This window comes from Cupriavidus sp. 05T41 (genome assembly GCF_056396525.1).
The window spans coordinates 1-57,349 of the sequence record NZ_JBFTLQ010000026.1; the positions used below are offsets into that span (position 1 = coordinate 1).

Here is a 57,349-nt window from a genome sequence, read left to right on the forward strand (position 1 = left end):
GTCCCCTCGATCTACCGCAAGCAGACCCCCACCCTGCGCGACAAGTACAACTTCACCGACGAAGAAGTCGAGTTCTTCGACCTGCATATCGTCTCCGACGAAATCCACGGCGAGCGCGGCTACCAKATCGTGCTCGAACACGCCGACACGCCCGAGCTCCAGCAGCGCTGCCTGAAGATCTGCGAGATCGGCGCACAGATGCGCCTGCTCTATACCACCGCCCTMTATCACGACTACGTCGCGCAGGAAATCCCGCTGCCMGAACTCGAACTCGCCGCTTGAGGCCAGCAGGGTAAGGCAGGGCGGCCAGGACACKGCTKCATTGGCATCGACGGCMCCGCGCGGGGCCTGACCGGACGAAAGGCTTGTACATCATGGCAGTAGCAAAGACAGACGAATTCGCCAACCACATCAATGGCGAATGGACCAAKAGCGCCAGCGGGCGAACCTTCGACAACGTCAACCCGGCGGACACGGGCGATATCGTCGGCCGGTTCCAGGCCTCGACGGCGGACGACGCCCAGGCCGCGGTAGCCGCGGCCGCGGCGGCGTTCGAGGCGTGGAAGAAGACCCCGATCACCAAGCGCGCCAAGATCCTCAATGGCGCGGCCGATTACCTGGAAGCGCACGCCGACCAGATCGCCGAGGAACTTACGCGCGAGGAAGGCAAGGCGCTCAACCTGAGCAAGGACGAAATCCTGCGCTCGGCGCAGACCATCCGCTTCTATGCCGTGGAAGGGCAGTCGTTCTCGGGCGAGACCTATCCGCAGGACGATCCGGACATGCTGGTCTACAGCCAGCGCGAGCCACTCGGCGTGGTGACGGTGATCTCGCCGTGGAACTTCCCGGTCTCGATCCCCGCGCGCAAGATCGCGCCAGCACTGATCGCCGGTAACACGGTGGTATTCAAGCCCTCGTCGGACGCACCGCTGAGCGGCTACCGGCTGGCGCAGGCGTTTATCGAGGCCGGCCTCCCGAAGGGTGTGCTCAACTTCATCACCGGCMGCGCCGGCGACGTGGGCGCTGCCATCACCGAAGCGCCGGCAGTGCGCGCGATTTCCTTCACGGGATCCACGGCGGCGGGGCAGCATATCCATCGCTCGGTGTCGCTKAGCACGCGCACGCAGATGGAACTCGGCGGCAAGAACCCGCTGATCGTGATKGAAGACGCCGACCTGGACCGCGCGGTGGACCTCACCATCAAGGGCGGCTTCTCGCTKAGCGGCCAGGCCTGCACCGGCACCAGCCGCGTGCTGGTGATGGCATCGGTCAAGGCCGCCTATACCGAGAAGCTGCTGGCCAAGGTCAGGACGCTCAAGATCGGCAGCGGCATGACCCCGGGCATGGACGTCGGCCCGCTGGCCACGCGCAAGCAGCTCGAGACCGTGCTGGGCTATGTCGAGACCGGCAAGGCCGAGGCCACGCACCTGTGCGGCGGCGAGCGCCTGAGCGGCGGCGAATATGACAAGGGCTTCTACGTCGCGCCGGCCATCTTCACCGACGTCACCCAGCAGATGCGCATCGCCCGCGAGGAAATCTTCGGCCCGGTGATCGCCATCATCGAGGTGAGCAGCTACGCGGACGCCATCGCCAAGGCCAACGACACCGAGTACGGCCTGTCCGCCGCCATCGTGACCAGCAATCCGCGCTATGCGCACGATTTCGCCAACGACATCCAGTCGGGCACCGTCAAGATCAACCGCACCACCACCGGCAACCTGATCAATGCGCCGTTCGGCGGGCTCAAGCAGTCCAGCACCTCCACCTTCCGCGAGTCGGGCCGGGCGGGGCTGGAGTTCTATACGCAGATCAAGACCGTGTACCGCGGTTGCTGAGGCATTGCCGAGACAGCAGCGGACCAAATCCATCAAGAAAGAAAGCAGGAGCAGGACATGAGAAAAGCCATCAAGCTGGAACTGAAGGAAGCCCGTCACATGGTGGCGGCCGCGATCCGCAAGTCGGAGGAAATCGGCGTGCTGGAATCGATCTGCGTGGTCGACGACGGCGGTTACCCGCTGGCGCTCGAGCGCATGGACGGCGCCCGCATCACCGGTCCGCAGATCGCCTGGAACAAGGCCTTCACCGCCGCCGGCCACAAGCGCTCCACCCACCTGTTCAACCAGGCGCCCAACGGCCCCGCGCTGCCGGGCAATGAAGCCTTCGGCATCCAGTGGAGCTTCGAGGGCAAGTTCGCGGTGTTCGTGGGCGGCTTCCCGATCGTGGTCAACGGCGAGGTGATCGGCGGCATCGGCCTGAGCGGCGGCAACGGCGAGCAGGACACCGCATGCGGCGTGGCCGCCTTGCAGGCGCTGCAGGAACTGCTGGCCGGCGACGACCTCAAGGTGCTGGTCGAAGCCGACATCAAGAAGTAACCAAGAAGAAGGGCGCGCGTGCCGCGCGCCTTCGCCTTTCACGCATTGCCGAGTCAGCCATGTCTTACCGTATCCATCTCATCGAATCCCAGCAATCGTTCGAAGTCGGCGCCGACGAATCGGTGCTCGACGGCGCCTTGCGCGCCAACGTGCAAATGGCCCACGACTGCCGCTTCGGCGGTTGCGCCACGTGCCGCGTCAGGCTGGTGGAAGGCACGGTGGCCTATGAGGAATACCCCATGAGCCTGACGCCGGAAGAAGAGGGCGAAGGTTTCGCGCTGGCCTGCCAGGCGCGGCCCACCAGCGACCTCGTGATCAGCACCGCGCGCCCCGGCGAGCCTTGCGCAGAACCGGCGCGGCACACCGCGGTGATCCGCAGGATCGAGCCGCTGTGCGCCGACGTGGTGCACCTGACGCTGGAACTGCCGCAGGCCGAGGCCCTTGATTACCGTCCGGGCCAGTACCTGAAGATCTTCACCGGCGACGGCGTGGCGCGCAGCTTCTCGATGGCATCGGTACCCAGGGACCGCACCGTGGACCTGCACGTGCGCCGCATCCCAGGCGGCTACTTCACCGAACGCCTGCTGTCCGGCCTGCGCTCCGACGACCATCTCGACGTGGAACTGCCGCTGGGCGGCTTCTACTTCCGCAAGGACGACTATCGCCCGCTGGTGATGGTGGCCACGGGCACCGGCCTGGCGCCGATCAAGAGCATTCTCGAATCGCTGATGGACGACCCGGACTGCCCGCCCGTGTCGCTCTACTGGGGCATGCGCACCGAGGCCGATCTCTACCTGCACGAAGAGATCCAGCAATGGGGCGCGCGCCTGTACGACTTCCAGTACGTGCCGGTGTTGTCGCGTGCCGGCGAGGGCTGGAGCGGGCGCCGCGGCCACGTGCAGCACGCGGTGGCCGAGGACTTGCCCGATCTCTCGGAACACGCCATCTACCTGTGCGGCTCGCCGGACATGATCCGCGATGCGCGCGAGACCTTCATGGGCCTGGGCGCCAGCGGCGCGCACATCTACGCGGACAGCTTCACCTTCCAGCGCACCTGACATGGACCATTCCGACGGCAGCCTCGGCGCGCGCCATTCGCCGCTGTTCGCGCAGGTGACGGACACCCTGCGCCAGCGCATCGTGGGCGGCGTCTACCGGCAGGGCGACCGGCTGGTGGAGCACGCGCTGTCGGAGGAACTCGGTGTGTCGCGCGTGCCGGTGCGCGAGGCGTTGCGCGCGCTGGCGACCGAAGGGCTGGTGCGCATCGAGCCGCGCCGCGGCGCCTCGGTGGCGCGCCTGTCGGAGCATATGGCCCGCGAGATGGTGGAAGTGCGCGCCACGCTGGAGGGTCTCAATGCCAAGCTGGCCGCGCAGCGGCGCGATCCGCACCTGGTGACGGAGTTGCAGGAAGTACTGCGCCAGGGCGCCGCGGCAGCGCGCGGCGCAGAAGAAGAGCGCCTGCTGGAGCTCAATTTCCGCTTTCACGAAGTGCTGGKCACCATTGCCGCCAACAGTGTGCTGCAGGACATGATGCGCTCGCTGCGCGAGCGTACCGGGCTGGTGTTCGCGCCGGCCCACCGCCTGCGCGCGCAGCAGAACTGGGACGAGCACGCGCAGATCCTGCAGGCGGTCATCGCCGGCGATGCCGACCTCGCCGCGCTGCTGGCCACGCGCCACGTCTACAGCGCGGCGGACGCCGCCACGCCGGTCACGCCTGCCGCGTGGATCAAGGGATGAACAGCTTGTCGATATAGCACCATCGCCACGACTCGCCCGGCTCGAAGGAGCGGACTACCGGATGCTGGGTGGCGAGGAAATGGCGCGAGGCATGCTGGTTGGGCGAGTCGTCGCAGCAGCCCACGTGGCCGCAGCACAGGCAGATACGCAGGTGCACCCATTCGTCGCCGCTGCGCAGGCACTCCTCGCAGCCATTGGAGCTGGGCGTGACGGAATGGCTTAGCGCGAGGTGCGGACACACCGTTGTCATTGCGGAACTCCATCTTTGGCGCTGGCAGCGCGTTGTCACGCCCGCGCCACGCACGGCACATGCGGCCTGCAGTCGGTTCTTCATTGTAGGCGCCGMCACCGCGAAGGAAAGCGCGGCGCGCCTTCGCGCGCGGACCACGCTTCGCCTAGACTCTACGGGTGGGCGCAGCCGTGCCGCTCGCCGCGGCCCCATGCGCGTGAGGGCGCCATCGTGCGTCCGCCGTTTTCCCGACAGGAGGAGAGTGCTCATGACCTGCAAGATTCAGGTGGTCTTCTACAGCATGTACGGACACGTCTACAAAATGGCAGAGGCCGTGGCGGCCGGTGCGCGCGAGGTGGCKGGCGCGGAGGTGGCGCTGCTCCAGGTCCCGGAACTGGTGCCCGACGCCGTGCTGGAAAAGAGCGGTGCCAAGGCCGCTCGCGCAGCGTTTGCCCATGTGCCGATGGCTGACCCCGACAAGCTGGCCGATGCCGACGCGATCCTGTTCGGCACGCCGACCCGCTTCGGCAACATGTGCGCGCAGATGCGCAATTTCCTGGATCAGACCGGCGGCCTGTGGATGAGCGGCAAACTGGTGGGGAAAGTGGGGAGTGTCTTTACCAGCACGGCTACCCAGCACGGCGGACAGGAAACCACGATCACGAGCTTCCACACCACGCTGCTGCACCAGGGCATGGTGATCGTTGGCGTACCTTATGCCGAGGCGCGGCTGCTCGACATGAGCCAGATCACCGGTGGCACGCCGTACGGCGCCTCCACCCTGACCGCCGCGGATGGCTCGCGCCAGCCCAGCGAGAACGAGCTGGCCATTGCTCGCTACCAGGGGCGCCACGTCGCCGGCATCGCCGCGAAGCTGGCCGGGCAATGACCCGCCATCGGCGAAGCCGATGAGTCCGGGGCGATAGCCGCACGGCAGCCACAACGCCCGGGGGCGCATTCACTGCGCCGCCGGTGATCCCGGCTTGCTGCCCGCCAGCACCGTGGCCACGCGCGCGCGCAATCGCGGCAGCAGGTCTTGCGCGAACCAGGGATTGTGCTTGAACCAGCCCTGGTTGCGCGGCGACGGGTGGGGCAGGGGCAGGCAGTGCTGCAATTCGCGCGGCAAATCGCCCGCTCCGCGCGCCGCGAAGTTCGCCACCGTGGCGGTGACGCCATCGCGCGCGCCGGCGCCCAGGAAGCGCCGCTGTGCATATTGGCCCACCAGCAGCGTCAGCTCGATCTGCGGCAGGCACGCCAGCAGCGCATCCATCCATAGCGGAGCGCATTCCTTGCGCGGCGGCAGGTCGCCGCTGGCGCCGCGCCCCGGATAGCACATACCCATCGGGATGATGGCGAGGCGCGCCGGATCGTAGAACACGGTCTTGTCGACCCCCATCCAATCGCGCAGCCGGTCGCCGCTCGGATCGTCCCACGGGATGCCGCTGGCATGCACCCGCGTGCCCGGTGCCTGGCCGACGATCAGGATGCGCGCCGTGGGGGCAGCCTGGACCACCGGGCGCGGGCCCAGCGGAAGGTGGTCGGCGCAGACGCGGCAGGCGCGGACTCTGGACAGCAAGGTGTCGAGATCGGTTTGCGGCGCGGCGGCCGGCAAAATGGTGAGGCGAGGGGATGCCATACAGCCAGGCAGATMGGAAGCAAGAAGGATGGAAGGATAACGCTTCTCGTGGCGAGACAGCCAAACCGGGGCCGGCGAAGGGAATGGCTTGCGGCCCTCTCTCGCGGGCGCGATCACCGCATCAGAAGCGGTGGCGCATTCCGACCCCGAAGCTGTCGCCATGCGACTGGTCGCTCAGCTTGTCGTAGAAATAGGCCACATAGACATCGGTGCGCCTGGACAGGTTGTAGTCATAGGCGACGCCGGCGGTGTTGCGCCTGAAATCCGCCACGTCGTTCCTGGTCTTGTCGTAGGCATACGAGACCAGCACGCTGCCCGCGCCGAGCGGAACCGATGCGCCGACCTGGCCATTGGTGTGCTTGATGTCGCCGGTGGCGTTGCTGACATTGCTCTTGATGTACTGGCCCTGCGCGAACAGCTTGACCACCTTGAAGTCGTAGCTCACGCCGACCTGCACCGCGTTCTGCTTGTCGAAGCCGGCCAGTGCCGCGGGCGAGGTGACGTCGCCGGGGACGCTGTTGAACTTGACCTGCTGGAAGGCCACGGTGGCGCCGAAGTTGCCGTTGAAGTAGAGCACGTTGCCGCCCCACTTGTTCTTGCCGTTGCTGCCGGCCTGCTCGCCGAAGGCGTAGATCGCATTGACAGTGAGACCGCTGAAGTTCGGCGTGGAATACACCAGCGAATTGCTCCAGCCCGAGTCGCCGATGATGCCCGGGTCGTAGACGCGGCCGTTGCTGGCGGAGAAATAGGTGTGGAAGATCGACGGCGCGAAACTATAAGAGTCGACCAGCGGGTTGAACAGGATCGTGGAGAGGAAATAGGGCGTGGTGTTGCGCCCGAGCTTGAGGGTGCCGGCCGCGGTGCTCTGCAGGCCGACGAAGGCGTTGCGGGTAAACAGCGCGTCGCCGTCGAAGCGGCCTTGCTTGCCGGCGTCGGGGCGGAAGAAGCCGTTGAGGTCGAAGATCGCCTTGAGGCCGCTGCCCAGGTCCTCGGCGCCGCGCACGCCCCAGTACGAGGTCTGCATGCCGCCGCTGTTGACGCCGTAGGCACGCTCGCCGCCGCCGGCCTTGCTGCTGCCGACAAAGGCGTGGTTCAGCGCGGTGGAGGCTACGTGCAGTTGCTCGGCGGCCTTGCGGATCGAGCCGTGGCGGGCCACCGCGTCGAGGTAGAGATACAGGCGAGGCGGGTGGAGCATGGCGTGGGCGCCCGGGCGCTGGTGAGATCGATGCGCTCCCACCAGCAAGGATCGTGCGCGCTCGCATGAAGCACTATCCCGGCAGGGCGACCTCGCGGCGCCCCGTGTGCTCAGGGCACGACCGACAGGAACAGGTAGGCCGCCAGCAGCACCAGGTGCACCACKCCTTGCAGCATCGTGGTGCGTCCGGAATGCAGCGTCAGGGTGCTCACAAGCAAGGTCAGKGCCAGCAGCACGGTTTCCGTCGGCCCCAGGCCCAGCGTGAGCGGCTTGCCGACCACGATGAAGACCGCGGCCAYGGTGGGGATGGTCAGCCCGATGCTGGCCAGCGCGGAGCCCAGCGCCAGGTTCATGCTGGTCTGCAGGCGGTCGGCGCGCGCGGCGCGCAGCGCTGCCAGGCCTTCCGGCAGTAGTACCAGCGCGGCGATCACGATACCCACCACCGCCGGCGGCGCGCCGGCGCCCGCTACCGCTGCTTCCACCGTCGGCGAGAGCAGCTTGGCCAGCCCGACCACCGCCACCAGGCAGACCAGCAGCATGCCGCCKCTGGCCAGTGCAATGCGCGTGGGCGGGGGCGGAGCGTGCACGCTCTCGTCCGAGTTGCCGGGCACGAGGAAGTAGTCGCGGTGACGCACGGTCTGCACGAAGACGAAGCTGCCGTAGAGCACCAGCGAGGCAATGCCCGCGAACGCCAGTTGCGATTGCGACAGCATCGGCCCTTGCACGGCGCTGGTGTAGTTGGGGAGCACCATGGTGAGCCCCGCCAGCGCGGCCAGCACGGCCAGCGCGGCGGTGGCGCCGGGGGCCTGGAAGGCCTGCTCGCGATGGCGCAGGCCGCCCACCAGCAGGCACAGGCCGACGATGCCGTTGCACACCAGCATGGCCGCGGCAAACACGGTGTCACGCGCCAGGCCGGATTTTTCCGGGCCGGATGACAGCATCACCGAGACGATCAGCGCCACCTCGATCACCGTTACCGCGATGGCCAGCACCAGCGTGCCGAACGGCTCGCCGACCTTGTGCGCCACCACCTCGGCATGGTGGACGGCGGCAAACACCGAGCCGGCCAGGGCTACGGCGGCCAGCAGCAGAAGTATTGCCTGGCCTGGCAAGGCCATGCCCGCGGCCAGGATGCCCCAGGCCGACAGCGGCAGCCAGAGGGTCCAGGCAGGCAGTTTCGTCGAAGTCAAAGTCATCCGTTCTCCCGTTCTTTCTGATGGTTCTATTGGTGGTTCTGATGGTCTTGCGATCGGTGTGCGATCGGTGCGCGACAGAAATTGTGATGAATGTGCCGCAAGTCGCTGCGCCCGATAGTGCACCCGCGGCGCGCTTCCTGGCCGTCGCCACCATTGCGTCCTATTGTGGTTMAGCCTGCGATCGCCGCGCGCCACCAGGCTGCGTGGCGCAGATAAGGCAGTCGGACGGGCGGTTCGGTTCCCGAGAATTCGAATGTATTCGATGGAATTGGCGGTGGATTTGCCGGAATTGCGGTCGTTTTGGCGAATTTTTCGATGCGTCGGGGCTTGGGGGGGACGGCGCGGCCGAGCGCCGCCCGCGCCCGATGCATGGCACGGAGGCTATGCAGTCACCCGGACGGGCCTCGCCCCGTCCCATCACCGGTCCGGCGCAGGCTGGGCCAAAGCGTTTCCACCATGGAGCACACTCATGCAAAAGTACGKATCGGCGAAATGGCAGGGCGGCATCAAGGACGGGCAGGGCAGCATCTCCGCCCAGAGCGGCGTGCTCAAGGACGCACCCTACGGCTTCAAGGCCCGCTTCGAGGGCGGTCCTGGCACCAATCCCGAGGAACTGATCGGGGCGGCCCATGCGGGGTGCTTCTCCATGGCGCTCTCCCTCATCCTCGGCGAGGCCAAGATGGTCGCCGAGAAGATCGAGACCAAGGCCACGGTCACCCTGGACAAGGACGGTGCCGGTTTCACCATTACCGCGGTGCAACTGGACGTKACCGTGCGCGTGCCGGGCGCCKACAAGGCGGCCGTGGAGGGCTGCCTGCAGGCGGCCAAGGCAGGCTGTCCGGTATCGAAGGTGCTCAAGGCGGAAATCAGCATGAACGCCACGGTGGAGACCTGAGCGTGCCAGCCGCGCGGCGCCGGGAGATTCCGCCCCGGCACGCCGGCATCAACTCTCCGGGCATGCCCTGCCTGGCTTCCTATAATGAAATTTCCCTGTCGGACCCCGTCGCGTCGGGGCTTGGCAGTGTGTGCGTTCGCCGGACGGAACGCGTCTCCTATATCCAGACCTATCAAAGATAAGGCAGACATCATGCATAGCAGTGAAGCAGTCCTGACCCAGGCCCGGGCAGCCATTGCCCACGTGCCGTTTCACAGCCATCCCATCCATCCCACCATCCACCTGCGCCTGAGCGACGGCGCGCTGATCCTCGAAGGCGAAGTCCCTGATATTGTCGACAAGTCCCGCGTGGCGACCATGGTGCGCCGCGTCGACGGCGTCCCCGAGGTGATCGACCACCTGCGCATCGCGGCCGAGGGCACGCCGGTGGGCGACGGGGAACTACGCAACTCGATCTGTGTGCGCTTGCTGCAGGCCATCGATTTCCGCAATTGCCGCATCTGCGCACATACCAAGGGCCGGATGGAGCCGGTGCGCGAAGCAGTGGGCGAATCCAGCGGCGAGATCGCCATCGAAGTCAACGACGGCGTGGTGACGTTACGGGGCCACGTKATCAGCCTGTCGCACATGCGCCTGGCCGGCGTGCTGGCATGGTGGTCGCGCGGCTGCCGCTGCGTGATCAACGAGCTGGTGGTGGCGCCGGCCGAGGACGACCGCGACGACGAAGTCACCGAGGCGCTGCGCCTGGTGCTGGAGACGGATCAGTTTGTCGATGCCGACCGCATCCGCGTGCAGACCACCAACCGGGTCGTGACGCTCGAGGGCTATGCCACCAGCGATGCTGCCCGGCGCCAGGCTGAACGCGACGCCTGGTATTTGTACGGGGTGGAGGATGTGGTCAACCGTATCGTCCTGAGCAACTAGCAACTAGCAACTAGCAACCAGCAACCAGCAACCAGCAACCAGCAACCAGCAACCAGCAACCAGCACCGGACACTGGCGGCCGGCGTAGCACTCGCGTGCTACGCCCCGCCCGTGGCGCGCGGCATGTCTTCCACGCGCCAGTAGCGCCGCTGCGCCCGCAGCGCAAAGCGTGCCCGGTAGTTCGACATCGACATCCCCGTGGCCCGCTGGAACAGCCGGCGGAACGCTGCCGCATCGCTGTAGCCGCAGGCTTCGGCCACCGCCTGCGAGCCGTGCAGCGTCACCTCGAGCAAGGTCTTGGCGCGCTCCACGCGCAGCGTATGCAGGTAGTCCAGCGGGGTCATGCCGCTGACCTGGCGGAAGTGCCGCAGCAAGGTGCGCTCGCTCACCGCGGCTGCCTCGGCCACCTGTGCCAGCCGGTAAGGCGCGTCCACGTTGGCCTGCAACCAGCGCATGGCGCGGTAGACCGGGCTGTCGGCGGTACGGCTCATCCAGCGCTGGGACACCAGCTCCGGCGTCAGCTGCTGGCGCTCGGCCTGGTACAGCAGCAGCCGCGAGCACGCCTGCGCGAGGTCGGGGTCGTGCAGGTGGCMCAGCACGCGCAGCATGAACTCCGTCTGCAGCGCCGGCGCCACGCAGCCAAACACGCGCTGGTGCACGCTCATGGGTTCGCTGGCGGAGAAATCGCAGCGCGCGTAGCGCCTGGCCATCCAGCCATGGAACGGCCACGGCGCGCCCATGCGCGCACCGTCCAGCAGGCCGAGCTCGGCGGGGAAGGCGATGCCGCACTCCCCGGCRGCAATCCATCCGCCCGCCTGCGCGTGCCGCTCCAGCAGCCGCAGCGCCGGTCCCGCGCCGCTGACGATTTCTTCGAGGTGCAGCGCATTGCGCGCATGCATGCCAGGTACCACCACCAGCGCGTTGCCATCTTCCGTCCGGCGCCGGCGCCGTGCCGGCTCGAGCCCCAGCGCCGGCAACGGCAGCGCACGGCCCGAGGGACCGACGATCGTCCAGCTCAGGCGAGGCTCCGCATCGGGGCGCTGCAGGCGGGCCACGCCGGCCKCGGTGCGCAKCACGTCGAGCGCGCCGAACAGCATGCCGGGCTTGGCTTGCGGCAGCCATAGCAGGCGCACGTGCAGCGGCGCGGCGCTGCTCACGGGGCTGGCGGTGCTGCCGGCCGGGACGGCCGAAGCGGGTGCGGGGGAGGGTGTCATGGCGGGATCGGCATTCCAAATGGCGGGATTGATCCTACCTTGCCGCGCGCGCAAGGGCTAGCATCGTCGCTCGGCCGGCAACCCGCCCGCCGCCACAACAACGATGCAAACAGGAGACTTCATGCAGCCATCCCTGCGCCGACTCACCCATGCCGCCGCCGCCGTGCTCGCGCTGGCCCTTGGCTCCGCCGGCAGCGCCCGCGCGGCCGACCAGCAACTGCTGGACGGCGCCCGCGCGGCAGAGCCCGCGGTGATCCAGTCGCTCAAGGACATGGTGTCGATCGAGTCAGGCAGCGCCAACGCCGCCGGCCTGGCGCAGATGGCCAGCTTCACCGAAGGCCGCCTCAAGGCACTGGGCGCCACCACCGAGCGCATTGCCGTCACGCGCGGTCCGGGCACCATGGTCAAGGGCACCTTCACCGGCAACGGCCGGCGCCGCATCATGCTGATCGCGCATATGGATACGGTCTACGGGCCCAATACGCTTGCTACCCAGCCGATCAGGCAAGACGGCAACCGCCTGTACGGTCCCGGCATTGCCGACGACAAGGGCGGCATCGCCGTGATCCTGCATTCGCTGGCGCTGCTCAAGGCGGCCGGCTGGCAGGACTATGCGCAGATCACCGTGCTGTTCAATCCCGACGAGGAAGTGGGATCGCCGRGCTCGGGCGACACCATCGCCAGACTGGCCGAACAGCATGACGTGGTGCTTTCCTGCGAGCCCTCGGCCGGGTCCGTGGTCATGAAGGGCCAGCCGCTGCTGCTGGCCTCGGCCGGCGTCGCCACTGCGACGCTCGACGTCAAGGGCCGCGCCGCGCATGCCGGCGCCGCGCCGGAGCTGGGCCGCAACGCGCTCTATGAACTCTCCTACCAGATGCTGCAGACGCGCGACGTGGCCAGGGACGTGCCCGGCGCCGCCCTGGTCTGGACCCGCGCCAGCGCCAACGGCCCCCTCAACCAGATCACCGAGAAGGCCGAAGCCGTGGGCGACGTGCGCCTGACGCAGCCCGGCGCGMTGGAAAAGCTGCAGACCGCGCTGCAGGCCAAGCTGGCCTCCGGCAAGCTCATCCCGGACACGGAAACCACGCTCAGCCTCACGCCGGGCCACCCGCCCTACGTGGCGGACCAGCGCAGCCGCGCGCTGGCGGCACGTGCGCAGGGTATCTACAAGGAGATCGAGCGCGAGCTGACGCTGGTGCCGCAGACCGGCGGCGGCACCGATGCGGGCTACGCCGCCCGCTCGGGCAAGCCCACGGTGCTGGAGAGCTTTGGCCTGGCGGGCTTTGGCTATCACGCGCGCGATGAATATATCGAGATCGACTCGATCGTGCCGCGTCTCTACCTGATGTCCCGCATCTTGCAGGAGATCGGCCGCAACTKATGTGATGCTGTTCGTCTGGGGCATGGTCAGCTTTGCCGTGGTGCCCGCCACCCAGGCGCGCGTGCCCGACAAGGGCACGCGCGCAATGGCCTGACGCGCGCCTGCGGCGCAGCGCGACCCTGCGCGCGCTGCCAGTCTCGCTGTACGATATGCGCAGCCGCTTGCGCCGGTCCTGGCCGGCGAGCGATCCAACGCAACGCTTGCCCACGGCCACGCATGGACTACGCGCATATCCTCCAACGCATCCACCGCGATATCGCGCCCCTGCTCGGCCAGGGCCGGGTGGCGGACTATATCCCCGAGCTGGCCAACGTATCCGCCGGGCATTTCGGCATGGCCCTGGTCTTCGCAGACGGCCGCAGCCATTGCGTGGGCGACGCCGCCGTGCCGTTTTCCATCCAGAGCATCTCCAAGCTGTTCGCCTGCACGCTGGCCTTCCAGCTGCTCGGCGAAGACCTCTGGCAGCGCGTAGGGCGCGAGCCCTCAGGCAACGCCTTCAATTCGYTGGTTCAGCTCGAGTACGAGCAAGGCCTGCCGCGCAATCCCTTCATCAACGCCGGCGCCCTGGTGGTGACGGATGTCTTGTGCAGCCGCTTCGTACAGGCCGAGACCGCACTGGTTCAGTTCCTGCGCCGCCTCAGCGGCAATCCCGCGATCGACTACGACACGCGCGTGGCGCAGTCCGAAGCCGGCCACGCCGAGCGCAACCGCGCCATGGCCTACTTCATGAAGAGCTTCGGCCGGCTCGAGATGCCGGTCGACAAGGTCATCGAGGCCTACTGCCGGCAATGCGCCATCGCCATGAGCTGCGAAGACCTCGCCCGTGCCGCGCTGTTCCTCGCCCACGGCGGGGTGGTGCCATGGAGCGGCGAGCGCATCCTCGGTGCCAGTCCCACCAAGCGGCTCTCGGCCCTGATGCTGACCTGCGGTACCTACGATGCTGCCGGCGATTTCGTCTACCGCGTCGGCCTGCCCGCCAAGAGCGGCGTCGGCGGCGGCATTGTTGCTGTCCTGCCACACCGTTGGGCTGTTTGTGTGTGGTCGCCGGGCCTGGACCACAGCGGCAACTCGCTGGCCGGGGTGCAGGCGCTGGAATGGCTGACAACGCTCAGCGGGCACTCTATCTTTTGATACGATGGCGGATAGATCCCTGCGTCGGCCCGTGGATGATGCGCAAGCGTCACCGGTCGCGCGCCGCGCCGGGATCGCCCCTATAAGAACGGAGACAGTCATGCCATATGAGATTGCCTGGAAGAAGCGTGTGTTCGAGACACACGAGGTGCAGGTGCTGGTGCGCGCCAAGACGCCCAGCGCATGGGACTACACGGTGCGCGTGTGCCGGCCCGGCACCAATATCCGGGCCGCGAGCACCCTGGTGGAATCAGCGAAACCCGCCGAGCAGTATTCCACGCCCGAGGCGGCGGAGGCCGCGGGGTTCGTGCACGGAAAGGAGATGGCAGAGCGCCTGCCTTAGCATCCGGCGGGTCAGGAACACGTGTGTTCCGCCATGCAGGTCGTCACGCTGTAGACGACCTCGCGGTCCGCGGAGCACTGCGTCGCCGGCGTGCGTCTGCGCGCGGATCGGAAAGGTTCATGCCTGGCCGCGCCGGTAGACCGCCAGCACGCCCGCCAGGGCGATCAGCGTCGCACCCGAGACGCGGTTCAGCCAGCGCATGCCGCTTTCCCGGAAGGCGTGCATCACGCGCGCCCCAAGGATGGCGTAGACCAGCATCGCCAGCAGGTTCAGCAGGGCGAGCACCGCCATGATCAGCGCGTACTGCGGCAGCAGCGGGGCGCCGGTGTCGATGAACTGCGGCAGGAAGGCGGACATGAACAGCAGGGCCTTGGGATTGGTTGCCGCCACCAGGAAGCAGCGCGTGAACAGTTCGCGGGCGGGAGCGCTTTCGCGCGCGCCGCGGATGCCAAGCTCGCCGGCGTCGGCCGGGACGGCGCCAACCCTGGCGCGCAACAGCTTCCATCCCACATAGGCCAGGTAGGCGGCGCCGATCCACTTGAGCGCGCGGAAGGCGACCTCCGAGGCGGCAATCACCGCCCCCAGGCCGGCCGCGGCGGTGGCCACCAGCAGCATGTCGGCGCAGACCGCGCCGGCCATGCCCCAGCAGGCCGCGCGCACGCCGAAGCGCGAGCCGTTGCTCAGTGCCAGCAGGACGGTGGGCCCGGGCGTGGCGATAGTGACGGCAGAGGCCAGCAGGAACAGGAGCAGCGTTGAGTGCGTCATKGCGGTTTCCGAAAGATGCCGAAGGGCGCKAATGCGAGGCGAATGCGGTGCGTATGCGGCAGGGTGCGAACTGGCGCCAGCCATTCTAGCGCCAGCGCATGCCGCTGCTATTTCTCCGCCATCCAGCGCGCCACGGCCTGCACGACCTGCGGCTCGATGCCGTTGAAGCCGTGGTAAGCCATGGCCTCGCAGGGATCGCCCACATTGTTGCCGCCGTCGAACTTGATCAGGCCGGCCTTGGGCGTCTTGGCCAGCTTGTCCATCAGGCCCTGTACGTCGGYGAACGGGCAGAGCTTGCAGCCGTCCTGCTCGTGGTGGACGACCAGCACCGGCATCTTGAGCTTGTCAAGCTCCATGGCGGGCACGGGGCGGCCGCGCTMTTCGCGCAGGATGGTGGACGTGAGCACGATGCCGTCGGGGCCGCCGCCGTCCGCCAGCCGGATAGCGATGGCAGCGACGGATTGCGTGCCGCGGCTGGTGCCGACCAGCCAGACCGGCACGTTGGCGTGGTTGCGCATCCAGGCGATCACGGCCCTGGCGTCCTGCGCGTGCTCGGCGCTCTGCCGGAAGCCGTTGAGGAAGGGCGGCACCAGGTGGTCGCTCGGCGCGTCGACCACGGCCACGGCGAGGCCGTTGTCCACGAACAGTTGCCGCGCGCGCACCAGGAAGTTGTTGGCGCCCCAGCCGAAACTGCCGCCGGGCGCGATGCGCAGGCCGCCGTGGCCGCCCGCGTAGAGGATGACTGCCGCCCTGGGCTGCGCGGGCGCGAGGTAGAGCAGGCGCTGCGTGATGCCGGGCCTGGTGGGGATGTCGACCACCTCGGGCGCGCTTTGCGCGTGCGCCGGCCGGACGGCCAGCCAAAGCGCGGCGAGCACCAAGGCGGACAGTAGCGCGGCGGCGTGCAGGCGGGCGAGTCCGGACGCTGGGCGATTCGGCATGGTTGTCTCCGTGGGTGGCAAGGCCCGGCGTTTGTTCTGGGGGGCCAGGCGCGCCGCATCAAGATAGCATCGCCGCGCGCGCCCACCAAGCCCGGCCGGCGTGGCTCACGCCACCGCGCTGATCCGGTACACGCAGCGACGCGCGTTGCTCAGCAGATGCTCCTCGCGGCTGACCGTGGCCCCCGTGCCGATGACTTCGCGGAAGATCTGGAGTTCGGCGCGGCAGAAGCCCTGGCACGCCTGCGCCGCCGCGCAGATGGGGCAGTGGTCTTCGATCAGCAGCCAGTCGTCGCCGTCGCGCTMGACCCTTGCCATATAGCCTTCGTGGCGGCGCAACCCCGCCAGCGTTTCCAGCCGTTGTTCGAGTTGCTCCTGGCCAGTTACCGCCAGCAGGTATTGCTCGCGGGTTTCGGCTTCGCGCCTGGCGATGAGCTGCTCCATGCCGGCTTCGCCGAACAGCGCCCGCACCGACCCGATCAGCTGGATGGTGAGCTGCGCATGGCTGTCGGGAAAGCGGCCGTGGCCGCTGGCGGTGAGGGCCCAGTCCTGACGCGGCCGGCCGGCGCCGGCGCCCTGTTGCTGGCGGCCTTCGATCAATCCGGCGGCCAGCAGCTTCTGCACCTGCTGCCTGGCGGCCTCGGCAGTGCCGCCGAGCGCCTGCGCGATCTGCGTGGTGGAGGCCGGCCCCTTGGTCTTGAGCAGGAACAGGATGCGATCACCCGGAGGCCCGTCATGGTTATCCAAGTTTTCTATTGCGTAATTCATGGTGGCGCCCTAATATCCAAAAACTTTCTTGGATATTAGGGTAGCCAGTGGGCTTTGTCGAGCCTGGCGCCCGCCCACCTGGCGCGAGCGCGCCTTTTCGCCACGACCTTTTCGCTGCAACCCTTCGCTACGAGGATCCAGTCCTATGCAAGCCACCAGTACAGCCGACCTGCCACGCCGGCTCACCATGCTCAATCCGATCGGCCTGTACGATCCCGGCGCCAATGGCTATTCCCACGTTGCGATGATTCCGCCGGGCGCCGGCCTCATTTGCGTGGCCGGGCAGGGCGGTGAACGGGCGGACGGCAGCTTGCCCGACAGTTTCGACGCGCAGGTGCGCCAGGCGCTGGACAACCTGCGCGTGGCGCTGGCGGCGGCGGGCGCGCAACTGCGCCAGGTGGCCAGGCTGACCGTGCTGGTGGTGGATCACAGCGAGGCGCGCCTGGCGGTGTTGTCCCGTGAGCTGGGCCGGGCCTGGGGCGAGGCGCCCAAGCCGGCCTGCACGCTGATCCCGGTGCCGCGGCTGGCGCTGGACGGCATGCTGTTCGAGATCGAGGCGCTGGCGGTGGCGCAGGCCCCGCATGCCGCCTAGCGTGAAGGCACCGGCCTGTTCAGGCAGCCAGCTTGGGCGGCTGCGGCTGGCGCGGCTGCGCGGACTGGCCGTCGCCGAAGTGCGGATGGCGCGCGAACAGGTCTGCCGCCCAGTTGACGAACACGCGCACCTTGGCCGACAGATGGCGGTTCTGCGGATACATGGCGGAGATGGGCAGGGAGTCCGTCGGCCAGTCGGCCAGCACTTCGACCAGCCGGCCGCTTTCCACGTAAGGCTGCGCCATCACGCGCGATATGCGCGCCAGGCCGTGGCCTTCGAGCGCGCAGGCCAGGTAGACGTCGGCATCGTTGGTGGAAATGGCCGATGGCAGCAGCATTTCGGTGCGCTTGTCGCCTTGCCCCATCGGCCACGGCATCTCCCGGCCGGTGCGGTTGGACAGATAGTTCACCGCCTTGTGCTGCGTCAGGTCGCTGGGCTGCGCGGGGGTGCCGTTGCGCTTGAGGTAGAGCGGCGAGCCGTAGAAKCCCAGGCGCAGCTGGCCGATGCGGCGCGCCACCATGGTTTCGTCCACGGGGTCGCCCACGCGCAGCACCACGTCGACGCCTTCCTTGAGCAGGTCGATGGGCTTGCCGTTGATGGTCAGCTCCATCTTCAGTTCGGGGTAGGCGGCAAAGAACTCGTGCAGCCTGGGTATCAGCACCATCTGGGCGAGGCCCGCGGTGGTGTCCACGGCCAGCGTGCCGCGCGGTGTGTTGTTCTGGTGGGTCAGCGACTGCTCGGCCTCYTCCACGTCSGCSAGGATCCGCACGCAGCGCTCGTAATATGCGGCGCCGTCGGTGGTGACGCTGATGCGCCGGGTGGTCCGGTGCAGCAGCTTGACGCCCAGGTGCGTCTCCAGGTTCTGGATCAGCCGGGTGAGCGTGGCCTTGGGCAGGTCCAGCGATTCGGCCGCCCGCGCAAAGCTGCCCACATCCACGACGCGGGTGAATGCCTGCATTGATACGAGACGATCCATGTTCACTCCCCGGAATAAGGAATCAGGCAGGTCCGGCAGGCCGGGCGCGCACTCGCGTGAAGTGCCGCCGGGCCTGGCACAGGGCGGATTGGGCGCTGGGCGTGGCTGCGGAAGTGCGGGAGTGGATCACAAATCGCATGACCTTGTGAAGCGAAGGGTTTCCCGCACGCAACACCCCCGATTATTCCACGACAGAAACAGTGCATTGGCAAAGCCTCGCTTTATCCCACCTTTATCAACCACCATAATTCGCTGCATCGCAATAAGCAATGGAAGCGCCGTTAACGCGGCGCACATGACCGCCATGGCGCCTACCCGATCGAAAGCCGCAGCCGCGGCGCACGCAGCCGAACTGGCCGCGGGGCGCATGACCGAGCACGCCGTCGAGAGCGGCGGCCGTACGATCATGGTGCGCCTGAGCTACCCGCCCGGTTATCCGGAGGGMAAGGGCGCGGCATTGCTGCCCTGGCTGGTTTACCTGCATGCCGGCGGCTTCGTGGAATGCAGTGTGGAGAAATCCCAGCGGCTCGCCGCATCGCTGGCGGCCACGGTGCCTGCGGTGGTGGTGACGCCGGCCTATTCGCTGGCGCCCGATTTTCCGTTCCCGGCGGCGCCGGAAGATGCGTTCAACACGGTTGACTGGGTGCTGCGCCATGCGCGCCGCCTGAAGGTGGACAAGCTGCGCTTCGCCCTGGTGGGCGAGGAGGCGGGCGGCAACCTGGCGATCGCCCTGTCGCAGATGCTGCGTGACCGGGGCCTGCCCGAGCCGTGCGCGCAATGGCTGATCCGCCCGGTGACCGACCCGTGCCTGCAGCATGCTTCGTGCGCCGGCGCGCAGGGTGGCCGCAGCGTGCCGCTGGAGATGCTGCAGCGCCTGGCCGGTTACTACCGCGACTACCTGCCGACCCCGGCCGCCAGCGTGCATCCGTACGCGGCGCCCGCACTGGCCTCGCGGCTGGCGGGCCTGCCGCCCACGCTGATCCAGGTGGCGGAAGAGGACGCGCTGCGCGCCGAGGGCGAAGCCTTCGCGTCGCGCCTGCAGACGGCCGGCGTGCCGGCCGAAGCCAGAATCATGCCCGGTGCCTGTGGCGCCGGCGTGGAACAGTCCCATGACCGTTGTCAGGTMTGGGTCAACGAAGGCGCGCATTACCTGCAAGGCTACCTTGCCGGCGATGACGATGCCTCACCAAGGACTGAACGCAACCCGGGAGCCAGCCCGCCGGGCTGACCCGAGCCAGCCACGACAAGCCGGCCTGCATGCACAGGCCCTCCGGGCGCGACCCCCTGGCGCGCTCCGGCGGAGGCGTTCGTCCTGATTTTTTTGCTTTCCAGTTGAAGAGAACCCGCTACGGAATACGGAGTGAAGAAAATGAAGCAGCAATATCGACGCACCATGATTGCCCTGGCCATCGTCGCCGTGCTCGGCGCGGGCCTGGCAACATCATTGCTCAAGCCCTGGCACGCCGGCGAGGCGCAGGCCGTGCCGGCCCCGGCGCCCACCGGCGTGGACGTGGCTGGCGCGCTGGGCAAGACCATCACGGAATGGGATGAATTCTCCGGCCGCCTGGAAGCGGTGGACCGCGTGGAAATCCGTCCGCGCGTTGGCGGCACCATCGATGCCGTGCACTTCCGCGAGGGCGCGCTGGTGAAGAAGGGCGATCCGTTGTTTACCATCGACCCGCGTCCGTACGCCGCCGAAGTGGCGCGCGCCGAAGCCGCGCTGGCGGCCGCGCAGGTGCGCGCCTCCCACGCACAGACTGAACTGGCCCGCGCCCAGCGGCTGGTGCAGGACAACGCGGTATCGCGCCGCGAGTTCGACGAGCGCKACAACGGTGCGCGCGAGGCGGTAGCCAACGTGCGTGCCGCACAGGCATCGCTGGAAGTAGCCCGGCTGAACCTGAACTACACCCGCATCGTGGCTCCGGTGAGCGGCCGCGTCTCACGCGCCGAGATCACGGTGGGCAACCTCGTGGCGCCGGGTGCATCGTCGCCGGTGCTGACCACGGTGGTATCGGTGTCGCCGGTGTATGCGAGCTTCGAGGTCGACGAGCAGACCTACCTGCGCTACAYGGCGCCCGAGGCTGGCGGCGCGGCCAACACGGAAGGCGGGCAGTCGAGGCTGCCGGTGTTCCTGGGCCTGGCCGACGAAGACGGCAATCCGCACCAGGGCMRKATCCAKTCGRTCGACAACCGGCTCGAYACCCGCAGCGGCACCATCCGYGTGCGCGCGGTGTTCKACAACACGGATGGCCGCCTGCTGCCGGGCCTGTACGCCAAGGTCAAGCTCGGCGGCGGGGCACCGCATCCGGTGGTGCTGATCAATGACCGCGCGATCGGCACCGACCAGGGCAAGAAGTTCGTGCTGGTGGTGGACAAGGCCAACAAGCTGGCCTACCGCGAAGTCACGCTGGGGCCGTCGTTCGAGGGTCTGCGCGTGATCCGCCAGGGCCTGAAGGCCGACGAGACGATCGTGGTCAACGGGCTKCAGCGCGTGCGCCCGGGCGACACGGTGGCGCCCAAGGCGGTGGAGATGGCGTTCAAGCGCGAGCTGGACCAGCGTACCGGATCCGCCGACCGCAAGCAGGCCGCTGCCGAGAAGGCAACCGACAAGGCGGCTGAAGGCAAGCCGGTGACCTGAACGGCCGACATGAACCTGAGCTGTTGAGGGTTTGCCGCCCCCTGCCGCCTGCGGCAGAAGGGCCGGGGTAAAGGGCGGGCGCCAGCGATGCGCGCCGGCCTCGACGAAACACCGTCCCCCAAGAGAACCGAGCCATTTTTTTGCTTCCCCACGCTCCATATGGTGCCCGCGATCCGGGCCGCCAGGGGGAGCGCTTTCGCCGAGACTGAGATGAATCTCTCGAAATTCTTTATCGACCGGCCTATCTTTGCCGGCGTGTTATCGGTGCTGATCTTCCTGATCGGCGCCATCTCGATGTTCAAGCTGCCGATCTCCGAGTATCCGGAGGTGGTGCCGCCGTCCGTGGTGGTGCGCGCGCAGTTCCCGGGCGCCAACCCCAAGGTGATCKCCGAGACCGTGGCCACGCCGCTGGAAGAGCAGATCAACGGCGTCGAGGACATGCTGTACATGTCGTCGCAGGCCAACAGCGACGGCACGCTCACGCTGACCGTGACCTTCAAGCTGGGCACCGACCCGGACAAGGCGCAGCAGCTGGTGCAGAACCGCGTCTCGCAAGCCGAGCCGCGCCTGCCGGAGGACGTGCGCCGCCTGGGCATCACCACCGTGAAGAGCTCGCCCGACCTGACCATGGTGGTCCACCTGGTCTCGCCGAACGACCGCTATGACATGACCTACCTGCGCAACTATGCGCTGATCAACGTCAAGGACCGCCTGGCGCGCATCCAGGGCGTGGGCCAGGTGCAGATGTTCGGCTCGGGTGACTACTCGATGCGCGTGTGGCTGAACCCGGAGAAGATGGCCGAGCGCCAGCTGGCCGCGTCCGACGTGGTCAAGGCGATCCGCGAGCAGAACGTGCAGGTGGCGGCCGGCGTGATCGGCCAGTCGCCGTCGTTGCCTGGCACCGACCTGCAACTGTCGGTCAACGCCCAGGGCCGCCTGACCAGCGTGGAGGAGTTCGGCGACGTGGTGGTGCGCACCTCGGCCGAYGGYGCGGTGACSTACCTSAAGGACATYGCCCGSATCGARCTCGGCGCRTCGGARTACGCGCTGCGCTCGCTGCTSGACAACARGYCCGCSGTGGCGCTGCCGATCTTCCAGGCRCCGGGCTCCAACGCCATCCAGATCTCGGATGACGTGCGCAAGACCATGGAGGAACTCAAGCAGAACTTCCCGGACGGCGTGGACTACAGCATCGTCTATGACCMGACGCAGTTCGTGCRCCACAGTATCGAGGCCGTCACGCACACGCTGTTCGAGGCCATCGCGCTGGTGGTGCTGGTGGTGATCCTGTTCCTGCAGACCTGGCGCGCTTCGGTGATTCCGCTGCTGGCGGTGCCGGTGTCGATCGTCGGTACCTTCGGCCTGATGCATGCGTTCGGCTTCTCGATMAACGCGCTGTCGCTGTTCGGGCTGGTGCTGGCCATCGGCATCGTGGTCGACGATGCGATCGTGGTGGTGGAGAACGTCGAGCGGAACATTGCCGAGGGGCTGTCGCCGAAGGAGGCGACCTACAAGGCCATGCGCGAAGTCAGCGGCCCGATCATCGCCATCGCGCTGACGCTGATCGCAGTGTTCGTGCCGCTGGCCTTCATGAGCGGCCTGACCGGACAGTTCTACAAGCAGTTCGCGCTGACCATCTCGATCTCGACCATCATCTCGGCCTTCAACTCGCTGACGCTGTCGCCGGCGCTGTCCGCGCTGCTGCTGCGCGGCCACGATGCGCCCAAGGACTGGCTGTCGCGCGGCATGGACCGAGTGCTGGGCGGCTTCTTCGCCCGCTTCAACCGCTTCTTCGGTGCCAGCGCTGACCGTTATGGCCGCGGCGTGAAGGGCGTGATCTCGCGCAAGAGCGCGGTGTTCGGCGTCTATGCGGTCATGCTGGCGCTGACCTGGGGCGTGTTCCAGCTGGTGCCGAAGGGCTTCGTGCCGGCCCAGGACAAGCAGTACCTGGTGAGCTTCGCCAAGCTGCCCGACGGCGCCACGCTGGACCGCACCGAGGACGTGATMCGTCGCATGTCGGAGATCGCGCTCAAGCATCCGGGCGTGGAATCGGCGGTGGCCTTCCCGGGCCTGTCGATCAACGGCTTCACCAACAGCCCGAGCGCCGGCATCGTGTTCGCCACGCTCAAGCCGTTCGAGGAGCGCAAGGGCAAGGACATGTCGGGGGCGGCCATCGCGCAGCAGCTCAACGCCAAGTACGCGTCGATCCAGGATGCCTTCATCGCCGTGTTCCCGCCGCCGCCCGTGCAGGGCCTGGGCACCATCGGCGGCTTCAAGCTGATGATCGAGGACCGTGCCGCGCTCGGCTACGACGCGCTGTTCGACGCCACCAGCGCCTTCACCAACAAGGCGCGCAAGACGCCCGAACTGGCCGGCATCTTCAGCAACTACCAGGTCAACGTGCCGCAGCTCGACGTCAAGCTCGACCGCGTCAAGGCCAAGCAGCTCGGCGTGCCGGTCACCGATGTGTTCGACACCCTGCAGACCTACCTCGGCTCGGCCTACGTGAACGACTTCAACAAGTTCGGTCGCACCTACCAGGTCAAGGTTCAGGCTGACGCGCAGTTCCGTCAGCATGCCGAGGACATCCTGCAGCTCAAKACGCGCAACGCCGCCGGCGACATGGTGCCGCTGTCGTCGCTGCTGACCGTCAAGCAAGGCTTCGGCCCGGACAGCGTGGTGCGCTACAACGGCTTTACCGCKGCCGACATGAACGGCGGCCCGGCGCCAGGCTTCTCCTCGGGCCAGGCGCAGGCCGCGGCCGAGCGCATCGCGGCCGAGACGCTGCCCAAGGGCATCAAGTTCGAATGGACCGACCTGACCTACCAGGACATCCTGGCCGGCAACGCGGGCGTCTGGATCTTCCCGCTGTGCGTGCTGCTGGTGTTCCTGGTGCTGGCCGCCCAGTACGAAAGCCTGACGCTGCCGCTGGCCGTGATCCTGATCGTGCCGATGAGCCTGCTCGCCGCCATGACAGGCGTGTGGCTGACCAAGGGTGACAACAACATCTTTACGCAGATCGGCTTCATCGTGCTGGTGGGGCTGTCGGCGAAGAACGCGATCCTGATCGTGGAGTTCGCCCGGGAACTGGAGCATGAAGGCCGCACCATCGTGGCTGCCGCCATCGAGGCCAGCCGCCTGCGCCTGCGCCCGATCCTGATGACCTCGTTCGCCTTCATCATGGGCGTGGTGCCGCTGGTGGTCTCSACCGGSGCCGGCGCGGAGATGCGTCATGCGATGGGCGTGGCGGTGTTCGCCGGCATGCTGGGCGTGACCTTCTTCGGGCTGTTCCTCACCCCCGTGTTCTATGTGGCGCTGCGCCTGCTGGCCACGCGTGGCGAGCGCCGCCGCGCGGCCAGCGCCCCGTCGGCGAGCCACCAGGCGATCGCCTCCGCTGAATAAGGATGACCGACATGAACGTATCCATGACATCGACGATGGCATCCGGCGCCTTGCCGCGCCTGGCCACGCTGGCCGTGGCGCTGATCCTGGCGGGCTGCTCGCTGGCGCCGACCTACCAGGTGCCCGAGAGCGCGACCGCGGCCACGCCGGCCTACAAGGAAGCCGCGGCCGCGCAGGCCGAAGGCAGCCAGTGGAAGGTGGCCACGCCCTCGGAGGGGGCGCCGCGCGGCGAATGGTGGAAGATCTTCGGTGACGCCGACCTCGACCGCCTGATGGCGCAGGCCACCGAGTCCAACCAGAACCTGGCCATCGCCGCGGCGCGGCTCAAGCAGGCGCGCGCCTTCACCGGCGTGGCGGAGGCCGACCAGTCCCCGCAGCTCAGCGTGGGGCTGGACCCGACCCGCACGCAGTATTCGGCGGCCTCGCAGGGGCTGCCCGACGGCACCAAGGTGCCGGCGCAGACCGTGTACAAGGCACGCGCCTTCGCCAGCTACGAGCTGGACCTGTTCGGCCGGGTGGCCGACAACGTCAAGGCGGCGCGCGCCGAGGGCGCGGCGGCCGAGGACCTGTACCGCTCGGTGCAGCTGGCGCTGCAGGCCGACGTGGCGCAGGCCTACTTCGCGCTGCGCACGCTGGACAGCGAGCGCGACCTGCTCAACGCCACCATCGCGTTGCGCGAGGATGCGCTCAAGCTGCTCAAGCGCCGCTTCGACGAAGGCGAGACCACCGACCTGGACCCGGCGCGGGCCGAGGCGGAGCTGGGCACGGCGCGCGCCGACCTGGCCGCCATCGAACGGCGCCGGGCCAACCAGGAGCACGCGCTGGCGGTGCTGACCGGGGCGCCGCCGGCGGCCTTCACGCTGGGCGCGCATCCGCTCGACGCAGCGCTGATCGCGGTGCCGGCGGGGCTGCCGTCCGAGCTGCTGGAGCGCCGCCCCGACATCGCGCAGGCCGAACGCCAGATGKCGGCGGCCAATGCGCGCATCGGCGTGGCCAAGGCGGCGTTCTACCCGAAGATCACGCTCACGGGGCTGTTCGGCTTCGAGTCCAACGACCTGTCGAACCTGTTCAAGTGGTCGTCGACGGCGTGGATGCTGGGGCCGCTGATCGGCAGCAYGATCGCCGCGCCGATCATCGACGGCGGGCGCAACAAGGCCAACCTGGCGGCGGCGCGGGCGCAGCACGAGGAGGCGGTGGCGAGCTACCGGCAAAGCGTGCTGACGGCGCTGCGCGAGGTGGAGGACAGCCTGGCGGACGTGCGCTGGCTGAGCCAGCAGGCCGGTGCGCTGKACGGCGCGCTGGGCKGGGCGCGGCGCGCGGCGAAGATCTCGCGCAGCCGCTACGAGGCCGGCGCGGTGGACTACCTGACGGTGATCGACGCGGACCGCACGGTGCTGCAGTCGCAGCGCGAGGCCAACCAGGTGGCCGGCCTGCGGGCTTCGGCCACGGTGGCGCTGGTGCGCAGCCTGGGCGGCGGCTGGGGGCCGCTGCCCGATGCGGCACCGGGCACGGCGCAGCCTCCGCTCGCAGCGAACCGCTGAAGCCCCCGGGCAGCAGCAGGCCGCATACGGCATACCGTGTGCGGCACATCGACGCGGCAACCGCTCCAGGCGGTTGCCGCGTTTTGCATTGGGCCGGCCCGCCGGGACAGGGCGCAAAAMCTGCCTACACTGGAAGCAACGCGGCCGCCCGCCGGGGGCAGGCCGCTTTTTCACTGCGTGGATCATGGGAACGCGTCGACTCCGAAGGCTGCGAGCCTTGCTTATCGTGCTGCTGGTCCTGGCCTGCGTGGCCGGCATCCTGCTGGTGCCGTTGCCGGTGCCGCTGCGCGACGTCACGCGCATCGTCAACACGGCCACCATCGCGCGTCCGGCCACGGTGGTGTTCGACTACGTCTCGACACCCGCCAACTGGCCGAACTGGCATCCCTCATCGCTAGCGGTGGCCGGCGCGGCAGATCATCCGCTGCTGCCTGGCGAGCATGTGACCGAAACCTTTCTCGTTGCCGGGCGGCGGGGAGAGGTCGTGTGGACGGTGGTGGAGCGCCAGCCACCCGCCGCGTGGATGATCGAGGGCAGCATCGACGGGCGTKAGGCGGGTACGGTGCGCTACACGCTCGCGCCGGTGCCGGAAGGCACGCGCTTCCAGCGCGAATTCAGCTATGCCGCGCCCAACCTGCTGTTCATGTTGACCAACCGGCTGCTGCTGCGCGCGCGCATCGAGGCGGAATCCGCGACGGCGGTGGCGCGCCTGCGCGCGGTGCTGGAGGCCGGCAAGCCAGGCGCGGCGGACTGAGCCGCGTTCCCGGCACCAGGCGAGACTGCCGCCCGGCGGTATACTGGGAGGGCAATCCAACCGGAGTCGATGGTGTCGGTACAAAACCCCGCGTCCGCAGCAGGACGCAACACAGAAACGGCGAGCGCGCCGGAGCCGGCAGCGGCGGCCTTGCCGCCCCGGCCGGTGGCCCCGGTCACGCCGGACATCAATGAATGCTGCGGCAATGGCTGCGATCCCTGCATCTTCGACCTGCATGCCGAGGCGATGGATCGCTACCGCGCCGAGCTGAAAGCATGGCAGGCCCTGGCCGGCGAGACGGCGGACGCGGGCGCCGGCGGTCCCAGCTTCTGAAGTCCCGCGTCGCTTCACCGTATCGTCACAGGAGGCCTCCGTGCTCGCTACCGACCAGCCCGTCCTGGCCGATCTCCATGATTTCGTGCAAGGCCATCCGCGCCTGCTGGTGCTGACCGGGGCCGGCATCAGCACCGATTCCGGCATCCCCGGCTACCGCGATGCGCAGGGCAACTGGCAGCGCACGCCGCCGGTGCAGGCGCAGGATTTTTTCCGCTCGCACGCCGTACGCCAGCGCTACTGGGCGCGCAGCATGCTGGGCTGGCCTGTGCTGGCCAATGCACAGCCCAACGCCGCGCACTTCGCGCTGGCGCGGCTGCAGGCGGCGGGTTACCTGCGCCAGCTTGTCACGCAGAACGTGGACGGCCTGCACCAGCGTGCCGGCAGCCACGGCGTGATCGAGCTGCACGGCCATGTGGGCACGGTGATCTGCCTGCAATGCGGCACACGCCGCGCGCGCGCCGCCTTGCAAACGCAGCTCGAAGCGGATAACCCGGCGCTGGCCGGCTTGCGCGCCCTGCCGGCATCGGACGGCGACGCTCACCTCGAGCTGGCCAGCTTCGAAGCCGTGCGCATTCCCGCCTGCGGGCACTGCGGCGGCGTGCTCAAGCCCGATGTGGTGTTCTTCGGCGAATCCGTGCCGCGCGAGCGCGTGGATGCCGCCATGCAAGCGCTGGGGCAGGCCGATGCCTTGCTGGTGATCGGMTCCTCGCTGACGGTGTTCTCGGGCTACCGCTTCTGCCTGGCGGCGCAGAAGCTGGGCAAGCCCGTGGCTGCCATCAACCTTGGCCAGACGCGGGCCGACGCGCTGCTGGCGTTGAAGGCGGATGTCGCCTGCGCCGACGCGCTGACGGACCTGACCGGGCGGCTCGGGCTGCCCTGAGGCGCCGGGCGCCGGGCACCGGGCACGCGTCAGGCCGGCGGCAGCGCCTTGCGCACGATCAGCCGGTGCACCCGCTTGCCCGAGGACTGGCTCACTTCTTCCCGGTCGAACAGCAGGGTATCGCCACTGCCCAGCGCTTCGGTCACCAGCGCCTTGTCGAAGGCGGCGAAGAAGCGGCCAGCCTGGTCGCGCTGCGAGACATGGTCGGTGACGCGCCAGCTCAGGTAGAGCGTGCCGCCAGGGCGCAGGATATCGAGCAGGTGCCGCGTGGCGCTGGCGACCATGCGCGGCTCCAGGTGCATGATCACGGTCTCGCACAGCACGTTCTGGTAGTAGCCGCGCGGCACGCCCTCGAGTTCGGGCAGGGCGGCCTGCTCGAAGGGCAAGGTGGGATAGCGCTGGCGTGCCTGGGCCAGCAAGGGCTCGCACGGATCGAAGCCGCTKGGCTCGAAGCCGTTGGCGGCCAGCCAGGCCGTATCGCGGCCCGCGCCGCAGCCGATGTCGGCGCTCGGCCCGGGTGTGAACTCGCGCAGGAGCGCGGCGTAGAGATCGGCGGGCGCTTGCTGCGCGTGCCAGTCCCTGGCGTAGTCTGCGGCGGCGGCGCTGTAGGCCTGGAGGGTGCCGGTATCGATGTTCACGATRTGCTCCTGTTGGCCGCGGCGACCTGGTCGCTCATGTCCTGCGCTCGCCTGCCGCATGTCGAGTCCAGGTTTCCGGATGCATATTACTCCCGGGTCCGCACGCGCTGCACATCCGGTTCGGCGCGCCGCCCACCCGTCGCGCGGCCGCTGCCTTTCAACACGCATGTCACGCCGGATGTCACGCCACATATCACGCCACATGGCACGCGCGGGGKCCGCTGTCCGGCCTGGCCATTACGGCGAAGGCGGGAGCGTGATCTCGATTTCCAGGCCCGGTTGCGCATTGCGTACCTGCCAGCGCGCGCCATGTGCCTGCGCCACGAGCTTGCACAGGTAAAGGCCCAGGCCGATGCCGCCGGTGGCGCGTTCGCGGGCGGCGTCCGGGCGATAGAAGGGCTCGGCCAGGTGGGATAGCTGATCGTCGGGCACGCCCGGGCCATGGTCGCGCACGCGCAGGGCGATGCTGCCGCCCGCATCCCTGGCGAGGTGCAGTTCGGGCGGCCGGGGCGCGGCGGCGCTGTGGCGCAGCGCATTGTCGAGCAGGTTGCGCAGCAGCAGGCGCATGCGGGTACGGTCCAGCGCCAGCGTGGCGGGCAGCCCGGCATCGATGGACAGCGCGATCTGCCCGGCGGCGGGCCGGTCACCGMGCATGGCTTGTGTCACTTCGAGCGCCACCTCGCGGGCCAGCGCGGCCAGGTCGGTGGGCTCCAGCAGCAGGGCGCCGTGGCCCTGGCCAAGCCGCTCGCTTTCCAGCAGGTCGGTGACAAGGTCGCGCATGCCGGCCAGGTCGCGCAGCAGCGCTTCGCGCTGGGCCCGGACCTCGGGTGTGTCGGGCAACAGCTCGGTGTTGAGCCGCGCGCGCGTGAGCKGGCTGCGCAGTTCGTGGCTGATGGCCAGCAGCAGCGCGCGCTTGGCGTCGAGCATCTGGTGGATGTCGCGCGCCATGGTATTGACGTCGTGCGCCAGCACGCCCAGCTCGTCGCGCCGGCGGATGGGAATGGGCTGGCCGAACTCGCCCGCGCCGAAGCGCCGCGCGCCGGCGCGGATATCGTCGAGCGGGCGCAGCAGGTGGCGCACGTACAGATAGGCCAGGGCAGTCAGGCCGAGCAGCACGGCCAGCGTGATCCACCCCGCGCGGTGCGGCTGGTTCTGCCAGGTGGCGGTGCTCAAGCCAAAATCGATGCGGTGGCCGTCCGCGGTCGTGCGGGAGAACAGGGGCGCATCGTCGTCCGGCCCGTGGCGCGGCCAGCGCATGGCCGCGCCGGAGCGCCAGCCGGAAGCGGGCGCGTCCTCGGATTGCCAGTTCACCCGCGGGCCGGCGATACGCACGCTCACCGGCAGGCGCGCGCTGATCGCGCGGGCGCGCTCCACGCTCGGCGGGCTGCCGATCTCGGCCGCCAGGCGGTCGACGTAGTCCGCCACCAGCGGCCGCGCGGCACTGCGCCACCCGGTGCTGAACGCCTTCTGCATGCCACCGACGAAGGTCACCGTGGTGGCAAGCGCCAGCAGCAGGAACAACAGCACCAGCCGCAGGTGCAGCCGGTGCCGCACGGCGTGGCGCGCGCGCTGGTGCCAGCGTCCGCTCATGCCGGCGCCCCCGCGTGGGCGGCAGATCCGCCTTGCGGGCGCAGGGCGAGGGAGTAGCCTGCGTTGCGCAAGGTCTTGATGCAGTCCGGCGGATCGAGCTTCTTGCGCAGGCGGCTGACCAGGATGTCCACCGCGCGCGTGTACAGCTMCGCGTCGCGMCCGCGCAGGTGGTTGAGGATGTCGTCGCGGCMGAAGACCTTGCCGGGTTCGCGGGCCAGCAGCAGCAACAGGTCGAACTCGGTGCTGGTCAGCACCACGTCCTCGCCGCCGCAGCGCACGCCGCGCGTGGCCGGGTCGATCTCGAGCCCGCCTTCGAATCGCAGCCGCGCGCCGGCGTCGGGCGAAGGCGCTGCACCGCGGCGGCGCAGTACGGTCTGCACGCGTGCCACCAGCTCGCGTGGCTCGAACGGCTTCGGCAGGTAATCGTCGGCGCCGAGCTCGAGGCCGACCACGCGGTCCATGACCTCGCCGCGCGCCGTKAGCATGACGAGCKGGATGTCGCTGTCCCGGCGGATGGTGCGGCACAAGGCAAAGCCATCCATCTCGGGCAGCATCACGTCCAGGATGGCGGCGTCGTAGCCGCCGCGCGCAAGGCGCGCGAGGCCGTCGCTGGGCCGCAGGGCCTGCTCCAGCTGAAGTTCGAAGCGGGCGAAGTAGATGGCGAGCGGCGGGCCGAGCTGCTCGTCGTCGTCAATCAGGAGGATGCGGGGCATGGCCGGCATGGGGTCTCGGTCGGGTTCCAGTTCATGCCCCGTGCTCCTCAGTGGCCGCGCCAGCCACCGCGGCGCTTCTGCAGGAACTCGCGCACCTGTTGCTGCTGGGTGGCATTGAGGCTGTCGTAGAAGTCTGCCATGGCGGCGATKACCTCGGGGCTCTTTGTGTTGATGGCGGCGGTCTTTTCGCTGACCAGCGTCTGTGCGCGGGCGCGGTCGAACCTATCGCCGGCGACCAGAGCCTGCACCTCGGCGCGCGGATCGGCGGCATTGCCCGTCAGCGCGGCGCGCTGCTCCCTGAGCTTGTCGGCCAGCACGGCAAGGCGCTGCTTCTGCTCGGCATTCAGGTCCAGCTTCTTGCTGACGCGCTCGATCATTTTCTCGCGCATCTGGGCCAMTTCCTCGGGGCTCATCCGGCCACCGGGCCCGCCATGGTGATAGCTGCCGCATGCGCTCAGGCCGCCCAGGGCGATGCCGGCGCCGAACATGCCGAACAGGGTGCGTTTGATCCAGGGTCTCATGACAGTTTCCTTTGGGAAGGGGTGGAACATGGCTGTCATGGTGCCGCCCGCGCGGCATGCGCGGGTGTCGGCGCGGTTTCGCTTTGTTTCGTTTTGTTTCAGGCACCGCGGGATACGTTGCTGCTTCTTGGGCGAAGCGGGAGATCAGCAATRCGTTGTCGTCATGCGAATGCACGCAAGCCAGGGAGCCGCCCCGGCGGCCGGGCTCAGGGAATCCCTCTACAGCGCTGGTGCGGAATTTGCATAAGAATCCGTGCTGCAATAACTGTGAAATTTCAGTGAAAGCGAAGGAATCCATTGAATGAGCAATATGCCAATGGCCGCACCCGGCGTTGCTGKCGGGTGGCCGGATTGACGCGGCCAGCGCTCGCCCGGCGCACGGACMGCGGAGGAAGCCGCGCGCCATGAATACCCGCTTTATCGAAGCCTTCATGTGGGTGGCCAGGCTCGGCAGCTTTCGCGCGGCGGCCGAGAAGCTGCACATCACGCAGGCCGCCATGTCCAACCGCATTGCCTCGCTGGAGCAGGAGATCGGCGCGCGCGTGTTCGAGCGCGAGGCGCGCGACCTGCGGCTCACCCCGGTCGGCCTGCGGCTGCTGGGCTACGGTGAGCGGCTGCTGGAGTTGCAGCGGGAGATCATGGTGCTGGGGCGCTCGGGCGATGCGCCGCTGGGGCTGGTACGCATCGGCGCCATCGAAAGCGTGGTGCACACCTGGCTGGTCGATTTCCTGCGCCACTTGCAGACGCACTATCCGGGCATCGAGGTGCAGCTCACCTCGGAAACCACGCAAGGCCTGCACAACACCTTGCGCGCGGGCGGCATCGATATCGCCTTGCAGACCGATCCGGCGGTGGGCGAGGGCATCACCAGCACGCCATGCCTGCCGATGGCGATCGGCTGGGTGGGCCCGCCCGGCCCCGCACTGCCGGACGAAGGCAGGCTGAGCGCGCTGCTGCAGCACCCGACCATCACCATGAGCCCCGGCTCGCAGCCGCACGTGGCGCTCAAGGAGTTGTACCGCAAGGCCGGGCTGCCGGTGGGCAAGGTGCATTGCGTCAGCTCCATCGCGGCCATCGTGCGGCTGGTCAAGGGCGGTTTCGGCAATGCGCTGATGCCGCTGGCGCCGGTGCGCGAGGAAGTGGAGCGCGGCGAACTGCGCGTGATCCCCTGCGATGTGCCGTTGCCGCACCAGCGGCTGGTGGTCAGCCATCTCGACCACGCGGCGTCGGAGGCAATCCGCCTGGTGGCGGAGCTGGCCTGCCGCGAATCGGACCGCTACGTGCTCTCGCTGCCTGCACCATTTTCGCCGGCATGAGGCCGCGGCGCGCGCCGTGCTGGTGCGCGTGCGTGGCGGGGTCGAACAGAAAAACTGATCGGAAATGCGAAGAAAAACCCGTTTGTCGCGCGGGCCGCTGGCGCCGATCATCMTCTCACCGCCCGCAAGCAGCGCGGGCAGACGGAGAGTGGAATGAGCGAGATCAGCGAGATCAGCGAGATGAGCGAGATGCACCAGATGCACGAGATGAGCGACAAGTCTGCGAGCCAGGGCCCGACGGGCATGGCGCCGCAGGGCATGCTGTTTGTCGCCGCCAACGTGGATGCGGCCGACGAGGCCGATTTCAACCAGTGGTATGACCGCGAGCACGTCGAGGAGCGTGCCCGCATCGAGGGATTCATCTCTGCCGCGCGCTACGAGGCCGTCCAGGGTGGCCCGAAATATCTCGGCCTGTACCGCACCGAGTCGCTGGCGGCCTTCACGTCCGAAGCGTACAAGGCGGCATTCAGGCGCCAGACGCCGTGGTCGGTCGCCAACCTCGGGCGCATGCGCCAGCCCATGCGCCGCGTAAGCGAGGTCACCGCCGCGGTGGGGCAGGGCAGCGGCAGCTGGCTCGCCGTGCTGCCGCTGGCGCATCCCGAAGACCCGCTGGCGCTGGTCGACCAGGCGGCCGAGGTGGGCGGCGAGCTCTCTGCGCGGCCCGGCTTCGTACAGTCCTACCTGCTGATGCCCGACGCCGCGCTGAGCCAGCCCTTGCCGCGCGAGAGCGTGGAAGACCGGCAACTGCTCCCCATTCTCGTGATCGAGAGCAGCAGCGAAGCCGCCGGCGCGGCCGCCCTGCACGACGCGGCGCAGCAGCTGGGCGTGCCCGCCGCCAATGCCGCGCGCTACGTGCTCAGGTGGAAGCTCTTCGCGCAGGAGGTGGCATGATGCAGAGCGCCGACACCATCCCCGTCACGCAAGCGCCGGCCGCGGCCCAGGCCACCGCCGGCAAGCCCGGCATGGGCCGCCTGGCCGCGGCCAGCACGATCGGAACCACCCTGGAATGGTATGACTTCACCGTCTACAACCTGATGGCCGCGCTGGTCTTCAACGCAATCTTCTTTCCGTCGTTCGATCCGCTCACTGGCACCATCCTGGCCTTCTCCACGTATGCCGTGGGCTATGTCTCGCGCCCGCTCGGMGGCGTGCTGTTCGGCCACCTGGGCGACAAGCTCGGGCGCCGCTTCGTGCTGGTTGCCACGCTGATCTTGATGGGCGTGGCCACGGGCCTGATGGGCGTGCTGCCGACCTACCAGTCGCTGGGCATCTGGAGCCCGCTGCTGCTGGTGGCCCTGCGCTTCGTGCAGGGCGCGGCCATCGGCGGCGAATGGGCCGGCGCGGTGCTGCTGTCGATGGAGCACGGCGCGCAGCACCAGCGCGGGCGCAATGCCTCGTTCACGCAGGTCGGGCCGTCGTGCGGCACGTTGCTGGGCACCGGCTTCATCGCGCTGGTTTCGCTCTGGCTGAGCCCGGAAGACTTCCAGGCGTGGGGCTGGCGCATTCCCTTCCTGTCCAGCGTGCTGCTGGTCGTGTTCGGGCTGTGGCTGCGCCGCGGCGTGGAAGAAACGCCGCTGTTCAAGGAGATGGAAGCGCGCAAGAGCACCGCGAAGACGCCGATCAAGGAGGTATTCGTCGACCACTGGCGGCGCCTGTTGGTGGCCGGCGGCGCGCGCATCGGCTCCGACGTGCTCTATGCGCTGGTGGTGGTGTTCACGCTGACCTACGTGACCAGCGTGCTGCACCTGTCGCGCCCGCTGGCGCTGACCGCCACCATGATCGGCGCGGCCTGCAATGCGATCGCGGTGCCGCTGTTCGGCAGCCTGTCCGACCGGCTTGGCCGGCGCCCGGTGTATATCGCCGGGGCCTTGCTGGCGGCGGTGTGGGCCTTTGTGTTCTTCCGGCTGATGGACAGCGCGCAGCCCTTGCAGATCTGCGCGGCGGTGGTGGTCGGCCTGGTCATCCACGCCATGATGTACGGCCCGCAGGCGGCCTTTGTGACGGAGCAGTTTCCCACGCGGGTGCGCTACGCCGGGTCGTCGCTGGCCTACACGCTGGCGGGCATCCTCGGTGGCGGCTTTGCGCCGCTGATCATCGCCAGCCTGTACAAGTCGTATGGCTCGACGATCGCGATCTCGCTCTATGTCTGCCTTGCGCTGGCCGTCACGCTGGCAGCCCTGCTGGTGGCACGCGAGACGGCGCGCAAGCCGCTGGAGGGCTAGCCTAGCTGCCCATGGCGAAGACCGGCTCGCGGCGGCCCTGCAGCAGCGCCTGGCGGAACGACAGCACATGTGCMGCCACCGCGCTGGCCGCCGCCGCGCCGTCGCCGTCGCGCAGCGCTTGCAGGATGGCGCGATGCTCTTCGCCGACCTCGCCCAGGTGCCCCTCGGAGGACAGKGAGATGGCCCAGAAGCGTTGCGAACGCGCGTGCAGCACTTTCAGGATCTCGATCAGGATGGGGTTGCCAGAGCGGTGCGCCACTTCCTCATGGAACAGGCGGTCCAGGTTGGTGACCAGCGGCAGGTMGCGCCGCGCCACGGCTTCGTCGAGCTCGCGCAAGATGCCCTCCAGCACGAGCAATCCGTCAGCGGTGATGCGCTCGGCGGCCAGCCGCGCGCACAGGGTTTCGTTGGCCATGCGAACGTCGATCAGGTGCAGCGCGTCGTCGATGGAAAGCGGCGCCACCACCACGCCCTTGCGTGGCAGGATCTGCACCAGGCCTTCGTTGGCCAGCCGGTGCAGCGCCTGGTTGATGGGGGTGCGGCCGATATCCAGATCTTCCACCAGTGTGGAAATATTGAGATGCTCGCCGGGGCGGTAGACCAGCGTGGTCAGCCGTTCGCGCAGGCCGCTGTAGGCCCGTTCGTTCTCTGACAAGGTCTCGGTCCGGGCGCGCGGCGAGCGCGACGCGCCGGCGCTGCGGCGATCCACTGATGGCAAAACGCTTCCCCCTGCTGTATTTCGGTGTTTGGCAAGGGCGTAATCGTACTACCAATCGGCKGCGGCCCCGGCGCGGGCCTAGCGCCCGCGCAGCGGGTCCAGCAATCCCGTGAGGCCGTTGTGGTCCAGTTCGTGCATCAGCGCGAGCAACTGGCCGATCTCGCCGGTGGGGAAGCCYTCGCGCGCGAACCAGTTCAGGTAGTTGCCSGGCAGGTCCGCGATCACGCGGCCCTTGTACTTGCCATAGGGCATGGTGCGGGTAAGCAGGAGCGGCAGGAGTTCGGGGTTCATGGGACKGGCATCGGAAGACGGCGGCAGGGCGATGGTAACAGCGCGCGCAGGCCAGGATGCCGATGGCCGGATTGCCGCGGGCGGGCGTGCCGGGGTACGATCCCCACCTTAAGTCCGGCAGGCGGCACTCGACKAGCAGGATCCGGCGAGCCGKATTCGACAAGCCKGATTCGACAAGCCGGATCAGAAATGGACAGTCAACGATGGCAAAGCATGCTGCGGGCGCCGGGCTGAAGGGCATCGCCCTGTTCGAAGCCGCCAAGGGGGCGCTGGTGATCCTGGCCGGGCTGGGGCTGGTTGCGCTCCTGCACCGGGACGCGCAGGCGCTGGCCGAGGCCATCGTGGCGCGCCTGCACCTGAATCCGGGCAGCCGCTATCCGACCATCTTCCTGTCGCTGATGGACCATCCCAGCGATGCGCGCCTGTGKGCGATCGGCGGTTCGGCCGCGATGTATGCCGCCATGCGTTTCACCGAGGCCTTCGGCCTGTGGCACCAGCGCGTATGGGCAAGCTGGCTTGGGGTGTGGTCCGGCGGGATCTATATCCCGGTGGAGATGTACGAGGCGATCGCCCATCCGTCGCCGATCCATATCGGCCTGGCCATTGCCAACGCGCTGATCGTGGCCTACCTGGCCGTTGGCATCAGGCGCGAGCCGGCGGGCGCGCGCTAGCGGCGCCTGGCGAGCCAAGCCGCGCCTGCCAGCGCCATGGCCAGCCAATGCTCCATGGCGCCGCCGCCGCCACCGCCGTCGGCGGGCCGGGCGGATCCGCCTGCCGGCGTGCCGGTTTCGCCGCTCTCCCCCGCGGGCTCCACGCCGCCCGGCAAGGTGGCGTCGCCACGCATCGCCAGGTCGACCAGCACCGGATCGTGATCGGACGAGCGATAGGCATCGGCCGCGTAGAAGGCCTGCTGCTGTGCCGTGCTCTTGCTGGCCAGCGGATAGGCCAGCGCGACGGGCTCGTCGGCATTGACATGCCAGTGATGGACGGCACGGATGCGGCTGGCCGCCGCGTCGTCGGCGAGGGCATGGTCGAGGTAGCCGGCCTCGCCGCCGAACACGAAGCTGTAGGCCGGGCCGGACGCGAAGCGCGCGATCATGTCGGCATAGCCGCGCTGTGCCAGCATCCGGATGGGGTCCTCGCGCGCATAGCTGTTGAGATCGCCGATCAGCAGCTTGCCGTGGTCGGCCACGGCGGTGGGCGCGGTGGCGAGCCAGTTGGCCAGGCGCATGGCCGCGGCGACGCGGGTGGTGTTCCAGCAGGCCTGTCCATCGTCCTGGTCCGCGTCGGCGCCGCGCGCGTCGGTGCAGCGCTTGGACTTGAAATGGTTCACCACCACCGTGAGCTGGCGGGCCTGCGCATGCAGGCGGAATGTGGCGGCCAGCGGTTGCCGGTTCCTCTCGCCGAACCAGAGCGTGGCCGGCATGCCCGCGACCTGCACCGTGCGGCTGTTGTAGAGCAGGCCGACCGCGATGGCGTCGCCGCCGAGGCTGACCCCGCCCGGATCGACGAAACGCCATTCGGGCCCCAGCATGGCCGCCAGCCGGCGGATGGCGCTGGTCTCGTCGTAGCCGTTGTTCTMGATTTCGACCAGGCCGATCACGTCGGCATCCAGGCCGCGCAGCGCGGCCAGCAGCTTGGCTTCCTGGCGCGCGAACTCCGCCGGCGTGCGGGCACCCCGGTTGGCGGGATCATCGAAGCCGCCGCCCTTGCCGTCGCCGTTGAAGTAGTTCTGCAGATTGAAGGCCGCCACGCGCAGGTCGCTGCCGGCGGCGCGCAGCGGTGCGCCGGCCCGCGGGTTGGCAGGCAGGAAACGCGGCGGCGGCGCCGCGGGCACGGGCTGCACGCGCCAGCCGCCGAAGCGCATTTCCAGCACGCCCTGCACGCCGGCCACGCTATCGCCGGCGCGCAGGGTATTGGCGGCGCTCAGGCCGGGCGCGGGGTGCATCACCGTGGCCGGGTTCTGCCGGCTCGAGCCGTCGTCCAGCGTCAGCCGGTTCAGGGCATTGGCGGCGGCCTGCGCCCTGGCGCCGGCGCCAGGCAAGGCTACGTTGGTGGGAATCTGCAGGCGCCMGTAGCTCAGCGCCACGCTGCCGTAACGGCCCAGTTCGTAGGTGTCGCTGACGGTCAGCGTCTGCGGCAGGCGGACCAGCATGCTTTCATGGGCGGCCAGCGCGCCCGCATGTTCCACGGGCAGCGTGACGACCGCCGGCGTCACCGCCAGGCCGCGCGCGCACACCGTGGCGGTGCCGGACAGCCTCAGCTGCATCTGGCCGGAGCGATCTTCCACGGTGCCGTTCAGGCGCACCAGGTCGCCGGCGCGCATGCCGGCGCGCGGCGCATAGACKAACATGCCCTCCGAGATGCCGGGGCGGTGCTGGCGCCGGGCATCGGCCTGCTGCACGAAAAAGCCGGCGAAGCCGTCGGCGCCCGTGTAGTCGGCCGTGACCACGGCTTCCAGCACGACCCTGYGGCCGATGGATGGCGCGCCCGCGGCGCGCAATTCCGCGATCGGCGTGGCGGCCATGCCGCACTGAGCGGCGCGCGCCGCGGCATGGGCCGGCGGGGCGGCCGGGGGCAACAGCAGGCAGAGCCATGCGAGGCAGGCAGGCGCCGGGCGGTAGACGGTGAGGGAAGGGAAGACGCAGAGGGGGCGGGAGGACCTGGATGGCTTCAGACGCATGGTATCGGCTGGGTTGGTGGGCGCCATATGAGCGGCATGCCCGGAATGCCCGCGCGGCCCGGAGCAGCGATGGCAACAGCCGCAAGCGTAGGTGGCCCGGCCTGGCCTCGCGTTGCGAGAAATCTCATAGTGGCGGCATGGCAGGCGCCTGCGCGGCTGCGGACTCTGCGAAAATGCCGTCTGTCCGCCGCCCAAGCACCCAATTTGCGAGATCCCGTGACCGTCAGTGCCGTCGTGTTCGATTTTGGTGGTGTCCTGTTCGACTGGAGCCCCGAGTACCTCTATCGCGAGCTGATTCCCGATGCGGCGCAGCGTGCCAGCTTCCTGTCCGAAGTCTGCTCGCCCGCCTGGAATATCCGCCAGGACGCCGGCCGTCCGCTGCAAGAGGCCACCGAGCAACTGGTGGCCGAGCATCCCGCGCAGGCCAGCCTGATCCGTGCGTTCTACGGCCGCTGGCCGCAGATGCTGCGCGGCGTGCTGGGCGATGGCGTGGATCTGCTGCGCCGCCTGCATGCGGCACAGGTGCCGCTGTTCGGCCTGACCAACTGGTCCAGCGAAACCTACCCGCATGCGCGGCGCATGGGCGATTTCCTGGATGTGTTCCGCGATATCCTGGTATCCGGCGAGGTCGGCGTGGCCAAGCCCGACCCGGCCATCTACCGGCTCATGCATGCGCGCATCGGCACGCACTTGCCGGGCATTGCGCCGCAGGAGATGCTGTTCATCGACGACAATGCGGCCAATGTGGCCGCCGCGGCCGCCCTGGGCTGGCAGACCGTGCATCATGTGAGCGCAGGCGAGACCGGGCGAGCCTTGCGGGCGGCGGGCCTGCGCTTCTAGCGCGGCACGGGCGTTCGCTTCCTCGTCGCTACCTGCGCGTGGTTCGCTTCTTGCAGGCAGCGATTCATCCACATGCGCCAATGGAGCCAGGAGACCGCCGACATGGCATCGACAACGGAACGCCCCAAGCATTTCTCCATGATCCGCGAAATGCAGCTCGCGGACCTGTTCACGCTGGGCAATGCGGCCTGCGGCATGGCATCGGTCTTCTTCGCCATGTTCTACGTGGCCACGCGCTCGCCCGATCATTTCTATGCGGCCGCGGCGCTTGCCCCGGCGGCCTTTGTCTTCGACGTGCTCGACGGGCGCATTGCGCGCTGGCGGCACCAGCACTCGGCCCTGGGGCGCGAGCTGGATTCGCTGGCGGACATCATTTCCTTCGGCGTCGGCCCGGCCACGCTGGCGTTCGCCGCAGGCATGCGCGGCGGCTGGGACATGGCTGCGCTGATCTACTTCGTGTGCTGCGGCGTGAGTCGCCTGGCGCGCTTCAACGTGACCGCGGAGACCTTGTCCGAKGGCGCCGACAAGGTGGCGTATTTCGAGGGCACGCCGATCCCCACCAGTGTGCTGCTGACCGGCGTGCTGGCCCTGTGCGCGTGGCAGGGGCGGCTGGGCGACGCGCTGTTCGGCGGTGTCTGGCGCCTGGGGCCGGCGGACCTGCACCCGCTGGCCTTGCTGTTCGTGCTGTCCGGCTCGCTGATGATCAGCAAGACCCTGCGCATTCCGAAGCTCTAGGCTGCGGCGCGGCCGCAGGAATTGCAGGGCCGGGCAGGTTTTTCACACAGGCGGGCGCCACTGCTCGCCGATGGCCCGGCCGCCCATGGCCGGGTCGCTGACCGAGGGCTGGCCGGTTTCCAGCCGCCCCGCGCAGCGCCGCGCGAAGCCCGGCAGGTCCGCCGCCGACACCGTGAAGTCATACCAGCCTCCCGACGCCCGKGCGGGCCAGGCCAGTTCGCGCCGGCTGCGCGCGGGCACCTMGACGCGGCGCGTGTCTGGCTGGTAGGCGTTGGCGGTCACCGTGAAGGTGCGCGGCTGCGCGCTGTCGTTGCGCAAGCCAAGGCGCACGCCGCGCGCGGCGATGTCGTAACCCAGTTCGATTTCCGCGCCGGCCGGCGCCTGCGTGCCGGTGAAATGCCGGTGCCAGCCATTGGGCCCGAGCACCCAGAGGTCGTAGCGCCCTGCGTCGGCGCCCGTGTCCCAGGTGCCCGCCAGCCGCTTGCCGGCTTCCACCGTATAGCGGCGCGGCACGCGTTCCAGGTGCAGGCGGTCGTAGACGTGGAACACCGCGCCCGCATGCCCCGTGTTGATGAAATCGATCYKCAGCGAGGCGCCGGCAGGATCTGCCGCGGCCTGGGCGAGCAACTCGTAGGGCAGCGCGCGCGAGGGGCGCGTGCCGCTTGCCTGCGCGGGCAGTTCGGGCAGCAGCGGAATCGCCGGGGTACGCGTGCCCGGCAGCGCCCGCGCGCGCGCGGCCAGCGCGGCGGTGGCGGGCAGCGCGGGCAGCGCTTGCGCGTGGTTCGGCCTGGCGAAATCGAACAGCGAGGTCAGGTCCCCGCAGACCGCTCGCCGCCAAGGCGAGATGTTCGGCTCGCGCACGCCGAAGCGGGCCTCGATAAAGCGGATCACCGAGGTGTGGTCGAACACCTCGGAGTTGACCCAGCCGCCCTTGCTCCACGGCGAGATGGCGATCATCGGCACGCGCATGCTCAGTCCATAGGGGCGGTGCCGCAGGCGCGGGAAGTCGTCCGCCGCCACGCCMGTGACGAGGTGGTGGTACTCGCCGCCGGTATCGGCCGTGGAGGCGCCGGCATAGGCGGCCTTGGCGGGATCGGCGTCCCAGGCCAGGCAGGACGGCACGGCCGGCGGCGGCATATGGTCGAAGAAGCCGTCGTTCTCGTCGTACATCAGCAGCAGCACGGTCTTGCTCCACACCGCGGGGTCGGCCGTGAGCGCATCCAGCACGGCCGAGACATAGGCCGCGCCCTGCGCCGGGCTGGATGGGGAAGGGTGTTCGGAGCCCGCCCGCGTGGGACAGATCCATGTGACCTGCGGCAACTTGCCGTCCAGCACATCCTGGCGCAACTGGTCCAGGCTGCGCGTRCMGAGCGCCTTGTCCCTGAGCGCYGGTTGCGCGCCTGGCAGGCCGTGGTAGGCGTCGCGGTAGGCCCGGAACCCTGCGTTGGCGTTGAGCGAATAGTTGTCGGCCATGTCCTGGTAGATCCGCCAGCTGATGCCGGCGGCTTCCAGCCGCTCGSGATAGGTGGTCCAGGCATAGCCGCCGTCKGGCTTGCCGCCGCCGAGCTTGTTGTAGGTATTGTCGATGGCGGGGCCGTGGCCCTTGCCGTCCGGGCCGTTGGTGCCGCTCCACAGGAAGCAGCGGTTGGTGTTGGTGCCGCCGAGGAAGGACGCGTGGTAGGCGTCGGCCACCGTAAAGGCATTGGCCAGCGCGTACTGGAAGGGCAGGTCGGCGTCGCTGAAGTAGCCCATCGCGTGCCGCTTCTTGAACGTGGGCCACTGCTGCATGCGGCCTTCGCCCCAGGCGTCCTGCGTGTTGGACCAGGTATGCGGCGTGCCGGCGACGCGCATCAGCTCGAACACCTGCTCAGTGTCCAGGTGGAACGGGGCCAGCGTGGCGGGCGCGGCGGGGTCGGTCTCGTCGCGCTGGTACCAGACGGTCTTGCCGTTGGCCACCGGCACCGGGAAGCGGTCGGCGAAGCCGCGCACGCCTTGCATCGCGCCGAAATAGTGGTCGAACGCGCGGTTCTCCTGCATCAGCACCACGATGTGCTCCACGTCCTGCAGCGTGCCGGTGGGGCTGCTGGCCGGGATGGCGAGGGCGCGGCGGATGGCGGGGGGCAGCAGGGACAKCGCGCTGGCGCCGGCAAGGGTACCGGCCGCCGAGCGCAGGAATTGGCGTCGGTCTGGCATTGGGGGGGGCATTGGTAGCGGGTGCGCCGGGCGGCGCGCCCGCCATCTTAACGCCGCCGGAGCCTTCCCGGGGCGCCGCGCTATTAGCGCAGCGCCAGCCAGATCGCCTTGGGTTCGGTGAAATTGTCGATGGCCGCGTCGCCGTGCTCGCGCCCCAGCCCCGAATCGCCGGCGCCGCCCCAGGGCAGGCGCACGTCGGTATGGCCATAGGTGTTGATCCACACCGTGCCGGCGCGCAGTTCGGCGGCCACCTGGTGGACGCGGCCGATGTCCGCGCTCCATACCCCCGCGGCAAGGCTGAAGGCGGTGCCGTTGGCGATGCGCACGGCGTCGGCTTCGTCTTCGAAGCGGATCACGCTGGCCACCGGGCCGAAGATCTCTTCCTGCGAGATGCGCATCTCATGCTCGACATTGGCGAACACGGTAGGCGCCACGAAGTAGCCCTTGTCGCCCAGCCGCGCGCCGCCGGTGACGGCGGTGGCGCCCTCGCGCTTGCCGATCTCCACGTAGTCGAGCACGGTCTTCATCTGCGCGGCGGAAACCACCGGGCCCATGGCGGTGTCGGGCGCGGCCGGGTCGCCCACGCGGATCGAGCCGGCGCGCGCGGCGAGCTTCTCCACCACTTCGTCGTAGATCTCGCGCTGGGCCAGGATGCGCGAGCCCGCCGAGCAGACCTGGCCGGCGTTGAAGAAGATGCCGGAGGCGGCGGCGCGCACCGCGGCGTCCACATTGGCGTCGGCGAAGATCAGGTTGGCGGACTTGCCGCCCAGTTCCAGCGTGACGCGCTTGAAGTTGGCGGCAGCGCCCTGCATGATGCCGCGCCCGACGCCGGGCGAGCCGGTGAAGGTCACCTTGTCGATGCCCGGATGCGCCACCAGCGCATTGCCCACCACGCTGCCCTTGCCGGGCACGATATTCAGCACGCCGGGCGGCAGGCCGGCTTCGAGCGCCAGTTCACCCACGCGCAGCGCGGTCAGCGGCGTGATCTCGGCGGGCTTGACGATCAGCGTGCAGCCGCAGGCCAGCGCCGGGGCGATCTTCCACATGCCGATCATCAGCGGGAAATTCCAGGGCACGATGGCCGCCACCACGCCGACCGGCTCGCGCACGGTGTAGGTCAGCGCGCCGGGGCGCGTCGGTACCACCTGGCCATTGATCTTGTCGGCCCAGCCGGCGTAGTAGCGCACGGTATCGATGACCGCGGGCATGTCCTGGCGGCGCACGGCAGCCAGGGGCTTGCCGGCGTCCAGGCTTTCCAGCGCGATGAGTTCTTCCTGGTGCCGCTCGAGCAAGTCCGCGAAGCGGTACAGGATGCGCCCACGCTCGGCCGCGCGCAGGCCGTTCCAGACCTTCAGCGCGGCGCGCGCGGCGGCCACGGCGAGGTCGACGTCGGCGGCGCTGCCCTGCGCCACCAGCGCGATCGGGGCTTCCGTGGCCGGGTTGAGGTCGGTGGAATACTCGCCGCTGCCCGGCGGCAGACGCTTGCCGTCGATCAGCAAGTCGTGTCTTGGCAGTTCGTGCTGCGTGCTCATGGCTGCTCCTCGCGTGGGTCGGTGGAACCTGGCGGCACTTGGGCGCAGCGATACGGCTTGCCGGGCGCCCGTGCCTGCTGTCACGCAATGCAGTGTGGGCGGGCGTCGGCCCTAAGTCCAATTAATAGGACGGATTGATTAATACGAAAATCGCATGAATGGGGGGCCGACGATGGGGTCGGCCGCGGCGCAGGGCMGCGCCGCTCAGCCGTGCATCCGCATCCCGGCCGCGCGGGGAATCTCCGGACGCCAGCCGGACTCGCTCAACAGCGCTGTCATGGCGGTATGCAGGTGCTGCGCCACCACCGGCTTGTGCAGCAGCGCGGCGCCGCCGGCATGCACGTTGCGCAGCCGGTCCGGCGCKGTGTCGCCGGTGATGATCACGGTCGGGATGGCGCGCCCGAGGCGCTCGCGGATGGCTTCCATGGCCTCCTGCCCGGTGCGCTCGCCGCGCAGGCGGTAGTCTGCCAGCAGCAGGTCCGGCGTGAAATCCGCCAGCGCGGCCAGCGCCTCGCTCTCGGATTCCACCGCCACGCAGACCGATTGCCAGCTCTGCAGCAGCGCGGTCATCGCGGTGCGGATCTCCGGATCATCGTCGAGCACCAGCACGCGCAGCCCATGCAGGCTGGGCCGGCTCGGCATGGTGCCCGGCGTGCCCGCGGAGGCATCGGCTGGCTGCGCGGCCTGGGACGTGAGCGGCAGCGCAAAGCGGAACACCGAGCYGCGGCCCGGGCGGGAGTTCAGCAGCACGCGGGTCGAGATGGTGCGCGCCAGGCCTTCCACGATCGCCAGGCCCAGCCCCAGCCCCTTGCGCTGGTCGCGCTMCGGGTTGCCGAGCTGGTGGAATTCCCTGAAGATCGCGCGGCGCTGCGTGATGGGAATGCCCACGCCGGTATCCCAGACCTCCAGCACGGCACAGCCGCGGCGCTGCCGGCATGCCACCAGCACGCCGCCCTGGTTGGTGTAGCGGATGGCATTGGCGATCAGGTTGCGCAGGATCAGCTCGACCAGGTTGGGGTCGGCGAACACCGTGGTGGTGGTGTCGCGGGTACGGTAGAACAGGCCGCGCGCGTCGGCCTGTGGCGCAAACTCGTTCTCCAGCTTGTACAGCATGGGCTGCAGGCGGAACGCGCGTGGCTGCGGCGTGATCACGCCGGCATCCACCTTGGAGAAGTCCAGCAGGGTGTTGAGCATCTCGCGCGCGGCGCCGGCCGCGGCTTCGATATGCGCCAGCAGCTGACGCTGCTTGTCGCTCAGCTCTGAGCGGCCCAGCGTGACCACGAACAGCCCGAGCGCGTGCAGCGGCTGGCGCAGGTCATGGCCGGCCGACGCCAGGAACACGGATTTGGCGCGATTGGCTTCCTCGGCCTCGTGCTGGGCGGATTCGGCGCGCGCGGTCTGCTCGCGCAGCCGCGCGATCAGCTCCACGTTGGCGAAGCGCAGCGCAATGGCATGGCGCGCCACGCGCGCGTAGTTGCGCGCAAAGACCATCAGCACCGCCAKGTAGAGCGGCGCGCCGAGGAACATCGCCAGGTAGGCGCTGTCACCGGTGGCGATGAAGACAGCCCATACCGGCACGATGGCCGGCACGAAGAAACCCACCGCCACCGGCAGGCACGGCGAGAACACCGCCAGCGCCGCCGCGCTCATGCCGGCGATCAGCGACAGGATGCAGATCACCGTGGCCGGCGAGTGGACGTCCATGTAGAGCCATGCCGCCAGGCCCCACAGCCCGCCGATCACGGTCAGCAGGGCCGTCATGCCGCGCGCATAGAGCCCGGCCCGGGCCTCGCTCAGGCGCTCGGCGATGGCGCGGCKCCCGAAGTGGCCCAGCGCGCACGCCGCCGCCAGCGCGACGGCCCATGGAAAGGCGCCGGGATGCCCGCCGCCGATGCTCAGGCCAAGGGCGAGGATAAATCCGGCCAGCGCGCAGCCCAGCATGGCGATGCCGAAGCTCTGGTCGATCAGTTCCATCTCCGCGGCCAGCAGGCGCGGTTCGTCATAGCGGGGAACGAGCAGGACCATGGCTTACCTGCCGTTCTGGACCAGGCCGCGGCGCTGCGCCTCCAGCACCGCCTCGACGCGGCTGACCACCCCCAGGTGGTCGAGAATGGCCGCCACGTGGACGCGCACCGTGTTCTCCGAGAGGCCCAGGTGATGGGCAATGACCTTGTTGGAACGGCCCAGGCTGAGCTGTTCCAGTACCTCGAGCTGGCGCGGTGTGAGCGAACTGGGCTGGTAGGCGCCGGACCCGGCGGTGCCGCCGCCGGGGTCGCTGCGAGGGTTGCCGCCCGGCTCGGCGGCCKGAGCGGGGCCGAACCAGGTATCGCCGCGCAGGACGCTGGCAATGGCCTGTTCGATCTCCTCGCTGTCGGCCGATTTCGGCAGGAAGCCCGCGATCTCCCTGCGCGCGGCGAGGGGGATGGTTTCCAGCCCGGAGGTGCCGGACACGATCAGGATGCGCGCCGCGGGAAAGTGCCGGCGCAACACCTTCACGCCCTCGATGCCATTGAGACCGGGCATCTGGATATCGAGCAGGATGATATCCACAGCCGCGCCGCGATGCTCCTGCACGGCGCCCATGACCGAGCCCGCCTCGATGATGCCGGCCACGCTGGGGCTGTCMGCCAGCACCAGGCGCAGGCCGGTGCGGAACAGGGTGTGGTCGTCGATCAGCAGCAGATGGGCGTTGAGCATTGAGGCTGTGGGGGCACGGCGGCCGTGGCAGGCAAGGTGATGCAAAGGGTAGCAGGCGGCCCGATAAGCCGGCGTCCGGGCGCGCAAGACTGCCAGGACAATACCGAATGTCGCAGGCKAATTGGACTCGATTCTCGCAGTGCTGTCCATTACCCCTCGTTGGTGGGGAAACGCAATTCGATCGCGCCGGCCGGATTGCCCCGCAACCCGCGCCGGGCCTGGGACAGCGGGCAGCCGGGGCGGCCTGGCCGCGCGCGGCCCTAGTCCGTAAAGATTATTTCGCCACCGGGCCCCGGCTGTCACCATGAGTGCGTGGGTGATTTCCGCGACTTGCCCCTACCACTTTTCTCGCCCACAACCAGCCGGCTGTGGGCTTTTTTTCGTCCGCCGGGCCGGCCGGGCCAGCGAGATGCAAAGCACGGCATGCCCGGCCGTTCAGCCGCCTGGTCGACCAGTCGATCAGTCGATCAGCTTGCCGGCCGCATCGAAGAATGGATGGCTGGCGCCGAAATCGCCGATCACCGCGGCGTGGCTGACCAGGCCGTGGGCCGGATGCCACCAGTGCAGCAGGTAGCCCGGCGGCTCCATGCGAAAGCGCGACGCCGCGCGCGGGTCGATATCGAGCGCGACCTGATGCGCCGGTCCCGGCGCCGTCATGGCCACCGTGCCGCCGAAGCGGTGCGTGATATGCCGGTGCAGGTGGYCGCACAGCACGCGCTCCACCTGCGCATGGCGGCGTACCACGGGCTCGAGCAGGCCGGCGCCTTCCAGCCCCTGCTGGTCCATGTGCCCGATGCCGGTATGGAAGGGCGGATGATGCAGCATCAGCAGCGTGGGCCGCCCGGGGGCCGCCGCCAGGGTCGCGTCGAGCCAGGGCAGCGCGGCGGGATCGACGCGCCCGCCCGGCTTGCCCGGCACCGTGCAGTCGAACGCCACCAGCCGCAGTGGCCCGGCATCCACGCAGTAGTGGACGGGCGCGTCGCMGTCGCCGTTGGCGAACAGGTAATCGTGGTCGGCGAACACGCGGCGCAGCGTGGCGCGGTGGTCGTGGTTGCCTGGCAGCAGCCGCACCGGCAGCGGCAGCCCGGCCAGGATGCCGCGCAGGAAGCGGTACTCCTGCTCGGTGCCGAAATCCACCAGGTCGCCGGTGATGACCACCGCGTCGGGCCGTTGCGGCGCGGCCAGCAGGGTGTCGATGCAGCGCTGCAGGGCGCCCGCGGTATCCACCATGCGATAGGAGAGCTTGCCGCCCGCCTTGATGTGCAGGTCGGTGATATGGGCGAGCAGGTAGCTGCCTGCGGTGTCGTCGTTCGGGGTGTTCATGCGGGGAGGGCTTGCGAAAGCGTGATCAGGTGGCCGGTATCGAGGCGCAGGCCGACGCGGTCGCCCGCCAGCCAGCCGTCGCGGCGGGTGGTGTCGACGACCAGCGGGGCTGGCGCGCCGACGTCGACCAGCAGGCGCGTGTAGTTGCCMAGGAACAGCGCGGTCACGACCGCGCCGCCCAGGTGCGCGTCGCCGGGCTGGGCCAGCGCCACGTCTTCGGGGCGGAACAGCAGCTCGGCCTGCCCGGCGCCGGAGGCGGGCGCGCCGGCGGTGCAGGGAACCAGCCCGCCCGGCACGCGCCAGGCACCGCCTTCGCGCTGGGCCGGCAGGCGGTTCATGGTGCMGATGAAGTCCGCCACGAAGGCATTGGCCGGCGCGCGGTAGATCTGCTGCGGGGTGCCGGCCTGGGCGATGCGGCCGCGGTCCATCACGATGATGCGGTCGCCCAGCGCCATGGCTTCGGCCTGGTCGTGGGTGACATAGACCGCGGTGATATGCAGGCTGCGCAGCAGCTGGTTGATGTCGGCGCGCAGCGCGTCGCGCAACTTGGCATCGAGCGCGGTCAGCGGCTCGTCGAGCAGCAGCACGCGCGGCTGCACGGCGATGGCGCGCGCCAGTGCCACGCGCTGGCGCTGGCCGCCGGAGAGCTGGTCGACGCGGCGCTCGGCAAAGGGCCCGAGATGCATCATCGCCAGCATTTCGTCCACCCGGCGGCGGCGCGCGGCGGCGTCCACGCGGCGCACGCGCAGGCCGTAGGCGATGTTCTCCGCCACGGTCATGTTGGGGAACAGGGCGTAGCTCTGGAACACCATGCCCACGCCGCGCTGCTCGATCGGCAGCGTCGTCACGTCGTTGTMGCCGAACATGACCACGCCGCCGGCATCGGGAAATTCCAGCCCGGCGATGATGCGCAGCGTGGTGGTCTTGCCGCAGCCCGAAGGCCCGAGCAGGACCAGGGTCTCGCCCGCGCCGATATCGAGGTCGAGCGGCTCCAGCGCCAGCGTGCCGTCGGCAAAGGTCTTGCCGCAGTGGCGCAGCGTGATGGGAGTGGGTTCATGCATGGCGGGCCTCGGAAGCGGGGAGCGGATCGGTGCCGGCAAGGCCGTTGGCCACGGCATCGCCGGCGGGCAGGCGGTGCTTGCGGGCGCGCGCGCCGAGCGCGCTCACGCCTTGCATCAGCACCAGCAGCGGAATGATCATGAAGAAGAACACGATGGTGTAGGCCGAGCCGATCTCCAGCCGCATGGAAGCGTAGCTGTCGGCCAGCCCCACCGGCAGGGTCTGGGTGGTGGGCGTGTGCAGCATCCAGGTCAGGTTGAACTCGCCCACCGACAGCGTGACCACCATCAGCGCGCCGGCCAGGATGCCCTGGCGGCAATTGGGCAGCACCACGGTGAAGAAGCGCTGCAGCCGGGTCGCCCCCAGGCTGGCGGCAGCGTCTTCGAGCGTGCGGATATCGATGGCCGACATGATGGCCAGCACCGAGCGCACCATGAACGGCAGCGTGAACAGCACATGCCCCACCAGTATGAACACCCAGCTGGTGCGGAACGCCTGCCAGCCGCCGTACAGCAGGATCAGGCCGAGCGCCGTGGCCAGCCCGGGCAMGGCCACCGGCAGCATCAGCAACTCCTCGATCAGGCGCGTCACGCGCCCGCGCCGCAGCGCCATGTAGTAGGCCGCGKGCACGCCCAGCACCAGCGTGCAGGCCAGGCAGGCCAGCGCGATGCCGAGCGACAGGAAAATGGTGTTGCGGTAGAGCGACCACACCTCCACCAGCCAGCGCGTGGTCAGGCCGCTGGCCACGCCGATGAAGATATTGTTGGTCAGCCCGGCCAGCACCGACAGCACCACCGGCACCACCATGAACAGGCAGACCAGCAGCGCCAGGGCAAGCTGCAGCCAGTAGGCGCCGCCGCGTCGTCGTGAATGCATCATGTGCGCGCTCCTCAGGCAGTGGCGGCGACGGCGTCGCCKGAGAACCAGCGCGCCAGCGCCAGCAGGGCCCATGTCACCGTGCCCAGCAGCACGGACAACGCCGCGGCCATGCCGAAGTTGGCGTAGTTGGTGAACTCGTTGTAGATGGTCAGCGGCAGCACGTCGAGCTGCGTGGCCAGCGTGAAGGCGGTGCCGAACGCGCCCATGCTGGTGGCGAAGCAGATCGCTCCGCTCGAGATCATGGCCGGCATCAGCGCGGGCAGCATGACGTCGCGCACCACGCGCCAGCGTCCCGCGCCCAGCGAGCGCGCGGCTTCTTCCAGCGAAGCGTCGAGCTTGGCCACGGCGGCCATMACGGTCAGGATCACGCGCGGGATGGAGAAATACAGATAACCGACGAACAGCCCCATCAGGCCGTAGGCAAAAGTCCAGCGTTCGCCCGCCAGCCAGTCGCCCGCCATCGCCAGCAGCCCGTTGCGCCCGCCCAGCATGATCACCATGAAGCCGATCACCACGCCCGGGAAGGCCAGCGGGAAGGTCAGCATGGCCACCAGCAGGCTCTTGCCCGGCACCGCGTTGCGTTCAAGGAAGGTGCCGGTGATGCCGGCGATGACCAGCGTGGCCAGCGTGACCGCGGCCGACAGCAGCACCGTGACCAGCAGGCTGTGCAGGTAGCGCTGGCTGGTGAGCACGGTCCAGTAGACGCTGGCGCCTGCGTCACCGCTGACGCTGACCGCGATCAGCCTTGCCATCGGCAGGCAGAAGAAGGCGAGGAAGACGATCAGCGCGGGCAGGGCGAAGAGGAGAAGAGGAAGCGGCTTCTTCATGATGAGGTTCTCGCCGATGGAAGCATGGTTGAAGCGGGTTTGATGCAGGGTTGGCGCGGGGGTCGTGCGAGATTCGTGCGGAAGGCCGGGCGTGCACGGCAGCGCGGCCCGGGGCGGGTCGGCAGACTCGCCCCCGGCCACGCTTCAGATCACCGGACTTCCTTCAGGTAGGTCTCGCTGAACCCCTTCTGCGCATCCGCCATCCTGGCGAAATCCACGGGCTTGGCGCGTGCATAGTCGGCCGCCGGCAGGAACTTGGCCTGCACTTCCTTCGGGATGCCGGCGCTGCGCACGGGGCGCAGGTAGGCATTGGCCCACAGCGCCTGGCCCGCGTCGGACAGCACGAAGTCCAGCACCTTGCGGCCTTCGGCATCGTGCGGCGCCTTGTTCACCAGGCTCATCACGTAGGGCACCACCACCGTGCCTTCCTTCGGAATCACGAAGGCCACGTTGGCGCTGTCCTTGTAGCGGGCGCGATAGGCGTTGAAATCGTAGTCCAGCAGGATGGGGATCTCGCCGGACAGCACGCGCGCGTAGGCGGTCTGCTTGGGCACGATGGGCTGGTTCTTCTGCAGGTCGCGGAAGTACTTGAAGGCGGGCCCGAAGTTTTCCATCGTGCCACCCATGGCCTGGTTCACGGCGACCGCGCCGACATAGCCGACGAAGGCGCTGGCGGGGTCGAGGTAGCCGATCAGCCCCTTGTAYTCSKGCTTGAGCAGGTCGGCCCAGGATTGCGGYACGGGCTTGCCGCGCAGSGCATCCACGTTGACCATGAAKCCMAGCGTGCCGGAATGGATGGCGAACCAGTTGCCTTGCGGRTCCTTGAGGCCGTCGGGGATGTCGTTCCAGTKCGCGGGCTTGTAGGCGGCGGTGACGCMGTCCTTCTTGGCCTGGATGCCGAAGGTCACGCCGTAGTACACCACGTCGGCCACCGGGCTGGCTTTCTCCGCCACCAGCTGCGCGAGCGACTGTCCGGAATTCTTGTTGTCATGCGGGACCGTGACGCCGGTCTTTTCCTTKATGGCGCGGATCTGCGCGGCCCAGTCGGCCCATTCGGGCGGGCAGTTGTAGCAGATCGCGGTTTGCGCGGCCACGCCCTGGCTGAAGGCGGCGGCGCCGAGCGCGACGGCGATCCAGCGTAGCGGTTTGTGCCAGGAACGGCTTGCTTGCATGGTGAACTCCTTGGTTACGGACTGGGGCTGGGGCTGGGGGGAAAGGCTGGGTCTCATGGCGGCGGGACAGCCGCCTCACGCCGGCGCGGCGACCGTGCCGCCCAGGCGCAGGGCATGCGGCAGCAGCGTGATGCGTTCGTTACCGGCTTCGCGCGCCGCGCCGGCGGGATCGAAGCGCACGAGCAGGCCGGCCACGGCGCGCGCGCCGATCTCGGCATTGGGCTGCACCACGGAGGCCAGCGGCGGCTCCACCAGCGCGCCGAGCGCGATGCCGTCGTAGCCCAGCACCGAGATATCGCGCGGCACGCGCAGGCCGATGCGCTTGAGATCGGAGATCACGCCGATGGCCAGCAGGTCGTTGGTGCAGAAGAAGGCGGTGGGCGCATCCGGGCCCGTGGCCAGTGCGCTGATCTGCCCGGCGTTGCTGGCGGTATGGGACGGCAGGCACAGCGGCGGGGCGGGCTCCAGGCCATGCGCGCGCATGGCGTCGCGATAGCCGTCGAAGCGCTGGCGGGCGCGGTCGGACGCGACGAAGGCGCCGGAGACGACGCGGATGCGGCGGTGCCCGGCGGCGATTAGGGCTTCCACGCCTTCGCGTGCGCTGCCGCGGTTGTCCACCGAGACCGAGTAGCGCCGGCCGCGCGGCGCGGCCTGGTTGTAGGCCAGCACATAGGGCACGCCTTCGGCGTCGAGCTGGTCCAGCACGGCGCTGCGCGCGGCATCGGCCACCGTCAGCACCATGCCGTCCACGCGATGGCGCAGCAGGTACTCGATGCGTTCGCGCTCGCGCGCCGGATCGTAGGCGCTGGTCACCAGCATCAGCGAATAGCCCGCGGCGAGCGCGGCGTCCTCGATGCCGCGCCAGCAGTCGGCGAACACGGCGTTTTCCAGCGTGGGCAGCATCACGCCGATCATGCGGCTTTGCTGCGCGCGCAGCTTGCTGCCGAGCAGGTTGGGGCGGAAACTCAGCCGCAGCGCGGCGTCCATCACGCGCTGCACGGTGCCCGCGCGCACCAGGTCCGGGCTGTTGAAGGCGCGGGAGGCCGTGGCCAGCGACACGCCGGCCGCCTGCGCCACATCCAGGAGGGTGGCGGCGTCTTGCGGGGTGGCGTGGCTGCGGTCCTGGCTACGGTTCACGTTGATGGGTCCGGTCTGGTTCTGGCGGCGGCCGAAGACCCCTTCCAGAAGATGGGCTGCAGAAATGAAAACGTTTTCATTCAAGGCGCAAAAAAATCGGGCAGCAAGCCTTTGTGATGCTGCGGCGCATGAGGAAATCCTGCGTCCGCAAGGCGATAACCCGGTACAGCAGCGGATTGTGGAGATGGTGCGTGACAGCACGATGACAAGTTGCCAGGACGCCTGCCGGAGTTGCGGGGGGCAATCCTTGCCACGCCCTGCGGCGGCGATCGCCGCGGGGCCAGAAAGCACTTGAAAGGCGGGCGCAATCTTATTAACATGTTAATTACAGGTGGCGGCCCCAGTACACGCTGCCGTCATCGATCCGCCCGCCGCGCAAGGCAGGCGCGGACGCAACCAGAGAGGAGCACGATGCGAGAAGGCAGAATCGCCAGAATCGCCGCCGGCGGCCTGCCGGTGCGCGCCATGCCGGTGGACGGCGCCATGCAGTTGCCGCACGACGGCGTGCGGACCCTGCGCGAAGGCGAATTCATGTGGCAGCCCGCCGTCACCGGCACCGTCTACGGCACGCTGCTCAACTTCAGGGGCGCGCTGGCGGCCCTGKGCGACAGCGTCAACGCCGCGCCGTACCAGGCGCCGCCGTCGGCACCCATTCTCTACATCAAGCCAGCCAACACGCTGGCCGCCCACGGCAGCGAAGTCATGCTGCCGCCTGGGCAGGACACGCTGGAAATCGGCGCGGCGCTGGGCATCGTGATCGGCCGGCGCGCCACGCGCGTGGATCCGGCCCGCGCGGCGGACTATATCGCCGGCTATACGGTGGTATCGGACGTCAGCGTGCCGCACGCCAGCTATTACCGCCCGGCAGTGCGCCACAAATGCCGCGATGGCTACTGCCCCGTCGGCCCGTGGGTGACGGCGCGCGAGCAGGCCGGCAATCCGGACGCGCGTGCCATGGTGGTGCGCATCAACGGCGAGGAACGCCAGCGCAACAGTACCGTCAACCTGCTACGCCCCGTGGCGCGGCTGCTGGCGGACGTCACCGCCTTCATGTCGCTGGAGCCGGGCGACGTGCTGCTCGCGGGCGTGCCCGAAGGCGCGCCGCTGGCGCGGGCCGGCGATGCGGTGGAGATCGAGATCGAGGGGGTGGGCTGCCTGCGCCACCGTGTCGTGGCCGCACGKGGAGAGGGCGCATGAGAACCGCACGCGTGGCCTGCGATGGACTGGTGCACGGCGCGCAGCCGGCCGGCGACGGACTGCTGCGGCTGGACGACGGGCGCATCGTGCGCGAAGACACGGTGGTCTGGCTGCCTCCCGTGGCGCCGCGCACCACCTTCGCGCTCGGGCTGAACTATGCCGATCATGCGCGCGAGCTGGCCTTCAAGGCGCCGGACGAGCCGCTGGTCTTCCTCAAGGGGCCGGGCACCTTTATCGGCCACCGCGGCCGCACGGTGCGGCCCGAAGGCGTGAAGTACATGCACTACGAGTGCGAGCTGGCGGTGGTCATCGGCCGCACCGCGCGCGGCGTCAGGGCCGCGCAGGCCTACGACCATGTGCGCGGCTACACCGTGGCCAACGACTACGCCATCCGCGACTACCTGGAGAACTACTACCGCCCCAACCTGCGGGTGAAGAACCGCGACACCTGTACGCCGCTCGGGCCCTGGCTGGTGGACCGCGACGACGTGCCGGACCCGATGAACCTGGCGTTGCGCACCACCGTCAACGGCAAGCTGACCCAKGACGGCAATACCCGCGACATGATCTTCGGCATCCCGTGGCTGATCGAGTACCTGAGCAGCTTCATGACGCTCGAGGCGGGCGACATCATCCTCACCGGCACGCCCGAGGGCCTGGCCGATACGCAGCCGGGCGACGAGGTGGTCACCGAGATCGAAGGCGTGGGGCGGCTGGTCAACACCATCGCCAGCGCCAGCGAATACCGCAACGAGTAAGGCCGCGCGCAACGACGCGCGCCACTACGGAKACAGCAGACATGATCAAGCACTGGATCGACGGTAAGCAGGTCGGCAGCCAGGACACCTTCGTCACCTGGAACCCGGCCACCGGCGAGGAGATCGCCACCGTGGCCGCCGGCGGCGAGGCCGAGGTCAATGCCGCCGTGGCCGCCGCCAAGGCGGCCTTCCCCAGGTGGGCCGGCACGCCGGCCAGGGACCGCGCCCGCATCATGCGGCGCCTGGCGGACCTGATCACCCAGCACGTGCCGCAACTGGCGGCGCTGGAAACCCAGGACACCGGMCTGCCGATCGCGCAGACCGGCAAGCAGCTGATCCCGCGCGCGGCCGAGAACTTCAATTTCTTTGCCGAAGTCTGCGTGCAGATGAACGGCCGCACTTACCCGGTGGACGACCAGATGCTCAACTACACGCTCTACCAGCCGGTAGGCGTGTGCGCGCTGATCTCGCCGTGGAACGTGCCCTTCATGACCGCCACCTGGAAGGTCGCGCCGTGCCTGGCGCTGGGCAATACCGCGGTGCTGAAGATGTCGGAGCTGTCGCCGCTGAGCGCCGACCAGCTCGGCATGCTGGCGCTGGAGGCCGGCGTGCCCGCCGGGGTCCTCAACGTGGTGCAGGGCTACGGCGCCACCGCGGGCGACGCGCTGGTGCGCCATCCCGATGTGCGGGCGGTGTCCTTCACCGGCGGCACCGTGACGGGCAAGCGCATCATCGAACGTGCCGGGCTCAAGAAGTTCTCGATGGAGCTGGGCGGCAAGTCGCCGGTGCTGGTGTTCGACGACGCCGACCTGGAGCGCGCGCTCGACGCCGCGCTGTTCACCATCTTCTMGATCAATGGCGAGCGCTGCACCGCCGGCTCGCGCATCTTCGTGCAGGAAACCGTCTACGACGACTTCACGCGCAAGTTCGCCGAGCGCGCCAAGCGCCTGCGCGTGGGCGATCCCACCAGCGAGCAGACCCACGTGGGCGCCATGATCACGCGCCAGCACTGGGACAAGGTGACGGGCTATATCCGCCTGGGCGAGCAGGAAGGCGCCACCGTCMTGGCCGGCGGGGCGGAGCGGCCTGCCGACCTGCCCGCGTACCTGCGCAACGGCAACTTCGTGCAGCCGACCGTGCTCGCCAATGTGGAGAACCACATGCGCGTGGCACAGGAAGAGATCTTCGGGCCGGTAGCCTGCCTGATCCCGTTCAAGGACGAGGACGACGGCCTGGCCATGGCCAACGATACCGAGTACGGYCTGGCCTCCTACATCTGGACGCAGGACGTGGGCAAGGTGCATCGCCTGGCGCGCGGCATCGAGGCCGGCATGGTCTTCGTCAACAGCCAGAACGTGCGCGACCTGCGCCAGCCCTTCGGCGGCACCAAGGCGTCCGGCACCGGGCGCGAGGGTGGCGAGTTCAGCTTCGAGGTGTTCGCCGAGGTCAAGAACGTCTGCATTTCGATGGGGGACCATCACATTCCCCGCTGGGGAGTCTGAGGGCAGCAAAGCGAGAGCGCCGGCATGCATGCCGGTGCCAACCAGAACCAAGGAGACACCGCCATGGGCAAGCTATCGCTCGCCGCCAAGGTCACGCACGTGCCGTCGATGTACCTGTCCGAACTGCCCGGCAAGCATCACGGCTGCCGCGAGGCGGCGATCGCCGGGCACCGCGAGATCGGCCGGCGCTGCCGCGAGCTGGGCGTGGACACCATCGTGGTGGCCGACGTGCACTGGCTGGTCAACGCGGGCTACCACGTCAACTGCAACGCGCGGTTCGAGGGCGTGTACACCAGCAACGAGCTGCCGCACTTCATCAAGGACATGGCCTATGCCTATGACGGCAATCCGGCCCTGGGCCGCCTGATCGCGCAGACCGCCTGCGAACACGGCGTGATGACGCGCGCGCACGAGATCGCCAGCCTGGAGCTGGAGTACGGCACGCTGGTGCCGATGCGCTACATGAATGCCGACCGGCATTTCAAGGTGGTGTCCATCGCGGCATGGTGCGCATGGCACCAGCTCGACGAGAGCCGTCGGTTCGGCGCCGCGCTGCGCGAGGCCATCGAGGCCAGCGATGCCAACGTGGCTTTTCTCGCCAGCGGTTCGCTGTCGCACCGCTTCAACGACAACAACAGTCCGGAAGAAAGCATCCACCAGATCAGCCGCGAGTTCTTCAGGCAGGTGGACCTGCGCGTGGTGGAGTTGTGGAAGCAGGGCGACTGGGCCACCTTCTGCCGCATGCTGCCCGAGTACAACGAGCATTGCATCGGCGAAGGCGGCATGCACGATACCGCCATGCTGCTCGGCCTGCTGGGCTGGGATGCGTACGACCGTCCGGCCGAGATCGTCACCGACTACTTCACCAGTTCGGGCACCGGGCAGATCAACGCGGTCTTTCCCGTGCGCTGAGCGGCGCCCCTGAACTGCGTCCCCGGGCGCACCATCCACGAAGCGAGGCACTGC

Annotated in this window: 55 protein-coding genes and 1 pseudogene; 30 read left to right on the plus strand and 26 right to left on the minus strand. The window is 68.9% G+C overall.

Features of this window, described 5'->3' with window-relative positions:
* The 5 genes from AC1DKV_RS16675 to AC1DKV_RS16695 all read left to right on the plus strand — a co-directional run.
* A partial coding sequence (locus AC1DKV_RS16675; RefSeq protein ID WP_477137632.1) for an iron-containing redox enzyme family protein occupies positions 1-282 on the plus strand: 282 nt, incomplete at its 5' end.
* A gap of 92 nt (positions 283-374) precedes the next feature.
* Entirely contained in the window at positions 375-1,835 is a 1,461-nt protein-coding gene (locus tag AC1DKV_RS16680; protein WP_477137633.1) for an aldehyde dehydrogenase family protein, read from the plus strand.
* A 57-nt stretch (positions 1,836-1,892) separates the two neighbouring features.
* Positions 1,893-2,372, plus strand: a complete 480-nt coding sequence (locus tag AC1DKV_RS16685; RefSeq protein ID WP_441618940.1) for a GlcG/HbpS family heme-binding protein — start codon at positions 1,893-1,895, stop codon at positions 2,370-2,372.
* Between the two features lie 59 nt (positions 2,373-2,431).
* Positions 2,432-3,430 (plus strand): 2Fe-2S iron-sulfur cluster-binding protein, encoded by a 999-nt coding sequence (locus tag AC1DKV_RS16690; protein WP_441618942.1) that lies wholly within the window; start codon positions 2,432-2,434, stop codon positions 3,428-3,430.
* A 1-nt stretch (position 3,431) separates the two neighbouring features.
* Positions 3,432-4,109, plus strand: a complete 678-nt coding sequence (locus AC1DKV_RS16695) for a GntR family transcriptional regulator (protein ID WP_477137634.1) — start codon at positions 3,432-3,434, stop codon at positions 4,107-4,109.
* Here AC1DKV_RS16695 and AC1DKV_RS16700 read toward each other — a convergent pair.
* A complete protein-coding gene (locus AC1DKV_RS16700) occupies positions 4,099-4,359 on the minus strand; it encodes a UBP-type zinc finger domain-containing protein (RefSeq protein WP_441618946.1) in 261 nt (86 codons plus the stop codon). The two genes, AC1DKV_RS16695 and AC1DKV_RS16700, sit on opposite strands and share 11 nt — an antisense overlap.
* A gap of 247 nt (positions 4,360-4,606) precedes the next feature.
* On the opposite strand from AC1DKV_RS16700, the gene wrbA reads away from it, so the two are divergent.
* Positions 4,607-5,227 carry an NAD(P)H:quinone oxidoreductase gene (gene wrbA, locus AC1DKV_RS16705; RefSeq protein ID WP_441618948.1) on the plus strand — a complete coding sequence of 207 codons (621 nt, stop codon included), beginning with the start codon at positions 4,607-4,609 and terminating at the stop codon, positions 5,225-5,227.
* A 69-nt stretch (positions 5,228-5,296) separates the two neighbouring features.
* Here the strand turns inward: wrbA and AC1DKV_RS16710 are convergent, their stop codons facing one another.
* The 3 genes from AC1DKV_RS16710 to AC1DKV_RS16720 form a co-directional block, all read right to left on the minus strand.
* Positions 5,297-5,974 (minus strand): uracil-DNA glycosylase family protein, encoded by a 678-nt coding sequence (locus AC1DKV_RS16710; RefSeq protein WP_441649815.1) that lies wholly within the window; start codon positions 5,972-5,974, stop codon positions 5,297-5,299.
* A gap of 121 nt (positions 5,975-6,095) precedes the next feature.
* The gene (locus tag AC1DKV_RS16715; protein WP_441618952.1) at positions 6,096-7,169 is read right to left on the minus strand and encodes a porin; all 1,074 of its coding nucleotides are present in this window, start codon (positions 7,167-7,169) and stop codon (positions 6,096-6,098) included.
* 110 nt (positions 7,170-7,279) lie between these two features.
* Positions 7,280-8,365 (minus strand): calcium:cation antiporter, encoded by a 1,086-nt coding sequence (locus AC1DKV_RS16720; protein WP_477137635.1) that lies wholly within the window; start codon positions 8,363-8,365, stop codon positions 7,280-7,282.
* 469 nt (positions 8,366-8,834) lie between these two features.
* Here AC1DKV_RS16720 and AC1DKV_RS16725 point away from each other — a divergent pair, with 469 nt between their 5' ends.
* Together AC1DKV_RS16725 and AC1DKV_RS16730 are read left to right on the plus strand one after the other, a co-directional pair.
* Positions 8,835-9,260, plus strand: coding sequence for an OsmC family protein (locus AC1DKV_RS16725; protein ID WP_477137636.1), 426 nt, complete (start codon positions 8,835-8,837; stop codon positions 9,258-9,260).
* Between the two features lie 192 nt (positions 9,261-9,452).
* Positions 9,453-10,184 (plus strand): BON domain-containing protein, encoded by a 732-nt coding sequence (locus AC1DKV_RS16730; protein WP_441618958.1) that lies wholly within the window; start codon positions 9,453-9,455, stop codon positions 10,182-10,184.
* Positions 10,185-10,282: 98 nt separating this feature from the next.
* On the opposite strand, the gene AC1DKV_RS16735 is transcribed toward AC1DKV_RS16730, so the two are convergent.
* Positions 10,283-11,398 (minus strand): GlxA family transcriptional regulator, encoded by a 1,116-nt coding sequence (locus tag AC1DKV_RS16735; protein WP_477137637.1) that lies wholly within the window; start codon positions 11,396-11,398, stop codon positions 10,283-10,285.
* A 121-nt stretch (positions 11,399-11,519) separates the two neighbouring features.
* Here AC1DKV_RS16735 and AC1DKV_RS16740 point away from each other — a divergent pair.
* From AC1DKV_RS16740 to AC1DKV_RS16750, 3 genes and pseudogenes are all read left to right on the plus strand, one after another.
* A pseudogene (locus AC1DKV_RS16740) lies at positions 11,520-12,776 on the plus strand (glutamate carboxypeptidase); the annotation flags it as partial.
* Between the two features lie 219 nt (positions 12,777-12,995).
* Positions 12,996-13,910: a glutaminase gene (locus tag AC1DKV_RS16745; protein WP_441618964.1), complete on the plus strand. Its 915-nt coding sequence runs from the start codon at positions 12,996-12,998 to the stop codon at positions 13,908-13,910.
* A gap of 100 nt (positions 13,911-14,010) precedes the next feature.
* Positions 14,011-14,253, plus strand: coding sequence for a hypothetical protein (locus AC1DKV_RS16750; RefSeq protein ID WP_441618966.1), 243 nt, complete (start codon positions 14,011-14,013; stop codon positions 14,251-14,253).
* Positions 14,254-14,370: 117 nt separating this feature from the next.
* Here the strand turns inward: AC1DKV_RS16750 and AC1DKV_RS16755 are convergent, their stop codons facing one another.
* The 3 genes from AC1DKV_RS16755 to AC1DKV_RS16765 all read right to left on the minus strand — a co-directional run bounded on the left by AC1DKV_RS16755 (position 14,371) and on the right by AC1DKV_RS16765 (position 16,721).
* Positions 14,371-15,018: a LysE family translocator gene (locus AC1DKV_RS16755; protein ID WP_441618968.1), complete on the minus strand. Its 648-nt coding sequence runs from the start codon at positions 15,016-15,018 to the stop codon at positions 14,371-14,373.
* 107 nt (positions 15,019-15,125) lie between these two features.
* Positions 15,126-15,956, minus strand: coding sequence for an alpha/beta hydrolase (locus AC1DKV_RS16760; protein ID WP_477137638.1), 831 nt, complete (start codon positions 15,954-15,956; stop codon positions 15,126-15,128).
* Positions 15,957-16,061: 105 nt separating this feature from the next.
* Positions 16,062-16,721, minus strand: a complete 660-nt coding sequence (locus AC1DKV_RS16765) for a helix-turn-helix transcriptional regulator (protein ID WP_477137639.1) — start codon at positions 16,719-16,721, stop codon at positions 16,062-16,064.
* A gap of 145 nt (positions 16,722-16,866) precedes the next feature.
* Here AC1DKV_RS16765 and AC1DKV_RS16770 point away from each other — a divergent pair, with 145 nt between their 5' ends.
* Positions 16,867-17,313: a RidA family protein gene (locus tag AC1DKV_RS16770; RefSeq protein ID WP_441618974.1), complete on the plus strand. Its 447-nt coding sequence runs from the start codon at positions 16,867-16,869 to the stop codon at positions 17,311-17,313.
* Positions 17,314-17,332: 19 nt separating this feature from the next.
* Here the strand turns inward: AC1DKV_RS16770 and AC1DKV_RS16775 are convergent, their stop codons facing one another.
* On the minus strand, positions 17,333-18,289 hold the full coding sequence (locus AC1DKV_RS16775) for a LysR family transcriptional regulator (protein WP_441618976.1): 957 nt from the start codon (positions 18,287-18,289) through the stop codon (positions 17,333-17,335).
* Positions 18,290-18,593: 304 nt separating this feature from the next.
* Between AC1DKV_RS16775 and AC1DKV_RS16780 the strand changes: the two genes are divergently transcribed.
* The 7 genes from AC1DKV_RS16780 to AC1DKV_RS16810 all read left to right on the plus strand — a co-directional run bounded on the left by AC1DKV_RS16780 (position 18,594) and on the right by AC1DKV_RS16810 (position 27,840).
* Entirely contained in the window at positions 18,594-19,517 is a 924-nt protein-coding gene (locus AC1DKV_RS16780) for an alpha/beta hydrolase (RefSeq protein WP_441618978.1), read from the plus strand.
* A 141-nt stretch (positions 19,518-19,658) separates the two neighbouring features.
* Entirely contained in the window at positions 19,659-20,927 is a 1,269-nt protein-coding gene (locus tag AC1DKV_RS16785) for an efflux RND transporter periplasmic adaptor subunit (RefSeq protein WP_477137640.1), read from the plus strand.
* 210 nt (positions 20,928-21,137) lie between these two features.
* Positions 21,138-24,329, plus strand: coding sequence for an efflux RND transporter permease subunit (locus AC1DKV_RS16790; RefSeq protein WP_477137641.1), 3,192 nt, complete (start codon positions 21,138-21,140; stop codon positions 24,327-24,329).
* Between the two features lie 11 nt (positions 24,330-24,340).
* Positions 24,341-25,870: an efflux transporter outer membrane subunit gene (locus AC1DKV_RS16795; protein ID WP_477137642.1), complete on the plus strand. Its 1,530-nt coding sequence runs from the start codon at positions 24,341-24,343 to the stop codon at positions 25,868-25,870.
* Between the two features lie 208 nt (positions 25,871-26,078).
* Positions 26,079-26,624: an SRPBCC family protein gene (locus AC1DKV_RS16800; protein ID WP_477137706.1), complete on the plus strand. Its 546-nt coding sequence runs from the start codon at positions 26,079-26,081 to the stop codon at positions 26,622-26,624.
* A 69-nt stretch (positions 26,625-26,693) separates the two neighbouring features.
* Complete coding sequence (locus tag AC1DKV_RS16805; protein ID WP_441618986.1) at positions 26,694-26,957, plus strand: oxidoreductase-like domain-containing protein; 264 nt, start codon at positions 26,694-26,696, stop codon at positions 26,955-26,957.
* 40 nt (positions 26,958-26,997) lie between these two features.
* On the plus strand, positions 26,998-27,840 hold the full coding sequence (locus AC1DKV_RS16810) for an NAD-dependent protein deacetylase (protein ID WP_441618987.1): 843 nt from the start codon (positions 26,998-27,000) through the stop codon (positions 27,838-27,840).
* A 29-nt stretch (positions 27,841-27,869) separates the two neighbouring features.
* Here AC1DKV_RS16810 and AC1DKV_RS16815 read toward each other — a convergent pair whose 3' ends face one another.
* The 4 genes from AC1DKV_RS16815 to AC1DKV_RS16830 all read right to left on the minus strand — a co-directional run bounded on the left by AC1DKV_RS16815 (position 27,870) and on the right by AC1DKV_RS16830 (position 31,302).
* The gene (locus tag AC1DKV_RS16815; protein WP_441619270.1) at positions 27,870-28,472 is read right to left on the minus strand and encodes a class I SAM-dependent methyltransferase; all 603 of its coding nucleotides are present in this window, start codon (positions 28,470-28,472) and stop codon (positions 27,870-27,872) included.
* A gap of 243 nt (positions 28,473-28,715) precedes the next feature.
* On the minus strand, positions 28,716-30,068 hold the full coding sequence (locus tag AC1DKV_RS16820) for a HAMP domain-containing sensor histidine kinase (RefSeq protein ID WP_477137643.1): 1,353 nt from the start codon (positions 30,066-30,068) through the stop codon (positions 28,716-28,718).
* Entirely contained in the window at positions 30,065-30,781 is a 717-nt protein-coding gene (locus AC1DKV_RS16825) for a response regulator transcription factor (protein ID WP_477137707.1), read from the minus strand. The genes AC1DKV_RS16820 and AC1DKV_RS16825 overlap by 4 nt, the downstream gene beginning before the upstream one ends.
* A 47-nt stretch (positions 30,782-30,828) precedes the next feature.
* A complete protein-coding gene (locus AC1DKV_RS16830) occupies positions 30,829-31,302 on the minus strand; it encodes a Spy/CpxP family protein refolding chaperone (RefSeq protein WP_477137644.1) in 474 nt (157 codons plus the stop codon).
* 404 nt (positions 31,303-31,706) lie between these two features.
* Here AC1DKV_RS16830 and AC1DKV_RS16835 point away from each other — a divergent pair, with 404 nt between their 5' ends.
* From AC1DKV_RS16835 to AC1DKV_RS16845, 3 genes are all read left to right on the plus strand, one after another.
* On the plus strand, positions 31,707-32,618 hold the full coding sequence (locus tag AC1DKV_RS16835; protein ID WP_441618995.1) for a LysR family transcriptional regulator: 912 nt from the start codon (positions 31,707-31,709) through the stop codon (positions 32,616-32,618).
* Between the two features lie 153 nt (positions 32,619-32,771).
* Positions 32,772-33,509, plus strand: a complete 738-nt coding sequence (locus AC1DKV_RS16840) for a hypothetical protein (RefSeq protein WP_441618996.1) — start codon at positions 32,772-32,774, stop codon at positions 33,507-33,509.
* A complete protein-coding gene (locus tag AC1DKV_RS16845; RefSeq protein WP_441618998.1) occupies positions 33,506-34,840 on the plus strand; it encodes an MFS transporter in 1,335 nt (444 codons plus the stop codon). Before AC1DKV_RS16840 ends, AC1DKV_RS16845 begins: the two co-directional genes overlap by 4 nt.
* 1 nt (position 34,841) lies before the next feature.
* Here AC1DKV_RS16845 and AC1DKV_RS16850 read toward each other — a convergent pair whose 3' ends face one another.
* Entirely contained in the window at positions 34,842-35,495 is a 654-nt protein-coding gene (locus AC1DKV_RS16850) for a GntR family transcriptional regulator (RefSeq protein WP_477137645.1), read from the minus strand.
* A 141-nt stretch (positions 35,496-35,636) separates the two neighbouring features.
* A complete protein-coding gene (locus AC1DKV_RS16855; protein WP_441619002.1) occupies positions 35,637-35,849 on the minus strand; it encodes a DUF3820 family protein in 213 nt (70 codons plus the stop codon).
* Between the two features lie 203 nt (positions 35,850-36,052).
* On the opposite strand from AC1DKV_RS16855, the gene AC1DKV_RS16860 reads away from it, so the two are divergent.
* Positions 36,053-36,520: a DUF2127 domain-containing protein gene (locus tag AC1DKV_RS16860; RefSeq protein WP_477137646.1), complete on the plus strand. Its 468-nt coding sequence runs from the start codon at positions 36,053-36,055 to the stop codon at positions 36,518-36,520.
* On the opposite strand, the gene AC1DKV_RS16865 is transcribed toward AC1DKV_RS16860, so the two are convergent.
* Positions 36,517-38,376 carry an ExeM/NucH family extracellular endonuclease gene (locus AC1DKV_RS16865; RefSeq protein ID WP_477137647.1) on the minus strand — a complete coding sequence of 620 codons (1,860 nt, stop codon included), beginning with the start codon at positions 38,374-38,376 and terminating at the stop codon, positions 36,517-36,519. The two genes, AC1DKV_RS16860 and AC1DKV_RS16865, sit on opposite strands and share 4 nt — an antisense overlap.
* 372 nt (positions 38,377-38,748) lie before the next feature.
* On the opposite strand from AC1DKV_RS16865, the gene AC1DKV_RS16870 reads away from it, so the two are divergent.
* Positions 38,749-39,372, plus strand: a complete 624-nt coding sequence (locus AC1DKV_RS16870) for an HAD family hydrolase (protein WP_441619008.1) — start codon at positions 38,749-38,751, stop codon at positions 39,370-39,372.
* Between the two features lie 102 nt (positions 39,373-39,474).
* Positions 39,475-40,107 carry a CDP-alcohol phosphatidyltransferase family protein gene (locus tag AC1DKV_RS16875; protein WP_477137648.1) on the plus strand — a complete coding sequence of 211 codons (633 nt, stop codon included), beginning with the start codon at positions 39,475-39,477 and terminating at the stop codon, positions 40,105-40,107.
* 42 nt (positions 40,108-40,149) lie between these two features.
* Here AC1DKV_RS16875 and AC1DKV_RS16880 read toward each other — a convergent pair whose 3' ends face one another.
* The 10 genes from AC1DKV_RS16880 to AC1DKV_RS16925 all read right to left on the minus strand — a co-directional run bounded on the left by AC1DKV_RS16880 (position 40,150) and on the right by AC1DKV_RS16925 (position 52,926).
* Positions 40,150-42,300 (minus strand): phosphocholine-specific phospholipase C, encoded by a 2,151-nt coding sequence (locus AC1DKV_RS16880; protein WP_477137649.1) that lies wholly within the window; start codon positions 42,298-42,300, stop codon positions 40,150-40,152.
* A gap of 83 nt (positions 42,301-42,383) precedes the next feature.
* A complete protein-coding gene (locus AC1DKV_RS16885; protein ID WP_441619014.1) occupies positions 42,384-43,832 on the minus strand; it encodes an aldehyde dehydrogenase family protein in 1,449 nt (482 codons plus the stop codon).
* 204 nt (positions 43,833-44,036) lie between these two features.
* Positions 44,037-45,857, minus strand: coding sequence for an ATP-binding response regulator (locus AC1DKV_RS16890; RefSeq protein WP_477137650.1), 1,821 nt, complete (start codon positions 45,855-45,857; stop codon positions 44,037-44,039).
* A 3-nt stretch (positions 45,858-45,860) separates the two neighbouring features.
* A complete protein-coding gene (locus AC1DKV_RS16895; RefSeq protein ID WP_477137651.1) occupies positions 45,861-46,529 on the minus strand; it encodes a response regulator in 669 nt (222 codons plus the stop codon).
* Between the two features lie 459 nt (positions 46,530-46,988).
* Positions 46,989-47,852 (minus strand): phosphodiesterase, encoded by an 864-nt coding sequence (locus tag AC1DKV_RS16900; protein ID WP_477137652.1) that lies wholly within the window; start codon positions 47,850-47,852, stop codon positions 46,989-46,991.
* A complete protein-coding gene (locus tag AC1DKV_RS16905; RefSeq protein WP_477137653.1) occupies positions 47,849-48,913 on the minus strand; it encodes an ABC transporter ATP-binding protein in 1,065 nt (354 codons plus the stop codon). The genes AC1DKV_RS16900 and AC1DKV_RS16905 overlap by 4 nt, the downstream gene beginning before the upstream one ends.
* On the minus strand, positions 48,906-49,787 hold the full coding sequence (locus tag AC1DKV_RS16910) for an ABC transporter permease (RefSeq protein ID WP_477137708.1): 882 nt from the start codon (positions 49,785-49,787) through the stop codon (positions 48,906-48,908). The genes AC1DKV_RS16905 and AC1DKV_RS16910 overlap by 8 nt, the downstream gene beginning before the upstream one ends.
* Before the next feature lie 14 nt (positions 49,788-49,801).
* Positions 49,802-50,617 (minus strand): ABC transporter permease, encoded by an 816-nt coding sequence (locus AC1DKV_RS16915; RefSeq protein WP_441619024.1) that lies wholly within the window; start codon positions 50,615-50,617, stop codon positions 49,802-49,804.
* Positions 50,618-50,766: 149 nt separating this feature from the next.
* Positions 50,767-51,789: an ABC transporter substrate-binding protein gene (locus AC1DKV_RS16920; RefSeq protein ID WP_477137654.1), complete on the minus strand. Its 1,023-nt coding sequence runs from the start codon at positions 51,787-51,789 to the stop codon at positions 50,767-50,769.
* Between the two features lie 75 nt (positions 51,790-51,864).
* On the minus strand, positions 51,865-52,926 hold the full coding sequence (locus tag AC1DKV_RS16925; RefSeq protein ID WP_441619026.1) for a substrate-binding domain-containing protein: 1,062 nt from the start codon (positions 52,924-52,926) through the stop codon (positions 51,865-51,867).
* A 64-nt stretch (positions 52,927-52,990) separates the two neighbouring features.
* Here AC1DKV_RS16925 and AC1DKV_RS16930 point away from each other — a divergent pair, with 64 nt between their 5' ends.
* The 5 genes from AC1DKV_RS16930 (at position 52,991) to hpaD (ending at position 57,295) form a co-directional block, all read left to right on the plus strand.
* Complete coding sequence (locus AC1DKV_RS16930; protein ID WP_441619028.1) at positions 52,991-53,221, plus strand: hypothetical protein; 231 nt, start codon at positions 52,991-52,993, stop codon at positions 53,219-53,221.
* A gap of 236 nt (positions 53,222-53,457) precedes the next feature.
* On the plus strand, positions 53,458-54,123 hold the full coding sequence (locus AC1DKV_RS16935) for a fumarylacetoacetate hydrolase family protein (RefSeq protein ID WP_477137709.1): 666 nt from the start codon (positions 53,458-53,460) through the stop codon (positions 54,121-54,123).
* Positions 54,120-54,881, plus strand: coding sequence for a fumarylacetoacetate hydrolase family protein (locus AC1DKV_RS16940; RefSeq protein WP_477137655.1), 762 nt, complete (start codon positions 54,120-54,122; stop codon positions 54,879-54,881). The genes AC1DKV_RS16935 and AC1DKV_RS16940 overlap by 4 nt, the downstream gene beginning before the upstream one ends.
* Before the next feature lie 41 nt (positions 54,882-54,922).
* Entirely contained in the window at positions 54,923-56,383 is a 1,461-nt protein-coding gene (gene hpaE, locus AC1DKV_RS16945) for a 5-carboxymethyl-2-hydroxymuconate semialdehyde dehydrogenase (protein ID WP_477137656.1), read from the plus strand.
* A 63-nt stretch (positions 56,384-56,446) separates the two neighbouring features.
* Positions 56,447-57,295 (plus strand): 3,4-dihydroxyphenylacetate 2,3-dioxygenase, encoded by an 849-nt coding sequence (hpaD, locus tag AC1DKV_RS16950; protein ID WP_441619034.1) that lies wholly within the window; start codon positions 56,447-56,449, stop codon positions 57,293-57,295.
* Positions 57,296-57,349 lie beyond the last annotated feature (54 nt).

Excerpts from the sequence above, each read along its gene's own strand:
- AC1DKV_RS16685 (WP_441618940.1), top strand. The coding sequence starts at position 1,893 with ATGAGAAAAGCCATCAAGCTGGAACTGAAGGAAGCCCGTCACATGGTG.
- AC1DKV_RS16690 (WP_441618942.1), top strand. The coding sequence starts at position 2,432 with ATGTCTTACCGTATCCATCTCATCGAATCCCAGCAATCGTTCGAAGTC.
- AC1DKV_RS16700 (WP_441618946.1), bottom strand. The coding sequence starts at position 4,359 with ATGACAACGGTGTGTCCGCACCTCGCGCTAAGCCATTCCGTCACGCCC.
- AC1DKV_RS16710 (WP_441649815.1), bottom strand. The coding sequence starts at position 5,974 with ATGGCATCCCCTCGCCTCACCATTTTGCCGGCCGCCGCGCCGCAAACC.
- AC1DKV_RS16715 (WP_441618952.1), bottom strand. The coding sequence starts at position 7,169 with ATGCTCCACCCGCCTCGCCTGTATCTCTACCTCGACGCGGTGGCCCGC.
- AC1DKV_RS16750 (WP_441618966.1), top strand. The coding sequence starts at position 14,011 with ATGCCATATGAGATTGCCTGGAAGAAGCGTGTGTTCGAGACACACGAG.
- AC1DKV_RS16755 (WP_441618968.1), bottom strand. The coding sequence starts at position 15,018 with ATGACGCACTCAACGCTGCTCCTGTTCCTGCTGGCCTCTGCCGTCACT.
- AC1DKV_RS16770 (WP_441618974.1), top strand. The coding sequence starts at position 16,867 with ATGCAAGCCACCAGTACAGCCGACCTGCCACGCCGGCTCACCATGCTC.
- AC1DKV_RS16805 (WP_441618986.1), top strand. The coding sequence starts at position 26,694 with ATGGTGTCGGTACAAAACCCCGCGTCCGCAGCAGGACGCAACACAGAA.
- AC1DKV_RS16835 (WP_441618995.1), top strand. The coding sequence starts at position 31,707 with ATGAATACCCGCTTTATCGAAGCCTTCATGTGGGTGGCCAGGCTCGGC.
- AC1DKV_RS16840 (WP_441618996.1), top strand. The coding sequence starts at position 32,772 with ATGAGCGAGATCAGCGAGATCAGCGAGATGAGCGAGATGCACCAGATG.
- AC1DKV_RS16885 (WP_441619014.1), bottom strand. The coding sequence starts at position 43,832 with ATGAGCACGCAGCACGAACTGCCAAGACACGACTTGCTGATCGACGGC.
- AC1DKV_RS16930 (WP_441619028.1), top strand. The coding sequence starts at position 52,991 with ATGAAAACGTTTTCATTCAAGGCGCAAAAAAATCGGGCAGCAAGCCTT.
- hpaD (WP_441619034.1), top strand. The coding sequence starts at position 56,447 with ATGGGCAAGCTATCGCTCGCCGCCAAGGTCACGCACGTGCCGTCGATG.